The sequence below is a fragment of the Betaproteobacteria bacterium genome, assembly GCA_016713305.1.
In the GTDB taxonomy this organism is placed as follows: domain Bacteria; phylum Pseudomonadota; class Gammaproteobacteria; order Burkholderiales.
Genome location: JADJPK010000004.1, coordinates 115343 through 170837, shown reverse-complemented (window position 1 = coordinate 170837; position 55495 = coordinate 115343). Strand labels below are relative to the sequence as shown.

The 55495-nt window shown below is 65.8% G+C and carries 55 protein-coding genes, 2 tRNA genes and 2 pseudogenes; 32 read left to right on the top strand and 27 right to left on the bottom strand.

Annotated features, from left to right (window positions below):
• A complete protein-coding gene (locus IPK20_01400; protein ID MBK8015471.1) occupies nt 1-423 on the top strand; it encodes a hypothetical protein in 423 nt (140 codons plus the stop codon).
• Nucleotides 424-570: 147 nt separating this feature from the next.
• Here the strand turns inward: IPK20_01400 and IPK20_01395 are convergent, their stop codons facing one another.
• Nucleotides 571-2028: an endonuclease/exonuclease/phosphatase family protein gene (locus IPK20_01395; protein ID MBK8015470.1), complete on the bottom strand. Its 1458-nt coding sequence runs from the start codon at nt 2026-2028 to the stop codon at nt 571-573.
• Between the two features lie 388 nt (nt 2029-2416).
• Here IPK20_01395 and IPK20_01390 point away from each other — a divergent pair, with 388 nt between their 5' ends.
• Nucleotides 2417-2746, top strand: coding sequence for a cytochrome C (locus tag IPK20_01390; protein ID MBK8015469.1), 330 nt, complete (start codon nt 2417-2419; stop codon nt 2744-2746).
• A 34-nt stretch (nt 2747-2780) separates the two neighbouring features.
• On the opposite strand, the gene IPK20_01385 is transcribed toward IPK20_01390, so the two are convergent.
• From IPK20_01385 to IPK20_01365, 5 genes are all read right to left on the bottom strand, one after another.
• On the bottom strand, nt 2781-4091 hold the full coding sequence (locus tag IPK20_01385) for a TRAP transporter large permease subunit (protein MBK8015468.1): 1311 nt from the start codon (nt 4089-4091) through the stop codon (nt 2781-2783).
• 21 nt (nt 4092-4112) lie between these two features.
• The gene (locus IPK20_01380; GenBank protein MBK8015467.1) at nt 4113-4640 is read right to left on the bottom strand and encodes a TRAP transporter small permease subunit; all 528 of its coding nucleotides are present in this window, start codon (nt 4638-4640) and stop codon (nt 4113-4115) included.
• Between the two features lie 19 nt (nt 4641-4659).
• A complete protein-coding gene (gene dctP / locus IPK20_01375; GenBank protein ID MBK8015466.1) occupies nt 4660-5712 on the bottom strand; it encodes a TRAP transporter substrate-binding protein DctP in 1053 nt (350 codons plus the stop codon).
• 304 nt (nt 5713-6016) lie between these two features.
• Nucleotides 6017-6991, bottom strand: coding sequence for a tripartite tricarboxylate transporter substrate binding protein (locus tag IPK20_01370; GenBank protein ID MBK8015465.1), 975 nt, complete (start codon nt 6989-6991; stop codon nt 6017-6019).
• Between the two features lie 69 nt (nt 6992-7060).
• Nucleotides 7061-7375 carry a hypothetical protein gene (locus IPK20_01365; GenBank protein MBK8015464.1) on the bottom strand — a complete coding sequence of 105 codons (315 nt, stop codon included), beginning with the start codon at nt 7373-7375 and terminating at the stop codon, nt 7061-7063.
• A 204-nt stretch (nt 7376-7579) separates the two neighbouring features.
• Here IPK20_01365 and IPK20_01360 point away from each other — a divergent pair, with 204 nt between their 5' ends.
• Together IPK20_01360 and IPK20_01355 are read left to right on the top strand one after the other, a co-directional pair.
• A complete protein-coding gene (locus IPK20_01360; GenBank protein ID MBK8015463.1) occupies nt 7580-8512 on the top strand; it encodes a DUF4394 domain-containing protein in 933 nt (310 codons plus the stop codon).
• 373 nt (nt 8513-8885) lie between these two features.
• Nucleotides 8886-9515 (top strand): DUF642 domain-containing protein, encoded by a 630-nt coding sequence (locus IPK20_01355; protein MBK8015462.1) that lies wholly within the window; start codon nt 8886-8888, stop codon nt 9513-9515.
• A gap of 247 nt (nt 9516-9762) precedes the next feature.
• Here IPK20_01355 and IPK20_01350 read toward each other — a convergent pair whose 3' ends face one another.
• The 3 genes from IPK20_01350 to IPK20_01340 all read right to left on the bottom strand — a co-directional run bounded on the left by IPK20_01350 (nt 9763) and on the right by IPK20_01340 (nt 14107).
• Entirely contained in the window at nt 9763-12021 is a 2259-nt protein-coding gene (locus tag IPK20_01350; GenBank protein ID MBK8015461.1) for an EAL domain-containing protein, read from the bottom strand.
• Complete coding sequence (locus IPK20_01345) at nt 12022-13062, bottom strand: cobalamin-dependent protein (protein MBK8015460.1); 1041 nt, start codon at nt 13060-13062, stop codon at nt 12022-12024.
• Nucleotides 13063-13504: 442 nt separating this feature from the next.
• On the bottom strand, nt 13505-14107 hold the full coding sequence (locus IPK20_01340; GenBank protein ID MBK8015459.1) for a PEP-CTERM sorting domain-containing protein: 603 nt from the start codon (nt 14105-14107) through the stop codon (nt 13505-13507).
• Nucleotides 14108-14312: 205 nt separating this feature from the next.
• Here IPK20_01340 and IPK20_01335 point away from each other — a divergent pair, with 205 nt between their 5' ends.
• The 4 genes from IPK20_01335 to IPK20_01320 all read left to right on the top strand — a co-directional run bounded on the left by IPK20_01335 (nt 14313) and on the right by IPK20_01320 (nt 18910).
• On the top strand, nt 14313-15128 hold the full coding sequence (locus IPK20_01335; GenBank protein MBK8015458.1) for a decarboxylase: 816 nt from the start codon (nt 14313-14315) through the stop codon (nt 15126-15128).
• Between the two features lie 248 nt (nt 15129-15376).
• Nucleotides 15377-15901 (top strand): PEP-CTERM sorting domain-containing protein, encoded by a 525-nt coding sequence (locus IPK20_01330; protein ID MBK8015457.1) that lies wholly within the window; start codon nt 15377-15379, stop codon nt 15899-15901.
• A 95-nt stretch (nt 15902-15996) separates the two neighbouring features.
• Nucleotides 15997-17688 (top strand): MBL fold metallo-hydrolase, encoded by a 1692-nt coding sequence (locus IPK20_01325; GenBank protein ID MBK8015456.1) that lies wholly within the window; start codon nt 15997-15999, stop codon nt 17686-17688.
• Nucleotides 17689-17746: 58 nt separating this feature from the next.
• Entirely contained in the window at nt 17747-18910 is a 1164-nt protein-coding gene (locus IPK20_01320) for an NADH:flavin oxidoreductase/NADH oxidase (protein ID MBK8015455.1), read from the top strand.
• Between the two features lie 160 nt (nt 18911-19070).
• Here IPK20_01320 and IPK20_01315 read toward each other — a convergent pair whose 3' ends face one another.
• The 3 genes from IPK20_01315 to IPK20_01305 form a co-directional block, all read right to left on the bottom strand.
• Nucleotides 19071-19721 (bottom strand): PEP-CTERM sorting domain-containing protein, encoded by a 651-nt coding sequence (locus tag IPK20_01315; GenBank protein ID MBK8015454.1) that lies wholly within the window; start codon nt 19719-19721, stop codon nt 19071-19073.
• Nucleotides 19718-19930, bottom strand: a complete 213-nt coding sequence (locus IPK20_01310; GenBank protein MBK8015453.1) for a hypothetical protein — start codon at nt 19928-19930, stop codon at nt 19718-19720. Before IPK20_01310 ends, IPK20_01315 begins: the two co-directional genes overlap by 4 nt.
• Nucleotides 19931-20347: 417 nt before the next feature.
• Nucleotides 20348-21139, bottom strand: coding sequence for an MOSC N-terminal beta barrel domain-containing protein (locus IPK20_01305; GenBank protein MBK8015452.1), 792 nt, complete (start codon nt 21137-21139; stop codon nt 20348-20350).
• A gap of 333 nt (nt 21140-21472) precedes the next feature.
• On the opposite strand from IPK20_01305, the gene selD reads away from it, so the two are divergent.
• Nucleotides 21473-22525, top strand: a complete 1053-nt coding sequence (selD, locus tag IPK20_01300; protein MBK8015451.1) for a selenide, water dikinase SelD — start codon at nt 21473-21475, stop codon at nt 22523-22525.
• Nucleotides 22526-22543: 18 nt separating this feature from the next.
• Here selD and IPK20_01295 read toward each other — a convergent pair whose 3' ends face one another.
• The 4 genes from IPK20_01295 to IPK20_01280 all read right to left on the bottom strand — a co-directional run bounded on the left by IPK20_01295 (nt 22544) and on the right by IPK20_01280 (nt 26235).
• Entirely contained in the window at nt 22544-24073 is a 1530-nt protein-coding gene (locus IPK20_01295; GenBank protein ID MBK8015450.1) for a 5-methyltetrahydropteroyltriglutamate--homocysteine methyltransferase, read from the bottom strand.
• A 19-nt stretch (nt 24074-24092) separates the two neighbouring features.
• A complete protein-coding gene (locus IPK20_01290; protein MBK8015449.1) occupies nt 24093-24461 on the bottom strand; it encodes a DsrE family protein in 369 nt (122 codons plus the stop codon).
• 59 nt (nt 24462-24520) lie between these two features.
• Nucleotides 24521-24766: a sulfurtransferase TusA family protein gene (locus IPK20_01285; protein MBK8015448.1), complete on the bottom strand. Its 246-nt coding sequence runs from the start codon at nt 24764-24766 to the stop codon at nt 24521-24523.
• 77 nt (nt 24767-24843) lie between these two features.
• On the bottom strand, nt 24844-26235 hold the full coding sequence (locus IPK20_01280; GenBank protein MBK8015447.1) for an ABC transporter substrate-binding protein: 1392 nt from the start codon (nt 26233-26235) through the stop codon (nt 24844-24846).
• Nucleotides 26236-26419: 184 nt separating this feature from the next.
• Between IPK20_01280 and IPK20_01275 the strand changes: the two genes are divergently transcribed.
• The 4 genes from IPK20_01275 to IPK20_01260 are packed head-to-tail and all read left to right on the top strand — an operon-like array spanning nt 26420 to nt 29343.
• Nucleotides 26420-27220 carry an ABC transporter permease gene (locus IPK20_01275; protein ID MBK8015446.1) on the top strand — a complete coding sequence of 267 codons (801 nt, stop codon included), beginning with the start codon at nt 26420-26422 and terminating at the stop codon, nt 27218-27220.
• 13 nt (nt 27221-27233) lie between these two features.
• Complete coding sequence (locus IPK20_01270; protein MBK8015445.1) at nt 27234-27731, top strand: hypothetical protein; 498 nt, start codon at nt 27234-27236, stop codon at nt 27729-27731.
• The gene (locus IPK20_01265; GenBank protein MBK8015444.1) at nt 27728-28681 is read left to right on the top strand and encodes an MCE family protein; all 954 of its coding nucleotides are present in this window, start codon (nt 27728-27730) and stop codon (nt 28679-28681) included. Before IPK20_01270 ends, IPK20_01265 begins: the two co-directional genes overlap by 4 nt.
• Complete coding sequence (locus tag IPK20_01260) at nt 28678-29343, top strand: hypothetical protein (GenBank protein ID MBK8015443.1); 666 nt, start codon at nt 28678-28680, stop codon at nt 29341-29343. Before IPK20_01265 ends, IPK20_01260 begins: the two co-directional genes overlap by 4 nt.
• 9 nt (nt 29344-29352) lie before the next feature.
• Here the strand turns inward: IPK20_01260 and IPK20_01255 are convergent, their stop codons facing one another.
• The 3 genes from IPK20_01255 to IPK20_01245 form a co-directional block, all read right to left on the bottom strand.
• Nucleotides 29353-31368, bottom strand: coding sequence for a methyl-accepting chemotaxis protein (locus tag IPK20_01255; protein ID MBK8015442.1), 2016 nt, complete (start codon nt 31366-31368; stop codon nt 29353-29355).
• A 130-nt stretch (nt 31369-31498) separates the two neighbouring features.
• On the bottom strand, nt 31499-32554 hold the full coding sequence (locus IPK20_01250; protein MBK8015441.1) for an EamA family transporter: 1056 nt from the start codon (nt 32552-32554) through the stop codon (nt 31499-31501).
• Nucleotides 32451-33974 carry a DUF853 domain-containing protein gene (locus tag IPK20_01245; protein MBK8015440.1) on the bottom strand — a complete coding sequence of 508 codons (1524 nt, stop codon included), beginning with the start codon at nt 33972-33974 and terminating at the stop codon, nt 32451-32453. The genes IPK20_01250 and IPK20_01245 overlap by 104 nt, the downstream gene beginning before the upstream one ends.
• 128 nt (nt 33975-34102) lie before the next feature.
• Here IPK20_01245 and IPK20_01240 point away from each other — a divergent pair, with 128 nt between their 5' ends.
• From IPK20_01240 to IPK20_01160, 17 genes and pseudogenes are all read left to right on the top strand, one after another.
• Nucleotides 34103-34831, top strand: a complete 729-nt coding sequence (locus tag IPK20_01240) for a YebC/PmpR family DNA-binding transcriptional regulator (protein MBK8015439.1) — start codon at nt 34103-34105, stop codon at nt 34829-34831.
• 101 nt (nt 34832-34932) lie between these two features.
• On the top strand, nt 34933-35487 hold the full coding sequence (gene ruvC / locus IPK20_01235; GenBank protein ID MBK8015438.1) for a crossover junction endodeoxyribonuclease RuvC: 555 nt from the start codon (nt 34933-34935) through the stop codon (nt 35485-35487).
• A gap of 187 nt (nt 35488-35674) precedes the next feature.
• Nucleotides 35675-36256, top strand: coding sequence for a Holliday junction branch migration protein RuvA (gene ruvA / locus IPK20_01230; protein MBK8015437.1), 582 nt, complete (start codon nt 35675-35677; stop codon nt 36254-36256).
• A 149-nt stretch (nt 36257-36405) separates the two neighbouring features.
• A complete protein-coding gene (locus tag IPK20_01225) occupies nt 36406-37191 on the top strand; it encodes a hypothetical protein (GenBank protein ID MBK8015436.1) in 786 nt (261 codons plus the stop codon).
• A 51-nt stretch (nt 37192-37242) separates the two neighbouring features.
• Complete coding sequence (gene ruvB / locus IPK20_01220) at nt 37243-38283, top strand: Holliday junction branch migration DNA helicase RuvB (GenBank protein ID MBK8015435.1); 1041 nt, start codon at nt 37243-37245, stop codon at nt 38281-38283.
• A gap of 34 nt (nt 38284-38317) precedes the next feature.
• Nucleotides 38318-38776 carry a tol-pal system-associated acyl-CoA thioesterase gene (gene ybgC / locus IPK20_01215; protein MBK8015434.1) on the top strand — a complete coding sequence of 153 codons (459 nt, stop codon included), beginning with the start codon at nt 38318-38320 and terminating at the stop codon, nt 38774-38776.
• Nucleotides 38773-39462, top strand: a complete 690-nt coding sequence (gene tolQ / locus IPK20_01210; GenBank protein ID MBK8015433.1) for a protein TolQ — start codon at nt 38773-38775, stop codon at nt 39460-39462. The genes ybgC and tolQ overlap by 4 nt, the downstream gene beginning before the upstream one ends.
• A 63-nt stretch (nt 39463-39525) precedes the next feature.
• A pseudogene (gene tolR, locus IPK20_01205) lies at nt 39526-39947 on the top strand (protein TolR).
• Complete coding sequence (gene tolA, locus IPK20_01200; GenBank protein ID MBK8015432.1) at nt 39947-40975, top strand: cell envelope integrity protein TolA; 1029 nt, start codon at nt 39947-39949, stop codon at nt 40973-40975. Before tolR ends, tolA begins: the two are co-directional and overlap by 1 nt.
• 59 nt (nt 40976-41034) lie before the next feature.
• Nucleotides 41035-42348, top strand: coding sequence for a Tol-Pal system protein TolB (tolB, locus tag IPK20_01195; protein ID MBK8015431.1), 1314 nt, complete (start codon nt 41035-41037; stop codon nt 42346-42348).
• 17 nt (nt 42349-42365) lie between these two features.
• A complete protein-coding gene (gene pal / locus IPK20_01190) occupies nt 42366-43034 on the top strand; it encodes a peptidoglycan-associated lipoprotein Pal (GenBank protein MBK8015430.1) in 669 nt (222 codons plus the stop codon).
• Nucleotides 43035-43080: 46 nt separating this feature from the next.
• Nucleotides 43081-44175 (top strand): tol-pal system protein YbgF, encoded by a 1095-nt coding sequence (ybgF, locus tag IPK20_01185; protein ID MBK8015429.1) that lies wholly within the window; start codon nt 43081-43083, stop codon nt 44173-44175.
• 21 nt (nt 44176-44196) lie between these two features.
• On the top strand, nt 44197-44862 hold the full coding sequence (queC, locus tag IPK20_01180) for a 7-cyano-7-deazaguanine synthase QueC (protein MBK8015428.1): 666 nt from the start codon (nt 44197-44199) through the stop codon (nt 44860-44862).
• A 103-nt stretch (nt 44863-44965) separates the two neighbouring features.
• On the top strand, nt 44966-46045 hold the full coding sequence (locus IPK20_01175) for a YeeE/YedE family protein (GenBank protein MBK8015427.1): 1080 nt from the start codon (nt 44966-44968) through the stop codon (nt 46043-46045).
• A gap of 57 nt (nt 46046-46102) precedes the next feature.
• Nucleotides 46103-46178: transfer RNA gene (locus IPK20_01170), tRNA-Lys, on the top strand.
• A gap of 44 nt (nt 46179-46222) precedes the next feature.
• Nucleotides 46223-46298: transfer RNA gene (locus tag IPK20_01165), tRNA-Lys, on the top strand.
• A 130-nt stretch (nt 46299-46428) separates the two neighbouring features.
• Complete coding sequence (locus IPK20_01160) at nt 46429-47268, top strand: fumarylacetoacetate hydrolase family protein (protein ID MBK8015426.1); 840 nt, start codon at nt 46429-46431, stop codon at nt 47266-47268.
• 147 nt (nt 47269-47415) lie between these two features.
• Here the strand turns inward: IPK20_01160 and IPK20_01155 are convergent, their stop codons facing one another.
• The 8 genes and pseudogenes from IPK20_01155 to IPK20_01120 form a co-directional block, all read right to left on the bottom strand.
• A complete protein-coding gene (locus tag IPK20_01155; protein ID MBK8015425.1) occupies nt 47416-47775 on the bottom strand; it encodes a hypothetical protein in 360 nt (119 codons plus the stop codon).
• Nucleotides 47776-48086: 311 nt separating this feature from the next.
• The gene (locus IPK20_01150; GenBank protein MBK8015424.1) at nt 48087-48389 is read right to left on the bottom strand and encodes a hypothetical protein; all 303 of its coding nucleotides are present in this window, start codon (nt 48387-48389) and stop codon (nt 48087-48089) included.
• Between the two features lie 70 nt (nt 48390-48459).
• A pseudogene (locus IPK20_01145) lies at nt 48460-49144 on the bottom strand (TerC family protein).
• Between the two features lie 59 nt (nt 49145-49203).
• Nucleotides 49204-51321: a bifunctional (p)ppGpp synthetase/guanosine-3',5'-bis(diphosphate) 3'-pyrophosphohydrolase gene (locus IPK20_01140; GenBank protein ID MBK8015423.1), complete on the bottom strand. Its 2118-nt coding sequence runs from the start codon at nt 51319-51321 to the stop codon at nt 49204-49206.
• A 140-nt stretch (nt 51322-51461) separates the two neighbouring features.
• Nucleotides 51462-51668, bottom strand: a complete 207-nt coding sequence (locus tag IPK20_01135; GenBank protein MBK8015422.1) for a DNA-directed RNA polymerase subunit omega — start codon at nt 51666-51668, stop codon at nt 51462-51464.
• A gap of 9 nt (nt 51669-51677) precedes the next feature.
• A complete protein-coding gene (gmk, locus tag IPK20_01130) occupies nt 51678-52286 on the bottom strand; it encodes a guanylate kinase (GenBank protein ID MBK8015421.1) in 609 nt (202 codons plus the stop codon).
• 224 nt (nt 52287-52510) lie between these two features.
• Nucleotides 52511-52687 (bottom strand): hypothetical protein, encoded by a 177-nt coding sequence (locus IPK20_01125; GenBank protein ID MBK8015420.1) that lies wholly within the window; start codon nt 52685-52687, stop codon nt 52511-52513.
• Between the two features lie 465 nt (nt 52688-53152).
• Nucleotides 53153-53926, bottom strand: a complete 774-nt coding sequence (locus IPK20_01120) for a YicC family protein (protein MBK8015419.1) — start codon at nt 53924-53926, stop codon at nt 53153-53155.
• A 205-nt stretch (nt 53927-54131) separates the two neighbouring features.
• Here IPK20_01120 and rph point away from each other — a divergent pair, with 205 nt between their 5' ends.
• Both rph and rdgB read left to right on the top strand, forming a co-directional pair.
• Complete coding sequence (gene rph, locus IPK20_01115; GenBank protein ID MBK8015418.1) at nt 54132-54848, top strand: ribonuclease PH; 717 nt, start codon at nt 54132-54134, stop codon at nt 54846-54848.
• A gap of 4 nt (nt 54849-54852) precedes the next feature.
• Nucleotides 54853-55449: an RdgB/HAM1 family non-canonical purine NTP pyrophosphatase gene (gene rdgB, locus IPK20_01110; GenBank protein MBK8015417.1), complete on the top strand. Its 597-nt coding sequence runs from the start codon at nt 54853-54855 to the stop codon at nt 55447-55449.
• Nucleotides 55450-55495 lie beyond the last annotated feature (46 nt).

The window sequence follows — 55495 nt, the reverse complement described above, 5'->3', positions numbered from 1 at the left end:
TTGCCGGATCGTCCGGCGCGTGCTCTGGCCGATGGGGAGGAGCTGACGCTGGGGCGCCGCGCCGTGCGCTGGTTCGATACGCCGCACACGCCGCATGGCCGGGACTGCGGGTTCCTGATGGAATCGTCGACGCGCACGCTGCTTTGCGGCGATCTGTTCACGCAGGGCGGCGACGGCAAGATGCCGCTCGTCGAGTCGGACATCCTCGGTCCTGGCGAGGCGTTCCGCAGGCCCATGGATGACGTCGCCCATGCGCCGGACACGTCCAAGGCCCTGGAGCGTCTCGCACCTGCACGGCCCGGGATGCTGGCGTGCATGCACGGGAACGCCTATCGCGGCAATGGCGCGGCACTCATCCGCGCACTGGCGGACCGGCTAGCCGAAGAGCGGGACGTCCTCGGGCAGACAGCACAGGTGCCCTGACCCGGAAGGGACCCGGGCGCGGGACGCCGGCTCTTGCCGCGAATGCACGCCGGTGCCGGGTTTTCCAGGATACGGCGCGCCGTCGGGGTTCGAGCGCGAGCAGCGAGTAGGGCCGAGCTGCTCGCGTTCGAACCCCGACGATCCCGATCAAGCCTTGCGGCGTGCCACCGTCGCGAGCAGGCCGATGCCTGCCAGGAAGAGGGCGTACGTTTCCGGCTCGGGTACCGGTACCGTCACGTTCACATACACCAGCTTGTGATCGGACGACGGAAGGCCCGCGTAGAGACCGGGCTTGTTGAACTGTCCGACCAGATCGAACAGCTCGCCGGAGGTGTTGCCGTCGGCAAAGTTCGAATCCGTCGGCCAGAACACGCCCGCTTCGGTCATGGTCAGGTTGGCCGAGGGCAGCACGTAGTCCGCGCGCAGATTGCCCGGCGAGGCGTCGTTGAAGTCGGCCGTGTCGAACATCGGGTCTTGAAGATGCGTGCTGTTCGCTGTGCCGTTGTTGTTGGGGTCGGTCGCGGCCTGCGTTCCGCCGCTGCTTTCGGGGGTGAGGGTCGTGTTGACCAGCGGATCCAGCAGCAACTGGCCGATGGCGTTCGGACCTTCGCCGGGCTGGTCCGGGCCGAGGCAAGCGACCTTGTAGCTGTCGCCGTCGCACAGATCCGCGTTGTAGTCGCCGGCGATGACGAAGCGGGCTCCTTCGGACAGCCCGCCGGTGCCACCCTGGTCGTCGTACATGTAGGAGGCCCCGTTGATGTAGTCCTTCCAGAAGCGGATCTCGTCGGCGTTGCGCTTGCCGTTGCGGTCCTCGGCACCGTCGAAGACCGGCGGTGTCGGGTGGGCCGTGAGGAAGTGCACCTCCTGCCCGCCGATGTTCAGCGTGACATCGACGTGGTTCTTGGACGAAAGGCGCAGCGCATCGATCTCCGCCTGCGAGTAGAAGTTCGAGAGATTGTTGGCACCCGGAGTCGGATCGCTGGTCAGCAGGTTGCCGGGCATGTCCTTCCACAGGAAGTTCTGAAAGCTGCGGACCTGGGTGATCTCGTACTTGGAGTAGATGGTGAATCCGTACTGGCCTGCGTAATTGCCGAAGCCATGGGCATCGTTGCCGCCACCGACCGAGCCGCTGTTGTCGAGGTCAAGGCCGGACGCGATGCCGGTGTTGGTGGGCGGCGTGTAACGGTAGGCGTCCGTCACCGGCGTCGTCATGCCACGTACCGCGTTTCCGTGGCTCTTGGAAAGGAAGTTGTCCTGGAACAGCACGGCTGCATTGCTGGAATAGCCGACCGGCGTGGGCGTGCTCTGCGAACCCGCCACCCCGTTGAAATCGAAGTCGAACTCGTTGACGAGCAGCACGTCCGGGTTGGCGCGCTGGATGATCTCGGCGACGTTCGTTGCCTGCAGGATCCGGCGGGCCGTGGCGTTCGCGGTACCCGCTCCCGCAGGATTGGCGAGGTCGCTCAGCAACTGGCCGCTCGAGTCGCGGTTCAGCGAGGCGTTGAACATGGCGAAGCGCACGTCGATCTGGGCGAACGCCGGCAGCGCAAAGCCAGCTGACAGAGCAGCGGCGATCAGCGTGCGGCTGAAGGGTATAGTTTGCATGGTCGGTCTCCTGGAACAGGTATCAGGCCCGCTGCACGGCGCGACGGGTGGCCGGGTTCCCTACGGCAAGGGAAATTCAACGATTCCAGCGCATGCTGGAACATCGTTGTGAAGAGAGCGTGATGACGGCGGCGTCTTGCCGTGATCCTTATGGACGATGCCCGGGCTCGAGGCGGGATCGTGCGCCCGGTGTTTCTGCCTCGAGGCGCCCCATGCCGGACAGGGCCTGCAGCCGTGTCCGCACGGGTTGCCGGCGGACTCCGGCCGTCCGATACTGGAGAGCCCCCGGCAGCCCCATTGCGGCTTCACTCCGGCGCCACGGCGGCACGCAATCGACCAGGTTCCGGCGGGTGCCGGTCATCCGGCGAATCGTTCAAGGAGACAGCACATGCGCAATCCGATCTTCTTCGTCTGTGCCATGGTGGCGAGCTTTGCGCTGGTGGCGGCCGCCGATGCCGAAGACTATGGCCGCGGTCTGTTCCTGACCCAGAAGCGCATGTGCTTCGAGTGCCACTCGGTCACGCTGCGGAATGTCGGGCCGAGCTTCGAAGCCGTTGCTGCGCGCTACCGCTACAACCCCTGGGCGCGCGACATTCTTGCCGACAAGATCCGCCACGGCAGCGAGGGGCACTGGGGCGATCGTTTCGAGATGTGGCCGCAGGAGGTCGTGCCGGACGACGAGCTCCACGTTCTGGTGGACTGGATCCTCCAGCAGTAGGCTGAAGGTGGCGTGCAGGTGGCGTGCAGGTGCGTCAGAAGGACTGCATCTTCGCGGGCAGCCAGAGCACGAGATCGGGGAAGACGATCAGCAGAACGATGACCGCAAGCTGGATTCCGATGAATGGCCACACTCCGCGATACATGTCGTGCAGGGTGATCTCGGGCGGCGCGATTCCGCGCAGGTAGAAGATCGACGGCGCCATCGGCGGCGTGAGATAGGCGGTCTGCGGCACGACCAGGAACAGCACGCAATACCAGACGATGTCGTAACCGGCCGCCGCGACCAGGGGAGCGGTGACGGGCACCACGATCAGGATGATCACGAGGGGGTCCAGCATGAACCCCGCGACGAAGATCACCGCGATGATCATCGCGATGAGCGGCCCCGGCCCGACTCCCTTGGCCTGCAGGATGTCCGTGACCGTCTGCATGCCGCCTGCCGCGACGAACACTGCCGCGAACACCGAGCCGCACGTGACGATGAAGAGGATCATCGCGGTGATGCGCACGGTCCGCAGTGTCGAACCCACCAGCACGGCCCACGACAGCTTTCCGTATAACGCAGCAAGCACTACGGTCCCAAGCGCGCCCGCCGCGGCCGCTTCGGTCGGTGTCGCCATGCCGGCCATCATCGATCCGAGCACGCAGACGATCACCACCATCGGCGGGACCAGGACACCGGCCGTGACCGCAAGCCTGCGGCCCAGCGGCACCGACTCCTGCTCGTCGAAGCGCGGGCCCAGCGCGGGGTTCAGCACGCAGCGGATCAGGATGTAGAGGATGTAGCCGACGGCAAGAAGCAGCCCGGGCACGATCATGCCGATCAGGATCGGGCCGACCGAAGCATTGGCCACCGGACCGATCACGATGGCCAGCACAGACGGCGGGATGATGGTGCCGAGCGAACCTCCCGCGCAGATCGTGCCGCAGATGAGCGGCTTGTCGTAGCGGTGCCGCAGCATGGCGGGGATCGCGAGCAGGCCCACCACGGTTTCCGTCGCGCCCACGACGCCGCTCGTCGCGGCGAAGATCACGCACATCACCACCGTGCCGATGGCGAGCCCGCCGGGGATCCGCCGGGTCCACAGGTGGATCGCGTCGTAGAGCCGCGATGCGATGCCCGACGCCTCGAACATCGCGCCCATGAAGATGAACAGGGGCACCGCGGCCAGCACCTGCGCGGTGGCGACTTCCTCCACCTTGAGCAGCACCTGGTGCAGCAATCCCTCGTGACCGAACTGCCACAGGCCGAACGCCACTGCGAGGGACAGCATGACCAGCGCGACCGGAAAACCGGTGAGGATGCCGGCGATGAGGGCGGGGAACATCCAAAGGGCGGACATGGCGCGGTACCGTGCTCCGTGTCAGCGGTGGCCGGGGGAAGGAGCGGCAGCGTGGCCGCCGCGGATACGCACGATGCGCCGCAGGATCTCGGCCAGGACCTGGACCGTGAGGATCAGGAAGCCCGCGAAGAGCACGAAGCGGAAGGGCCACAGCACCGGGTTCCACGCGGAAGAACCGGAGCGTTCGCCGCTTTCGTACGCTTCGGCGAAATAGGTCCACAGCCCCGCGGTGATCCATGCGAGCACCGGCAGCGCGAGAAGGCTGAAGCCGATGAGATCGACCCACGCGAGGCGGGGCCGCGTGCGGGAGGTATAGAGCAGATCCACGCGCACGTGGGAGTCGTGCGACAGGCCGTAGGCGATCGACAGCACGAACGCCGAGCCCATGAGGTAGGTGTTGACGTCGAAGGCCCAGAGGGTCGGCGCGTTCGCGAGATAGCGCATCGCCACGTCGTAGAGCATCAGGACCATGAGGGCGATGACGAGCAGCGCGGCGATCGCACCGCAGGCCCGGCTGAGCGCGTCGACCGCACGCACGAACGGCTTCATGCTCGGCGCACCGGATGCACTAGCGCAGGTCGCGGCGGTAGCTCTTGGAGGCTTCCCAGCGCGCCTCGAACGCGCGCTTGTGCTCCAGCACCTTCTTGAACCACACCTCCTTCGGGTCGGCGGCGTACTTGTCTTCCCAGGCCCGCGTGGCCTTCTTCCACGCCTCGATGTAGCTGTCGTCCACGCGCATGATCGTGACACCCTGCTTGCGGAAGGTTTCCAGGGCGTCCATGTCCATCCGGTTGATTTCCATCCACGACTCGAGCGTGGAGAGCTTCGCCGCCTGGCGGATGAGCATCTGCGTCTGCGCGTCGAATCCGTCCCAGAGCGCCTTGCTGAACTGGCACTCCTGCACGGACGCGGGCGTCTGCATGCCGGGCAGCACGATGTACTTGGATATCTTCTGGAATCCGAAGGGCAGATTGACGCCGGGGGTGGACCACTCGATCGCATCGACCAGCCCGCGCTCGAGGGCCGGATAGACATCGCCGCCGGCCAGAATGACCGTGGAAGCGCCCAGCGATGCGCCGATCTCCGCGGCCGCACCGGACGTGCGCCACTTGAGGCCCTTGAGGTCCTCGATCTTGCGGACGGGCTTCTTCGAGTGCATGTGGATCTCGTCGGAATGACCGCCGCAGGGCATGCCGACGATGCCGAACTTCTCCATGCGCCACTGTTCCCAGAGCTCGACCCCGCCGCCGTTGTACAGCCAGTGGAGCAGAACTTCCGCTCCCGGAGTGCCGGGATAGCCGCCGAACAGGACCGAGGTCTTGTCCACGCCCAGGTCGTAGCCCGACCAGGTGTGGCCGGCCGGCGCGACCTTCTTCTGCACGGATTCGGTGATCTTGAGTGGCGAGCCGATCGTTCCACCGGTGAAGACCTGGAACTTCACCTTGCCGCCGGTCAGCTTCTCGACCTTCGTGGCAAAGCCCTTGGCGAAGAGGTCGAGGTGAGGCCCGCCGGACCACGCGGTGGCCATGCGGATGGGCTCCTGCGCCAAGGCGGCAGAGCAGACGGATCCGAGCCCCAGAGCGACGATCAGCGCACGTGTGGCGGTGAAGCACGAATTCATGATGGCAACCTTGCGTGACGGGAGGATGCGAGTGCGGACAGGGATTCGATCCTCGTCGTTCTCCACCGCGGGCTCGTCTTTGACGCATGATCCCATCGAGGACGGCGTGCCGCAATACACGCCCGGCCGTGCGGCATCCGCATTCCGCATCGGGCGCTTCGACGGTTTCGCGAAACGTGGACGGCACGAAGCTCTCGAACGGCGCAGCCGAACACCGTACACGCTGCCATTGTCTGGGAGTACCTGGACGTCGGATCGGTTGCGCCGTGACCGTGCCACGGCCGCACGGCAGTATCGGCGGCGCCTACGGACTCAGTCGCAGGCCCGCATCCCGGATGAGCGCAGACCAGCGCTCGTGCTCCGTGCGGACGAACGCCGCGAATGCGTCCGCGGGTCCCGCCAGGGAGATCGACTCCGCAAAGACGGCATGCGCCCGGGTCTCCGGAGCATTGCGCGCTGCGGCGAACTCCGCGTTGAGTCTCGCAACGCGCTCGGACGGCGTGCCGGCCGGAGCGAAGATGCCGCCCCACGGCGCCCGGATATCGAGACCGGCCAGTCCCTCCTCATTCGCCGTGGGGACCGACGGCAACGACGTCAGGCGTTCGCCGGAGGTCGTGAGCAGCGCGACGAGCTTGCCGGCCTTCACGTGATCCAGCACGCCCAGCGGGACTTCGAAGCCGATGTTCACCTGTCCGCCCAGCAAGGCCAGTATGCCGGGCGCGCTGCCCTTGTAGGGCACGTGGATCAGTTCGGTCGCGGTGAGCTTCTGGAACAGGTGGCCCGCGAGATGTTCCACGCTGCCCACGCCGGAGGATTCGAAGGTGATCGTTCCCGGCCTGGCCTTCGCGGCGGCCACGAGATCGCGCGCGGACTTGAATCCGAGCGAAGGCTGGGCCACCAGCAGCAAGGGCCTGCGGCTCACCCCGATGACCGGCACGAAGTCCCTGAGTGGCGCGAACGCCGTGCTGCCTGTCAGCAGAGGGTAGAGGATCAGATCGCTCGTCGCATACAGGAGCGTGTAGCCGTCACCCGGGCTCGATGCCACGATGGCGGCCGCAATCGATCCGGAAGCACCGGGCCGGTTCTCGATCACCACGTTCTGGCCCAGCCGTCTGGACACCAGCGTCGCGAGATGCCGGGCCGCGGCATCGGCAGCACCCCCGGCCGCGTAGCCCACCATCATGCGGATCGGTCGTGCCGGATAGGGGTCGGCCGCGAAGGCGGCAAGCGGGATCGCCGCCAGCATGCCGATCATCGTGCACAGGAAGGTCCGGATCATCGATGGCGTGCCGGCGGGGGAAGTGGGCGGGCGAGCATGGCGTTCACCGCGAGAGGCCGGTGAGCCGTTCTACTTCGACTGGCAGTGTCCGGGGCGGTCGTAGTCGCAACCGGAAGCAGCCGGACAGCACCAGAAATCGCTGCTCGTCACGCAGCACCGCGACTCGTCGGGACAGTGGCGTCCCATGCCGCAGTCGGCATGTGCCACGGTCTCCTGCGATGCCAGTACCACCGCGCGGCACGCCTGCTCGCCTGACCGCCTGAACACGCGTTCGATCTCCGGGAGAGCGGAATCCGGGTCGAGAGCGGAAGCCGTATCGGCGGCGCAGGAGATGCCTGGAATGACGATGCACAGCAGGAGGATCACGTTGCGAAGTCGCACCATTCAAGTTTCTCCTGGTCGCGGACACCGGGTCACGGAGTATAGGGCGGAAGGCGTGGCGCGATCCTGCCCCCGTTTCAATCCAAAGCCTGCAGGCGTGCGTAGGTCCGGAGTGTCCGTCTCGTTTCGTCGCGGCACGCGAGAGGCCCCTATTGCGCCAGTCGACCGCAGGCCGGGCCGGTTACCCACAAGATCGGAGACTTCCCCATGCGTGTGTCACTTCACCGTCTTGCCGCTGCCTTGCTGACAGCCGGCGTCCTTCTCCCTGCCACGACCGTCCATGCCGAAGGGCTGGTCGGTCTCACGACGGCCAACCAGATCGTCCGCTTCGACAGCCTCGCGCCGGGAATGGCATCCGCGCCGGTCGCCGTCACGGGCATTGCGCAGAACGAACAGATCCTCGGCATCGATTTCCGGCCCAGCACCGGACTGCTCTATGGGCTGGGCAGCGCGAACAACCTGTACACGCTGAACGCCGACACGGGCGCCGCGACCTTTGTCGCGATGCTGGTCGCGGATCCGGCGGACGCCACTGATCCCTTTGATGGATTGGTCGGCGCCTCTTTCGGCGTGGACTTCAATCCGGTGCCCGATCTTGGAATGTCTCTTCCGTCGCTCCGCGTCACGAGCGATGCCGGAATCAACCTGCGCATCAACGTGAACGGCGCCAATGCCGGGCGGGTCTTCACGGATTCCCCGCTCTCCGGTCCGGCGGGCGCCCAGATCGCCGGTTCTGCCTACATCAACAACGACCGGGATGCCGCGACCGGAACATCGCTCTATGACATCGATGCGGCCACGGACGCGCTCTATCTGCAGAACCCACCCAACGCCGGCACGCTCACGAAGGTGGGCGACCTCGGCGTGGATACCATCGGAGTGGTGGGTTTCGATGTATCGGCAGGAGGGAGCGCCTATGCGTCGCTCACGGACGGGCTCACGGGCAAGAGCGGTCTCTATCGCATCGACTTGCAGACCGGTGCCGCCAGCGCGCTCGGTGCCTTCGGCATCGGCGGCAATGCGGCAATCGCACCGCCGTTGCTCGACATCGCGGCTCCGGTGCCGGAGCCTGAAACCTACGCTCTGATGGCACTCGGCCTCGCCGGAGTCGCATTCGCGGCGCGGCGCCGGCGTACCTGAGATCGCCTCCCCGCGAGGTGCCTGCCTGGGCGGGGCACCGGCACCTCGCCATCGAGTCCCGAGAATGGCTCCGCGCCATGCACGGGCGTTCTCGTTCGACTCGAATCCCACCCTGTCGGGCCGGCACCCATCTTCCGTCCGCGGGTCGAGAAGCGGTGGAATGGAACGCTTTGGCGGATTCCGCGATGCCGTTGTCGACGCAGGCGTCTGGCCAAGCCCGCCGTGCTTGCGTCGGATGTCTTGACAGTGAAAGCGCCGCATCGACTCAAGTTGCTGTTCCTGCACACTGGCTGGCATTTTGCGTAGCCGGCCCGACGCGTGCCGGGTTCCGATTCAATGGTGAACAAGAACGGTGGACTTGTCGGGGAATGAGATGAAACGCATTGCATTGGCTGCTGTACTCATGTTCGGCGGTGGAGTGGCTCAGGCCGACTCCGATCTGATCACCAACGGCGGATTCGAATCGCCATACATCGGTTACATTGCCCTTGGGCCCGGTTCGAACTTCATCAGCGGCTGGACGACCGTGTTGTCGGGTGTCGAATTCTTCGACGCGACTTCCCTCGGTGGCGGCGCGCCAGGCAGCGGAAGGATGGCGGTCGATCTGGCGAACTACGTATACCTCACGGGCGGAGGTCTGGAACAGACGATCTCCACCGCAGCCGGTCAAGAGTACGACCTCACGTTCTTCGCAGGGAACTCGGCAAGTTCGGGCCGCGATGGGACAGGCATCGTGAAGCTCACCATCGATGGCGTCACCACCGATTACGCGACGGCCGTTGCCGCCACGGGAGCGATGGCGTGGAAGCAGATCACCCACTCTTTCGTCGCAGCGTCGTCGAGCACGACCGTGCGCTTCTGGAATGACCAGAACCCCTTCGCCCACTTTGCCATCATCGACGGGATCGGCGCCGTTCCGGCCGCACCGGTGCCGGAACCGGGCACTTGGGCCATGGTGCTGGGGGGTCTGGGGTTGGTTGCGGCGGCCCGCCGGCGTTCTTAGGAAGCGCCGGGACCTCGGCTGCAATCGCGTGGATTGATCAGATCTTTCCTGACAGACACACCGGCGCTCCGCCGGTGTGTCTGAGTGCAGGTTCATCACCTGACGAACCTCGCCGCGTCAGGCCCGGGTTCTGCACGGGTTCACCGGGCGCTGCAGCCCGGCCATGGCGATCCCGCGTGACCAGCGAGCCGACTTGTCCGCGGCCGTGGCGGCGACCTCGCGAGATCCGAGTGCGTGCGGGCAGGATCTAACCGCCAGGCGACTCCGCCGCCGGTACCAGAATTCCCCCCTCGAGCGCCGCCACCAGCGACTCCACAGGCTGCGGGCGGGCAAACCAGAAGCCCTGACCGATGTCGCAGCCCAGCGTGCGGAGCAGCTCGTGCTGGCTGCTGCGCTCCACTCCCTCGGCGACCGTCTTGAGTTCCAGGCTGCGCGCCATGGCGGTGATGGCGCGGATGATGGTTTCGCTCTCTCGCGAGACATCCGCATCGGCGATGAAGGACTTGTCGATCTTGAGGAACTCTGCCGGCAGTCTTCGCAGATAGTTGAGCGACGAATAGCCGGTGCCGAAGTCGTCGATGGCGGAACCTATTCCGTGGTCCTTCAGCATCTGCAGCACCTGGATCGTGTGATCCAGGTTGCCCATGGTCATGCTCTCGGTGACCTCCACGATCAACGCCGTGCCGGGGAGTTCGTGGCGGCCCAATTCCGCAACGATGAAGTCCACCAGACCCGGCGCCGCGATCTGCCGGCGCGACACGTTGACAGCGATGCGCGCGTCAGGACAACAACCCGAGCGCAGCTCCTTAACCAGACGGATTGCCTCCCTGATGACGAACTCGCCCAGTTCGACGATGAGACCCGATTCCTCGGCGATGGGGATGAACTGATCCGGCGGTATGAAGCCCTGTTCCGGATGGTTCCAGCGGATCAAGGCTTCCAGCGCGACCATGCGGCCGCTGTGCAGGTCCACCTCGGGTTGAAGGTGCAGGCTGAACTCGCCCAGCTGCAGGCCGCGGGCGATCTCGGTCTTCACCTGTAGATGCCGTGAAACGCGTTCGCCCAGCGACCGAGAGAAGAACCGACTGGTGTTCCGTCCTGCCGACTTGGCCGCGTACATGGCCGCGTCGGCGTTCTTTGTCAGCGTGTCGGGGTCTTCGCCGTCCACGGGATAGCGGGCGATGCCTATGCTGGTACCCACATGGACGTTCTGCTCTCCGATGAGAAACGGCGCGGCGAATGTCTGGATGATCTTGTCGCACACCAGCATGATGTCGTACTCGCTGTCGAGTCCGTTCATGATCACGGTGAACTCGTCGCCGCCCAGGCGGGCGATCGAATCGGTCTCCCGCACGCAGGCTTCGATCCGCCGCGCAGCCTGTCGCAGCAGTTCGTCGCCTGCGTCATGGCCCAGGCTGTCGTTGACGATCTTGAACTCGTCCAGGTCGATGAACATCAGCACGAGCGGCTCCTCGTCGCGGCGCGCGCGCACGATGGCCTGCTGCAGACGATCCTTGAACAGCACGCGATTGGGGAGCCGGGTCAGGCTGTCGTAGAACGCCAGCCGCTGCCACTTCTCTTCCGCGGTCTTGAGGCGCGAGATGTCGGAAAAGTTCACCACGTAGTGGCCAGGCCCGCCTCTTTCGTCCGGAACGGAACTGACGGACAGCCATTCGGGAAACAGCGCGCCGCTGCGCCTGCGGCCCACGCATTCGCCCTGCCAGGAGCCGCGGCTGGCGACCTGCTCCCAGATGCTCTCGACGAAACCGTCGTCGTGCTGCTCGGTCTCGGTGAGCTTGAGCGGCTGGCCAAGCATTTCCTGCCGAGTGAAGCCGGTGATGGCGGTGTAGGCCTGATTGATGTCGACGACACGCCGATCGCGATCCGCGATGGCGACGGCCTCGCCCGTACACTGGAGAACGCGGTGCGCCAATTGCAGGTCCTTGCTGAGCATGGCGCTCATGCGCTTGAGCTCGCTGTTCTTCCGCGCGAGTTCCCGTTCCGCGTTGATCAGGCGGTTGTTGAGCTGCAGCATGTCGCGCAGCATTTCCTGATCGAAGCGCACCGGCGACGCTTCTGCCGATGCGGTCGCGGTCGCGTTCGTGGTCGAGGATGCCCTAAAACATCTATTAAGCGTGCGAAGCGCGTTGATCTGCTCGTTGATGACGTGGCTCAGCCCGTTGTAGATCTGGCCTTCTTCGCGCGAAGGGATCGTCGCGAGCAGCACCACCCGGTCCAGGAGTACCGCGGCGGCAAAGCTCACCGGCACCGGGCCGCCGTCCGTCGTGACATTGAGTTCCCAGCCGAACGCGGCCCGGTGTTCCTTCACGTACAGGAGGAGGGCGAGGCCTTTCTGCACCGAGCCGGGGTCGAGAATGCAGGCGAAGTGCGAACCGCCGCTCATGCGCCCCAGGATGCCCAGGTCGTCCCAGAGCACGTCGTTCACAATGCCGTCGTACGCGCACACCAGACCGAATCCCGGATGATCGGCGTAGGCGTCGGTCATCTAACTCCTCCACTGATTGACGAGCACGAGCGCCGCAGGTGCGTCCGGGGCCCAGCCGTCCGCGCCGACGCGCTTCCACAACTGGGGATCCACGCCGAATGCCGCTCCGCCCACCATCACCTTCACCCCATTGCACGCAGGTTCCGCTCTCACGGCATCGATGAGATCGCTCGCGTGGCCGAGGTTCGCGCCGAGCGTGGTCGAGATCGCCAGCACGTCCGCCCTGTTTTCCACGATCACGTCGATGACCGATTGGCGCGGAACGTCGGCGCCGAGGAAGATGGTGTCCCACCCGTTCATCTCGAACATGTCGGCCACCATGCGGGCGCCGATCTCGTGGAGTTCTCCGGCCACGCAGGCCGAGACGACGCAGCCCTTGCTGATCCGGCCGCCGTCGAAAATGGCGGGGAAGAGTTGCGCCATGACCATCTGGGCAACCGCCGTGCAGTAGTGCTCCTGGCCCACCGTGACCTGGCTGAGATGCCAGAGACGTCCCAGCTCCCGCATGGCCGGCGTGATCACGTCGACGTAGATGACGGGCAGGGGAACGCCCTGATCGACGGCCTGCTGGATGGTGGAGAGCGCCTTGGAACGCTGCATGTGCAGGCAGGCATCGAGAAACGCCTGGCTCAGCGCCTTGTGGGCGTTGCCGTCCTCGAAGTACGTGGCGGTAGGCGGTGGTGCGTGGAGCACTGCTTCGCGCGCGGCCGCAAGAATCTGCAGTGCGGTCCGCACCCATTCTCCCTCGCAGGATTCGCCGAGCCGGACGCCGATGGCGTCGAAGCAGGCCTGGATACGTTCCGGATTACCCCCCGCGGTCTGCAGGAGGTGCGATGTCCAGATCGCATACTCCGTGAACAGCCTCGGCTCCTGGAGCCGTACGGCTTCCCCGAGAAAGGCCAGATGCATCTGGAGATCGAAGACCAGCTCCAGCCGTTCGCTGCCGTCGCTGCGGAACCATTCGGCCGGCAGCCGGAGGCGCGCGGCGGCAGCGACATCGGCCTTGTGCGCCACCAGTTCTCGCGCCGACTGGATGAGCATCGCTATTCGGGGTAACGGGCGATACTGCGGGTGCGGCAAGAAACGAAGTGTGTGCTGAGCGGCATGTTCTTGTTGGTGGCGCAGCGGGCCGGCGAGACTTTCGGATGGATGTAATTAATACCATAAGTCCGGGTTGCCGAATCCCGCACTCCCATGTGTCTGCCGTTCCGCTACGCGATATTGCGTACGAGAGTCACAGACGACGCGCGTTGGATGAGGCGGAAGTGCCTCACAGACAGGGAGGAGGAGTCGCTGCCCGAAGAGGAGCGGCCGTCTTGCCGGCGTATGTCCACATCCTTCGAGCCGGAAGCCGGACCGGCGTGACGTGCAACGATCTAGAGCACCCCCCGTCCTGGAGCGGAGCCGTTCGACGAAGGGAAGCTGAGTCCAGCCGATCGTCGCGGAGGAACCGCGGACCGGCCGGTGTCTCCTCGCCGGAGGGTCAGCCCTTCCGCTGGCGACGCACGGTGATGCCCATCAGACCCAGACCGGCCGCCAGCATCGCCCAGGTTTCGGGTTCCGGCACCGCGGGCACTCCGTTGAACGCCAATTCGCGGATCTCGATGTGGGTGACGACACCGATGTTGGAACTGGCGACATCCAGACCGACCGACTTCACGCCCAGGACAGTGGAATCGAACGTGTAGGTCTGGGGAAGCAATTGACCGATCGGTCCCGTGAGGGTGGACGTCGAGGAGATCAGATCGCCACCGGCGTCGTAGAAGTGCAGCTTGAAGTCCTTGATCCCTTCCATGAAGACGTTCACGTCATTCCAGAGCACGAACGACGAGAGGTCGTACGCCTGGTCGAAGGTGAGCGTGACGAGACCTGAACCGACGTTCGCGGCGAAGCCGTTCAGGGCGTTGTTCTCCGCGGTGATCCCGTCGACCAGGGCAGATACGGGATACGCTGGAGCGTAGAGGGGCAGATCGGTGGTGGCGGTGATCTGCGTCGGACCCATGATCGAGGCGGCGTGCACGCTCCCAGAGGCAATCAGGGCCAGCACGCCGGCAGTCAATGCATTGGTTTGGCGAGAAGGCTTCATCGATCGTGTCTCCTTGGACTTGTTGGACTCGTCGCGGACGTCATCCTGGGGGTAACGCCGGGCCGCAGCGTCGCTGCAAGAATCGGGCGAACGAAGTCACAGCGGGAAGAACGCGCCAGGAGGCGCTCACGATGGAAGATTTTCCGACGCCGGCCGGTACACTTCCGTCCCCACTGCGATCACCGGGCGCGAGCCCTTGAACCCCATGACTCCGGATCTTCAGGCGATCGCGGCAGAAATGAAGAGCGCGCAGGACGCCGGTCGACAGGTCGAGCCTGTCACGGCCCGCTTTCCCGCCTTCGACCTCCCGGCTGCGTACGAGGTCGCGAGGCTCGTGCATCGGGCACGATTGGCCGAAGGCGCCCGACCCGTCGGCCGGAAGATCGGCTTCTCCAATCCGGACATGTGGGAGCGGTACGGAGTGCGGGAACCGGTCTGGGCGAACATCTACGACAGGACGGTCCGGCAACTGGACGGTACGGCGGCAGAGTGTTCGCTGAGCCGGTACGCCGAACCGAAGATCGAACCCGAGATCGTCCTGGGCTTCCTTTCCTCGCCCCCCATCCACGGCGGGGTCGCAGGCGTGCTGGATTCGATCGAATGGGTGGCCCACGGCTTCGAGATCGTGCAGTCGCACTACCCCGGCTGGCGCTTCCAGGCGCCCGACACGGTGGCCGACTGGGCGCTGCATGGAACGCTTCTGGTGGGGCCGCGGCAGCCGCTGGCGGCTCTGGGGAGTGGCGTGGCCGACGCGCTGCAGTCTTTCACGCTCGATCTGTCCTGCAACGGGCGATTCGTGGAGAGCGGGTGCGGATCGAACGTTCTGGGCAGTCCCCTGGCTGCCATCGTCCATCTGTTGTCGGTGCTGGCACGCCAACCCGGCTTCGAGCCGTTGCAGGGAGGCGAGATGGTCACGACCGGAACGATCACTGCCGCACACCCGATTCGAGCGGGAGAGACGTGGCGGTCGGAGATCCGGGGCGTCGGTCTTGAGGGACTGGCCGTGACCTTCCAGGCCTGAGGCCCGGGCACCGTAGAGGTCCGGTCGTTTCCCGCGGATGCAACGGAGAAGCTCCCCCATCCGCGGATCCCGAGGTCCCATCCAGTGCTGCGGGGAAATTCTCGGTCTTGCAGCAAGGTACTGTTCGACGCACTGCTATCGAACGGACCGGGCTCATTTGCATGCAACGCTTGATTCTTGTCATTGCGCACTGGTAGTTTGCTCATGCCGTTCGAGCAGTCAACAATGATCCTTCAAGGAGACCCATCATGAGGAAGTTCCTGTCTGCGGCTGTCACGGCGCTCGCGCTATCGTCCGTTTCCGGGCCTGCAGGCGCGGGGTTGCTCGGGCACACGGTCACGTGCGCTGGCGGAGGTGCGTCCCCCTATTACGGGCTCGCATGTTCTCAGGCCAGTGCCGTGGTGGGACCGGGTGTGGAATTCAACCTGGGTGGAAACATGTCGATCGACTTCGACGACACCGGATTTCTGTTCACTGCGGCCTTCACAATCGCAGGGCTCTCACCCAGCTTCCAGTTCGAAGACCTGACGCAGGAGTTCGCGGCGGTCCAGGTCACGGTCGTGACACCCTCTGTTCCCCCTAACGTTCCGCCGTTCAATGTCGTCGACGGGATTCTCGGGTTCCCGCCCATCGACATCCTCTACAGCGGCAGCTGGCGCGGGGACATCACTCTGTCGGCTCCGGTACCGTCGGTTCCGGAACCTGGAGCGCTCGCACTGGTGGCTCTTGCCGCCGGAGCGGGAGGGCTCTCGGTGCGACGCCGTCGCGTCTAGGCGTCGCCTTGCCCGCTGGGCGTCTGTCAACGCCCGGCCCGACGTACCAGGCTTGTCGCAGACCACATCCTCGGTCGGCCGGGCGATAATTCGCCATGGTCCGACCTGCCCAACGCCTGCACGCCTTCCGTGCACCCGTCACCCCGCGACCCGCGGCCACGGTTCTGCTCATCAGAGACGGCGCGAACGGCCTCGAGGTCCTGATGACCCGCCGTTCCCCGACGGCGAGCTTTGCTCCGGGCGCCTTTGTCTTTCCCGGCGGTGCCATCGACGCCGCGGATGCTGCCGCGCACGTTCATGCGAGGCGCCGCGCCACGCAGGAGGATTCCCGGCTGACGCAGGCGATCGCGGCGATCCGCGAGAGCTTCGAAGAACTGGGCGTTCTGCTCGCCCGCCGTGCGGACGGCCGCCACGCGGACGCGGAGGACGTGGCCGTCCTGGATCGCCGCGGACCGTTCTTCGAACAATGCCTCGCGCGCCGGCTGGTGCTCGCCGCCGACGAAGTGTTCCTGCTCACGCACTGGATCACCGACCGGGATCTGCCCAAGCGCTTCGACGTTTCCTTTCTCGTGGCCCGCATGCCGGAGGGGCAGCATCCGGAGGCCGATGGCCAGGAGCAGTTCGAGCCGGTCTGGGTGCGGCCGCCCGAGGCGCTCGAGCGTCATCGCGCCGGGCAGTTCTTCATGATCTTTCCGACCATCCGGACCCTCGAACGCCTGGCAACCTACGCGTGCATAGAAGATGTGCTCGCGGAGTGCGCCGGCGAGCAGCCCTGGTTCGTGAGCTGTCCCCGGGGAGCCTTCGTTCGCGGGCAGGATCAGCGCTTCATGGAGCACGAATTGCCGTTCGGCGAACTGGCGCTCGTCTGTCCCGACGGGCAGATGCTTCATCACCTGGACTGGCAATGCGACAAGGCCGTTCCGTTGTTACGCAACGTGGCGCGGCTCACGTGCAGCAATCCGGGCATGATGACCGGACCGGGTACGAACAGCTATCTGGTCGGCGATGCGCAGACGGGTTTCATCGCGATCGATCCGGGTCCGGTGTCGCCCGAACATCAGCGGCGACTGCATGAAGCGGCGCACGGCGACATCCGGTTCATCGTCTGCACCCATTCGCATCCCGACCACTCGCCAGGCGCGCGAATCCTGCAGGAGATGTGCGACAGAGGTGGCCGGCGGCCTCCCCTCCTCGGCATGGCTTCACTGCCCACGGCGGCTTCGCACAGCGCATTCGTGCCCGATCGAGAATTGGCCGACGGGGAACGCATCGTCGTGGGCGAATCCGAACATCGGCACACCCTCCGTGCGGTGCACACGCCGGGGCATGCGGCCAACCACCTGTGCTTTCTGCTGGAGGAAGACCGGTTGCTGTTCACCGGCGATCATGTGCTGAACGGCACCACGCCCGTGATCGATCCGCCCGACGGCAACATGACTGCCTACCTCGAGTCGCTCGACCGGTTGATCGCCTTGTGCGAGCGGGAAGGGGTGGGCTTCCTGTTGCCCGCGCACGGCCACGTGCTCGGCAATGAGCCGGGACAGGTGCACGACGCACCGGACGCGATCCGCAGACTCAGGGCGCACCGCCTGCGCCGCGAGGCGAAGATCTTGTCCGTGATGCGGAAACTTCCGGGCGGCACGCCGGACGACTGGCTGCCGCACGCGTACGACGACGTGCCGCGCAAGCTGTGGCCCGTTGCGATGCGATCGCTGATCGCGCATGTCGAACGGATCCGGGAAGGAGAGCACGCAGTGCGGGAGAAGAACGGATCCGATACCCGATAAGAGCACCGGCCGGTCGGGACCGGTGCCCGGGAGCACTCCATTCAGTCCAGGGAACCTCATGCCGAATCTCTTCACACCCTTCACGCTGAAGGGCATCACCCTTCGCAACCGCACCGTGATGTCGCCGATGACCATGTACAGCTCGGTCGATGGCAAGCTCGACGACTATCACGTGTGCTATCTCGGTGCCCGTGCCGCCGGCGGCTTTGCGCTCGTGTTCGGGGAACAGATGGCGATCACACCGGACGGCCGCACCACGACGTCGTGCGCAGGTATCTGGGACGGCAGTCAGATCGAAGGTCACGCCCGCGTGACGGCCATGATCAGGCGCATGGGGGCGGTGCCGGCGATCCAGCTTGGGCACACGGGCCGCAAGGGCAGTCAGCTGCCGCCGCACAAGGGCGTGAACGCCGATGGAACCAAGAAGCAGTTGCCGCCTGACCACCCGGATGGCTGGACGTGCGTCGCTCCGTCACCCGTGCCGTACGGATTCGCGGGGCACACGCACCCCGTCCATGCGCTCACGGTCGACGAGATTCACTCATTGCATCGGGCATATGCGGACGCTGCCGTGCGTGCGCTCGACGCCGGGTACCAGTGGCTGGAGATGCACTTCGCCCACGGCTACCTCGCCTCCAGCTTCTTCTCGCCGATCGCCAACAAGCGGACGGACCGGTACGGCGGCAGCGTGGAGAACCGTGCACGGTTCCTGTTGGAGGCGCTCGATGCGGTGCGCGAGGTGTGGCCCGATCGCTACCCGCTCACGATGCGTCTGGGCTCCGACGACCTGAATCCGGAGGGCATCCAGTTCGAGGACTCCCTTGCCGCCATCGCCATGATGAAGGACCACGGCCTGGACATGGCCGATGTCTCGCTCGGTTTCAACACCGACGCGATGGTGGACCCTCCCATGAAGCGGCCTGCATTCATGGTGGAGCGTGCAAGCCGCGTGAAGCGTGAAGTGGGTTTGCCCGTGATGACCAGCTGGAACCTGGGCGAGCCTCGCGTTGCCGACCGCATCGTTCGCGAAGAACTCGTCGACGTGGTGATGGTCGGGCGCCCCGCTCTGGCCAACCCGCACTGGCCCGTATGGGCGGCGCGTGAGCTGGGGCACCCCAATCCGTTCTCGCTGGTGCCGGAAGACTGGCGCTGGTGGCTGGAGAACTTTCGCGGCCACCCGCCGAGCATCGGGTGGCCGGAGGCGGCCGCGCCGCTGCCCTGACGGTGTGAGGTTCGTTCTCATGCACTGACCCAGGGGCCGCTTTCGCCCCAGGCCGGGCGAGCGATGACGCCGCGAGGCTGAAAGAAGATGGCCGGAGGCTGCCAGCACTTCGGCGCCCTCCGGCTGCCGGCGCGGACCGTTCCCGACTCTGCCTTGTCGGTCAGCGCCTTCTGCGCCGCGAGGCCGCTGCCACCGCCAGCAGTCCCAGGGCGCCCAGTGCCATCGTTCCGGGCTCGGGCACCGGGATGGGCACTCCGAATGTGCCCGAGGAAGAACTCTCGATCGCGACGTCCTCGGGCAGGATGAGCTGAATGAATGCCGTGTTGCCGAGGTCGCCCGTCACCGTATCGCCGGCCGCAGCCTTGAAGACGTTGAAGGACAGCAGGGTCTGGATTTCCAGCACCACGGTGGGACCGGATACCGTCCGGGTCACCGACAGGGTGTCGGAGATCGCGCCGCTGGTGGTGTAGCGCCCGGAATCGGAAACGTTCAGGCTAGGTCCGGCCACATCCAGGATGATGAGGCTGTTCGCCGCCACCTGGCTGTTCGCGCCGAAATTCATGTCTCCGTGGACGACCAGATTCAGCGTCACGTCGAAGGGATCGGTCCTGGCGGTCGACAGGGTCACGATGTCGCGCGCTTCGGCCACGCTCTGCAGGATGGGCACTCCCTGGCCGAACATGTCCGTGCCCCTCGAGTTGACCAGCTTGCCGGTGACCTTCAACTCGAGATTGCCGATATCCGCCGACGCGAAATAGGCGAACTCCACGTCGTCGGGGTTGGCGGGGTCATCCGAGTCCGCGACGGTCACGACCGAACGGGCGAAGGGAGGCGTTGTTTCGTTCTGAAGCAACGGCAGCTTTGCCGGGGAGTCGGACCGACGCCGTCGATGTCCACGCGGCCGCGGGCTTCGATGGCGACCGTGTCGTCGAGCGACAGGGCGAAGGCGGGGCCGGCCGACAGCGTGGCGAGCATGGACAAGGCGGGAAAGAGCCGGTGGAACGGACGGTCGAGCAGCATGATGTCTCCTGGGTTCGTCGGAGCGGCACGGCTCTCGCCGCGCCCTTCCTGGGTCTATCGTTTCGCCGGCGTGCAGAAACGGCGGGCTCGCCGGCGTTATCGGATACCGCTTGGAATGGGAGAACGGCTGAATCGAGTGGGACGAGATGCAGGCCTCTCGCGGGCCTTTACGAGTCGCGGAACAAGTCTAAGCTTTCGCAGATTGCCTGCGGAATATTACTGCTGTCATATCGGCTGGCGCCAGAGCGGCCGGCGCCAGAGGTTTGCCGATGTCGCCGTGAGCGGTCATCACGGACGGCAACGTGCTGCCGTCCCCGTGAGCCGTCGATGGAGGACACCGGTCTGCCGGTGTCCCTGTCAGTCCATCAGATGGACCGTGTCTCCTTCGCGGACTTCGCCGGCACGTACCACTTCGCCCTAGACGCCCGGGTGCCCGTTGGCATGTCCGGCCGTGGTGTCCAGGCTCGACGGGGCTGCCGGGCCTGTGCCCGATGCACCGGAGCGGGCAACGGCACCTGTGATGTAAACCCGTGCATCTCCCACGGCCAGCACACGCCCGATCCACTCGGATTCGGGGAGCGCACGCCCGGGCCTGGTCGCTTCGAGCAGCGCATTGGGCCTGAACCGGGCCACGCTCCCGTCGAGGTCGAGCCCTGTGGTGCGCATGAAGGCCAGGGATGCGGTGGTCACCAAGTGAATCGGCGCCAACCGGTGATAGGTTCCGGGGCGGGTCACGAACTCGCCGGTACCGGCCGGGCGGGCCGACCCTTCGCGCGATTCGCCCGGTGCACGTCCGGGATCGCTCATCTCCGTCACCCCCAGGGCCTCCAGAGGTTCCCCCCTGCGACGGTAGTGATCCGCTTCGTCCGCATCGACCACGGGCCAGAGCGTCAGCGGATGCCCCAGAACCGAGGTGAGGTGATCGTGAACGCCCGGGGAATCGCTGCGGGCGCTGGAGCCGTCCGGAAAGATGAGTGCGACGGGAGCGCTTTCGTCGTGTTCCGGTTCGTGAAGATACCGGGCGCGGCAGCGCGCCAGGGAGGGCATCAAGTGCCCGGTGCAGATTTCCCGCCGGTTTTCGTCCCGCAGGGCCCAGCGCCGGTCTCCACGGAGGCCCGAGGCCGAAATGACGCCGGATTCGATGCGCTCTCCCCCCATGCACTTCACCGGGTAGCGCCACAGTTCCCTGACTTTGCCGACGGCTATCATCGCGATTGCCCTGGGTCCGCGTCCGTTGCTGTTTGCATATAGGTACGTTCGTTTTGTTGCCGGATTATGTCATTGCCCGACGATGACGCAAACATCATTGGAGAAGTTGTCGCCGCTGCCATCGGACAGATTCCCGTGATCCATCCGGACAATTCCCTGTTGAGTGACATTGAGGAAGGAGGTTGCCCGGGGTGTTCCCAGGGCGCCGATCGTCGTCCTTCGCGGAAACGAGAGGCCCAACGGGTCAACCCGGACCGTTTCCGACCGACACACGATCCGCGACCATCGGTCGGACCTTCCCTAGAATGACGGCTTACCCCTCTGGAGCACCCCATGAACGCACCCGCCGCCGGATTCCCCCGGCTCACCAGCCTCGCTCACGGCGGAGGTTGCGGCTGCAAGCTGGCACCCGGGGTCCTGCAGAACATCCTCGCGAACACGGCCAAGGGCCTGGTGCCGGAGGCACTGCTGGTCGGCATAGAAACGAGCGACGACGCCGCGGTCTACAGGATCAACGAAAGCCAGGCCGTCGTGGCGACGACGGACTTCTTCATGCCCATCGTGGACGATCCGTTCGATTTCGGCGCCATCGCCGCCACGAATGCGATCTCGGATGTGTACGCCATGGGCGGCACGCCGCTGTTCGCACTGGCGCTGGTGGGCATGCCGATCGACAAGTTGCCGGTGGAGACGATCCGGGCAATCCTCGAAGGCGGCGAGTCCGTCTGCAAACGCGCCGGGATTCCGGTGGCGGGTGGCCACAGCATCGATTCGGTCGAACCCATCTACGGGCTGGTCGCCATCGGGCTCGTGAATCCGTTGCAACTCAAGCGGAACTCTGATGCGTGGCCCGGGGACAGGATCGTTCTTGGCAAGGGCATCGGGGTGGGCATCTACAGCGCTGCCCTGAAGAAGGAGCAGCTGTCGGCAGCCCACTACGCCGCGATGCTGGACAGCACGACGCGGCTCAACACACCCGGACCGCGGCTCGCGGCCCTGCAGGGCGTTCATGCCCTGACCGATGTCACCGGATTCGGGTTGCTGGGCCATCTGTTGGAGGTCTGCCGCGGCTCCGGTGTCCACGCGACGGTGCGCAGCGGTCGGGTGCCCCTGCTTCCGGGCGTGGAGGAACTGGCCGCCGCCGGCCATGTGACCGGCGCATCGAAGCGCAACTGGGCCGCTTACGGCCACGAGGTCGCACCAGGCCGGATGGACGAAACCCGGCGCTGGCTCCTGTGCGATCCGCAGACGAGCGGCGGACTCCTGGTCACCTGCGCGCCCGACGCGGTCGATGAGGTACTGGATGTCTTCCGCAGCGAAGGCTTCGAACGGGCCGCGGAGATCGGGGAAGTGGAGGCCGGTCAGCCGGGCGTCACGGTCGAGTGAACCGGCCGCACTCCGCCATCAGACCGCGCTGCTTTCCTTAAGACGCAGCGCCGCTTCGGCAATGGCATGAAGCTTGGCTTCCGCGACGGAGGCCGAGCTGACCGGATTGTCCGCGAAGGTGGCGAAACCGCAGTCCGGATTGAGCAGCACGCGGTCGGCGCCGAAGATCCGGATCGCGCCCTGGGCCTTGGCCAGGATCTCGTCGACGGTTTCCACCCGCGTGTGCTTCTGATTCACCACGCCGACGCCGATCCTCCGATCCGCGGGCAGTGCCTTCAGCACCTCGATCTCGCCGGCGCGGGGCGTGCACAGTTCGAGGAAATACGTGCCGACTCGCATGTCGGCGAGCGTGGCCACGAGCGGCGTGTAATCGCCGGCCAGGCAGGTCGATTCGTCGGGTGTCCAGTTGCCGCGGCACATGTGCAGCGCGACGCGCTCCAGCGGAAACCCCTCGGTCACTGCGTTGACGAGATCGCGTGCGAAGGCGAGCTCCGTCGCGGCATCGCCCTTCTCCGACAGCGCTCCGCACATGAAGCTCCGCCGGTTCTTGGCGCCGGTGAAGACCACTTCCGAGAGCACGGGCTCGTCGAACTGCACCAGAGAAACGCCTGCTGCCAGCAGATCGGCAAGTTCTTCCCGCAGCACCCGCACGATGTCCGCGGAGATGTCCTCGCGGGAGCCGTAGGCGCGATCGGAGATGCACTCCATCCACATGGTGCGGGTGAGGAGATAGGGTCCCGGCAGCGCCACCTTGACGGGTTTGTCGACGAGACTGCGGAGGAACGTCGCCTCGTGCAGCGCCACGGGCCTGCTGCGTCCCAGGCGGCCGAACACGGCGGGATGCCGGACTTCTCCGGCCGGGACGTCCAGCGCCCTCAGTTCTTCCTGGAACTCCTCCGGATCGTCCACCAGCGGAAGCAGATCGGTGAGCGGGATGAGCTGGCAATTGTCCAGCCGGCTTGCGACGAAGCTCGCGTAGCTGTCCCGGCGCTGCTCGCCATCGGTGAACACGTCGACGCCCGCACGCCGCTGCGCGTCGACGCACAGTCTCACGGCATCGTCGGCAGTCGCGTCGAAGTCTGCTTCCCCGAGGCGGCCTTCGAGACGCTCGTGCACCGCCTGCACCATCCATCGCGGTCTCGGCCAGCTGCCCACGCCCATGACGGAGAGCGCGGCGATGGCCGGGGCCGGCGCCGGCTCGGGGAGGTGGTCCCGAAACGTGCTCGTCTGCCGCGGGATTGCGGTCATGGGAATGTGGGCAGGCGGGGAGGAGACGGAACGCTCCGCGAGAGCGCCCTTGCACACGACGAAGGCCATGGCGCCGCCGGGCGCACGCCCGGCGGAGACGCGTTCGTTTCCCGTGAGCCTGCACCACGCGGGGAGATCCTCCTTCACCGAGATCTCGGTGGAGAGGATCTCCAGCAGACCTCCGCGCGGCAGCGGATCGATGTGGCTGCGGATCATGAGCAGCAGACCGCTTCCGCAATCGAGATCGCCGCCGTCGAAGCTCACGTCGGGCTTCAAGGCCGTGGAGACAGGTGTTTCCATGCAGGGGCGGTCGGCGCGCTCAGTAGCTCATGCAGGGCGTGCCGTCCGACAGGAACTCGACGAGCTTGGCACCGCCCACGATCGTCGCGCCGGGAATGAGGCTGTCTTCCGCGAGACCGCGCTTCTTGAAGCAGGGCGAACACACGAAGATGGTTCCGCCGGCCTTCACGAAGTTCTCCATGAGATCCTTGAGCGGCGCAAAGCCTTCCTCGTGGATGCCGTCCGTGTAGCCCTGCTGCGACAGGCGCACGCCTTCGATCGAGAGGAACACGAGCGTCTGCTGGTTGGACGCCTGAGCGGCGTTCGCGACGACGAAGGCGACCGTCGCCTTGTCCGTGTTGTCCTTGGAATAGCTCAAGCTGACGCAGAACTTGCCGGTGCCGGCCATGGGTGTCTCCTGTTGAAAGTCGAAACGGGGCGCGGCACCCGCGGCGCCGCGCCGGAAAATCAGTAGCTGCCTCGAGCGATGTAGTAGAAGCTCTGCTGCGGGTCATGATGCAGCAGGGTGTCCTTCGTCATCCGGCACCAGGCCGGCAGATCTTCGACCGCGCCGGTATCGGTGGCCCGGACGCGGATGACCTGCCCGGGTCTCATGGCCTTCAGCAGGAAACGCAGGTTCATCACGAGCTCGCCGCAACCGAGCTCGCCGGCATCCCAGTCTTCGTCGTGAGGCGGGACGGGTGGGGGGGACATGAAGGCGGCAGCGGCAAAGGCGAAGTCGGAGGCGGGAGCATAACGCAGCCCCGCTGCGGGATCGAACGAACGCGCATTCACAGGGACATCGGCGGAACCGGCGCGGGGGGAGAAGGGTCGCCGGTCACGCCGGACCCGATGTGCTCGAGCTTCTGCTGGACGAAATCGATGTGCTGCCGCAGCGCATAGACCTGGTTGGCGAAGGCGAGCGGCGGCTGCAGTTCGTTGACTTCCCGCTCGATCCAGTCGAGCCGTTCGCCGTAATCGCGGGTCTCGCCGCGGGTGAGCGTCCGGCGCATCTCGTTCTCGATGAACATGAGCTCGCCATACCAGCGGTAGATGCGCCGGCGGACCGTCCAGGCGTACAGCGGCGGGAGAATCCGCACGAGCGGGAAGATGATCGCCAGCGCGGGAATCAGGAAGACGAGCGCGCGGTCGGCGAGATTGGCGAGCCAGAAGGGAAGATACCGCTGCAGCAGCGGACGGCCGGTCGCGTAGTAGCGCTTCGCATCGTCCGAGAGCGGGAACTCGAAGGCCCGCTGTGCCGGAAACTCCCGCTCGGTCTGGAACAGACCTTCGGCAGCGTGCACTTCGGTGGCGGCCTGCAGCAGCAGCATCTGGATGGCGGGGTGAAGGTCGGCAGGCGCGAGGAGCTGCGTCTGCGCCGCCAGCAGTGTGATCGGCCTTTCCGGACGGTTGGCTTCGAGATCGTTGGCGCCCTCCGGCAGCACCACCTTGTGCAGCGCCGGAATGCGCTTCGAGTACGCGTCGGCCCGCCGGGTGAAATCCACGATCTGGGCATCGGGGCTGTACAGGAGCGCCTTGAGGACGCCCGCTTCGGGCGACTCGAAGAGGAATGCGCAGTCCACGTGTCCCGTCAGCAGTGCTTCTGCAGCCTCCACACCGCCGATCTCGACCGCCTTGAAGTCCTTCTCGTCGATGCCGTTCGCACCCAGCAGCGTGCGCACCAGGCGGCGCGTACCTGCGCCCTTCGCCCCGATGGCGATGGTCTTGCCGCTCAGGCCGGGCAGATCGTCGAGGGTGGCCTTGCCGCGGCAGAAGACCCAGAGCGCCTCGTACCCCATCACCCCCAGCGAAACCAGATGCGGCGCTTCCTCCACGTCGCCGATGCCGCTGCGCACGAACGCGACGTCCACCGGTTCCTTGCGTTCCCGCAGCAGCCGGTAGTTCTCGCGTGCCCCTGCGCTCGAGCGAATCGTCACCTTCACGCCGTCCCGGGCGAGGATCCTGGCGTATGCCTCGGCGAACGCACGGTAGGCACCTCCCTCGCGGCCGGCGGAGAACACGATGTCCGTGGGCGGAGCCGGACGGACGTAGTGGGCGGCGATGACGAATGTCGCGACGATTCCGATCGCCACAGGCAGGCCCACACTGAGCCAGGCCCGAAGCGGGATCGCACGCAGCCGGGCGAGGGACCGGGGGCGGGAAGAAGGGAGGGGTTCGCTCATGAATCGCAGGGGGGAGGCCGGAAAGACCCGGCAAGGACGGGAGGACCGGATTCTGGCACGCGCGGACGATGTTCATGCAATGGGTGGGGGCAGCGGTTCGTTCCGGCAATGCTCTGATTTATTCTCGGGGTCACCGGAGTGCCGACGGGAGTGCTCCGGCCCTGACTTCAAGGCTTCCTTCACCATGGGCACTTTCGGCGAATACCTGGCGCGGCGCGTCACGGGCGTGGAACGCCGGCTGCTGGCGTGGGTCCAGGTGTTCGCCTTCGCCCGGGTGGCGATCGGCGCCGTCTTCTCGCGTTCCACCTACAACAGTGCGACGCGGGAAGTGCTCGCCCGCCAGATCTACTTCACGGCCTGGCAGATCATCGGCGGCTATGCGGCGTTCGTGGCCGTCTTCAGCATCGTCGTCAACCACATCCTGGCCAACGCCGCCCGCGATTTCGGCATCTACGAATACGCGCTGGAATTCACCATCCGCGCCGTGGTGCTGGAGGTGGTGCCATTGATGACCGTGCTGTTCGTGGCGCTTCGTACGGGGGCGGCCATCACGACCGAGGTGGTCTTCATGCGCATCCGCAACGAGCTGGGTTCCATGGAGGCGGCAGGCATCGATCCGGTCACGCTGGAACTGGTGCCCCGGGTGATCGGCGGTACCGTGTCCGTGCTGGCGCTCACCTCCATCGGCATCATCGTGTCGCTGCTGTGCGCGCACTTCGTCGTGTCGGGCTACCAGCCCTGGAACGCACCGGCGGCCGACATCCGGCTGGTGCTTGCGAAGGTCCTCGACATCCCCGGCATGGCGCTGCTCTGGGTCAAGACGCTGCTGTTCGGTCTGGCCGTGACCCTCATTCCCATCGCGGAGGCGATGCATGCGCCCCGCAAGGTGTTCTACGCGCCCATCGCGGTCCTCCACGGCATGGTGCGGCTGTTCTTCGCCGTCATGCTGATCGAGACGGCGGCACTCGTTCTGCGCTATCTGTGACGGCGGCCCCCGCATGGCGGACATGAAGATTCTGGGCACCGACAAGGCGGCCATCCGGCTGATGCCGGACAACACCGCTCGCCAGGCGTTCCTCGAAGAGCGTCAGGATGCGGCGCTGGTCGCCGAATGGCTGCCTTTGCGGGCCAATCTGACGGTGATCGAGAACATCGCCCTGGTCCCGCAGTTCCATCAGAACGTTCCCTACCGCCGGGCGACCGAGATCGGATGGGCCCTGCTGGAACTGGCCGGCTACGCGGAGGCCGGCACCAAGCGGGACCCCGACCTCACCCGCCAGGAGCGGTTCGTGACCAAGCTCGCCCGGGCCATCCTGCAGTCGCCGCCTATAATCGTCGTCGACCGTCCGGCCCTGCAATTGCCGGACATCCGCTATCCGCTTTTCCTGGATGACCTTCTTGCGGCGCTGGCCGGCGAATACGCGCGCTGCTGCATCGTCGATTACGAATGGAACGAGCACCTGTACGCCCGGCCGAACTCCGACACATCCGCGTGAAGGCCGCGATCCTGCTGATCGCGCTGCCGCTCATCATGATCGGGCTCACGGTGTACGCGCTGCATGCCCGCGGTGTGTTCGAACCCTCCCGCAAGGTCGTCCTGCTTGCCGATGACGTGGAAGGCGTGGATGTGGGAATGCCGATCATGTTCTCCGGGTTTCCCATCGGGACCGTCAGCCGCATGGGGTTGTCCGAGGATGCCAACGTGTGGATCGAGCTTGCGGTGCGCGAACGCGATGCAAGATGGCTGCGGACGAGCACGGTCTTTTCGCTGGTGCGTCCGCTCGTGGGCGGCGCGCGCCTGCGCGCCGAGAGCCCCCGCATGCAGGATCCGCCCCTGCCACCGGACGCGAAGGTCCGCCTCGAGGTGGAGGACGCCGCGGCCGCCCTGCCGCTGGCCGTGGCGCGCGTCGACGAGGTGCTGGCGAACATCGAGCGCATCACCCGGCCGGGCTCCGAACTGGAACGCACCCTGGCGCATCTGGAGGCGGTCGCCAGCCGCATGTCAGGGAAGCGCGGCCTGTTGAGCGCCGTGACGGGCAGCGACGAAGGGGCGGAGCGGGTTCTGGCGAGCGTGGATCGGCTCAACGCGACGATCGCATCGTTGCAGACAGTGGTGCGGCGGGTGGACCGGGTCGTGGCGAAGGCGGAATCCCAGGTTCTCGGTCCCGCGGGCATCACCGACGAGACGCGGAAGGCGGTGGTCCAGTTCAACACCGGCCTGGGCGAACTGCGCGGGGCCATCGCGAAGCTGGATGCCACCATGGAGAACGCGCGCGCTGCGACCGTGGACATCAAGGCCGTGACGGGGAGCGCCCGCGAGGCCACGGTCGACCTCGCGGAGCTTCGGTCAGAAGTGGATGCGAGCGTGCGCAAGGCCAACGATCTGCTGCGGGAGATCAACCGCAAGTGGCCCTTTGCGCGCGACGAGCGGATCAGGCTGCCATGAATCGCCTTGTTCCTGCCCTGCTGCTCGCCGCCTTCTCCGCGGCGGGGTGCGGTTCGCAGCCCGCGGTTCCGGAGTGGCAGCGCGAAGCGCGCGCCGCGCTGGATGCCTACCAGAGGCATTTTCTCCGGGGCGAATCCCGGCTCGCGGATCGTGCGCTGGAACGTGCGCGCGACGAACTTTCCGCGACGGGACGCTCTGCCGAGATCGCGCGCGCCTCGATCGTTCGTTGTGCCCTGGCGGTAGCTTCCGCAGATCCATCGGGCTGCTCCGCCGGCGACGTTCCCGCCGCCGACCTGTCGACGGAAGACCGCGCCTACTGGCGCTTCATCCTGGGGGACTGGAACGGGCTGGACGCGTCGGCATTGCCCGAGCGTTACCGCTCCCTTGTGCGGGCGGGCGATACCGAAGCGCGCATGCGCGAGATGCGATCCATCGACGATCCGCTGTCCCGGCTGGTGACCGCGGGTTCGTTGCTGAAACGGGCGGAACTGCCGCGCGAAGGCGTGCGGATCGCCGTGGAGACGGCCGCCGATCAGGGATTCAGGCGTCCTCTGGCGGGCTGGCTTGCCGTGGAAGCGGCGCTGGCGGAGCAGGCCGGCGATCCGGCCGCCGCGGAGGCGGCCAGGAAGCGGCTGGGGATCGTGCTGCCGTTGCCGCAGTAGTGTCCGGCGTCAGGCGGCGGTCCTGAAACGCTGCATCAAACCGGCGAGGGCCGCGGCCTGCTGTTCCACGTTGTGCGCCGCGCCTTCGATCTCGCGGACGGTGTGCTCGTTTTCCTCGGCCATCCGGGCGATCGATTCGACGTTGATGGCGATCTCGTGGCTGGTTTCGCGTTGTTCCCGGGCAGCGGCCGCGATGGACGCGATGCGTTCCAGCGTGACGCTGGTGCCGCCGTGGATCTCGGCCAGCGCGGCCGCTGCGCGGTTCGCCTGCTCCACACCGCTGTCGACGCGGGCCGTGGCGTTCTGGATGCCGTCCACGCTGTTCCGGGTGCCCTGCTCGATGTTCTCGATGACCGCGGCGATCTCGCTCGTGGCGTGGGCCGTCCGTTCGGCGAGCTTGCGTACTTCGTCCGCCACGACCGCGAAGCCGCGCCCCATCTCACCCGCCCGGGCTGCCTCGATGGCGGCGTTCAGGGCGAGCAGATTGGTCTGGTCGGCGACATCGCGGATCACCCGTACGATGCCACTCACGCGGCTGGAGTGCTCGGACAGCTGTTCGATGAGCGCGCTGGAGTTGCGCACGGCGCCGGCCATTTCCATGATTTCCTGGGCCGCCACGCGCACCACGCTCTCGCCGGTTTCCGACAGTTCCCGCGCCCGCTGGGACGTTTCCACCGAGCTTTCGACGCTTTCCGCCACGTGGCTGATGCTTACGCTCATCTGCTCTACGGCGCTGGCGGTGGACTGCGCCGCGTCGCTCTGGCGGTGTGACGCCTGAGTGACCTGCATCGATGCGCGCGAAAGCTGGGCGGACGTCTCGTTCAGTGTCCTCACGCCGCGCTGCACTTCCTGCAGCAGTTCGCCGATTCCGTCGGCCATCTTGTTGAACTGGTGCACGATGACGGCGACTTCATCACGGGATTCCGCCTTGATGCGGCGCGAGAAATCTCCCTTGGCAAATGCTTCGGCGGAGCGGCCCAGCTCGTCGAAGCTCCGGTGAGTGGAGAGGTAGAAGCCGGTCAGCAGATACAGGACTGCAATGCTGGCGACCACGGCGAACGCGATGTGCAGCCACATGGATGCCCAGGTCTTGGAGAGCCGGTCGTTCATCACGGAGGTCAATGCGGGAAGGCTCAGTTCGGACAGCTGCTCGACCAGGCTCACCGGAGCGCTCGCGAGCTGGAAGTATTCGGGCGCCGGAAGGGCGCTTCCGCGTTTGGCCGCATCGAGGGCCTTTTCGACGTCCGCACGGGCCTGTGCCAGCTTGGGCAGAAGGGATTCCACCTGCCGCGCGAGTTCCGGCCGCTGCGGGGAAAGCTCACCCGAGACGTGTGCGAGGCGCTGTTCGCGCCCCTGGACCGAAAGCAGCAGAACGGAAAGCTGGCCCGACTCTTCCGTGGTCAGGACGCCGTCGGACAGAAATCGCGTGCCCAGGCCACGGAGCCTCGCGTAGGACTCGGCCAGTTCGGGCACGTGGCGCGCCGAAAGGGCGCCCAACTGGTTGCTCAGGACGTCCGACTCGTAGGACAGGCTCGACCGGTCGCCCACGATGTTCATGAGCGCGATCACGTTGGCGATCAGTTCCGTGTGTGCCTTGAAGTTCTCGGAGGGATCCTTGCTGCCCGAGGCGATGCCGTTCCACCGTGACTTGAGATCCGCCAGATTCACGGCGATCTCCAGATTGCCCGTGCCGTTCCTGTCCACTGCCTCGACGGCCTGGAAACCGGCATCCACGGCGCTGCGCTTCTCCGGAACCTTGGCCGCCATCGCCGCGTTGCCGTCGAGGGCCGCGACGGCATGGGCGCGATGCTGTTGCAGATCGTGGACGAGATGCGTGAGCGGTGTCAGCACCTGGACGCCGGCGACCTCCCGCTGCGAGTCACGGATGGTCTGCCACTTGGAGATCATCAGTTCCGCGAGGAAAGTGCAGTTCACCACGCCGAACAGACAGGCAAGCAGAGCTAACTTTCCGAGGTAGGGCAGCCGGTTCATCAGGCCGACGGCAGGGGAGAACAGGGCATTCATCGATCGAGGTCTCTTCGCTGGGAAGCGGTCAAGGCGGTTTCCACGGCGGATACCGCTCCCTGCGAATTACGGTCGCTGCTCGGGTCCCCTTTATGGTTATTTCGACTGATGAAGATTTTCCCAGGGACTCCTACCCCGGGGGCCCGCCTCTGCGAAGGCTGACGAGCAGGACTCCGGCGAGCACCAGCAGCGAGCCGGCGATCTGGGCCGGCCCCATCCGCTCCCCCAGAAAGACCGCACTGAGAAGCATGGTCACGACCGGACCGATCGTGCCGATAAGGGCCGCCTGATTGGCACCGACCCGCCGGAGGCCTTCCGACATCAGGATGGCTGGCAGCACGGTGGAGAAGATCGCCATGATCGCCGCCAGGCCATACACGGGGAGGGGGAGCCGCAACGCATCGACTCCGTGGGTCAGGGCAAATTGGGTGATGCCGGCGGCCGTGGCCGCCAGCATGGCCCAGGAAGTGAAGCGGACGGCGCCGAAGCGGTGAACCACCCGGCTCGATCCGATCAGGTAGACCGAATATGCGATGGCGCTGGCGAAGACCAGACTCCCTCCGAGCAGCAGGTGGCCGCCCGGGGCCTGGCCTTGCAGATGTTCGAAGAACACCAGACCGATGCCGGCATAGCTCATGGGCAGTGCCACGAGCTGCACGGGACGGATCCGCGTCTTGAGCCACCATGCGGAGAGGACCAGGACGACCGTGGGGTACAGGAACAATATGAGGCGCTCCAGACTCGCGCCCACGTACTCCAGCCCGAGGAAATCGAGCAGCGCCGCCACGTAGTAGCCGAGCAGTCCCAGTCCGGCAAGCCGCAACCAGTCTCCGCGGGTGACGCCGGCGTGCTCGGCCGCGGGATTGCGCGACCACCATGCGAGAAAGGCGAAGAACGGCGCGGAGAAGATCTGCCGCAGGGCGAAAAGAGCCGTCGCATCCACGCCGTACCCATAGGCGAGCTTGATGAGAACGGATTTGCCCGAGAAGGCGACGGCCGCGGTGAAAACGAACAGCGAGCCGATGGCGGCGTGCCGCTCGGCGGTGGAAGCCTGGGTCAACGTCGGAATCGCCGGCGCGGGATCAGCGGCGGCGCGTGCCTCCGAGAATCGAACCCAGCACGCCCCGGACGATCTCCCGCCCCACGGAGGATCCGATGGTGCGTGCGACGCTCTTCGCCGCCGCATCGATCACGCCTTCCCGACGGCCGCCCCGGGGACCGGTGGACCCGAACAGGATGTCGCGCAGGCCGCCCATCACTCCGCCGTCACTTGGCGCAGCCGTGGTCTGACGCGTTGCGCCGGTCCCGGCCTGCTCTGCGGGTGGCGCCGTCTCGCGGCGATCCCGCAGCTTCTCGTAGGCGGACTCGCGGTCCACGACCTTCTCGTAGACGCCGAAGACCGGGGATTCGTCGATCGCCTTGCGCCGCTCGGCGTCGGTGGCCGGGCCGATGCGGCTGGACGGAGGGCAGACGAAGGCCCGCTCGACGATCTCCGGCCGCCCTTTCTCGTCGAGGAACGACACGAGCGCCTCACCCACGCCCAGTTCCGTGATGGCCTGTTCCGTGTCCAGCCTGGGATTCGCGCGCAGCGTCGTCGCGGCCGTCTTGACCGCCTTCTGGTCGCGGGGGGTGAAGGCACGCAGCGCATGCTGCACGCGGTTGCCGAGCTGGCCCAGCACGGTTTCCGGCACGTCGAGCGGGTTCTGGGTGACGAAGTACACACCCACGCCCTTGGACCGGATGAGACGCACGACCTGTTCGATCTTCTCCAGCAGTGCCCTGGGGGCATCGTTGAACAGAAGGTGCGCCTCGTCGAAGAAGAACACGAGCTTCGGCTTGTCCGGATCGCCCACTTCCGGCAGCTGCTCGAACATCTCCGAGAGGAGCCACAGCAGGAACGTGGCGTAGATCTTGGGCATCTGCATCAGCCGGTCGGCCGCCAGGATGTTGATCGTTCCGCGGCCCTTCGCGCCGGTCTGGAGCAGATCGTCGATGTTGAGCGCGGGCTCTCCGAAGAGCCGGTCGCCTCCCTGTTGTTCCAGTTCGAGCAGGCCCCTCTGGATGGCGCCTATGGAGGCGGCCGAGACGTTGCCGTACGAGACGGTGAACTCCTTCGCGTTCTCGCCGACGAACTGGATCATCGCGCGCAGATCCTTGAGGTCCAGCAGCAGCAGGCCGTTGTCGTCCGCGATCTTGAAGGTGAGGGTCAGCACGCCCTGCTGCGTGTCGTTCAGGTTGAGCATGCGCCCCAGCAGCAGCGGACCCATCTCGGAGATGGTCGCGCGCACGGGGTGGCCCTTCTCCCCCCACACGTCCCAGAAGGTGACGGGAAACCCGGAGAAGGCGAGATCGCCCATGCCCAGTTTCTCGGCGCGCTCCTTCAACTTCGGGTTCCAGGCGCCCGCCTGGGACAGGCCGGAGAGATCGCCCTTCACATCGGCCATGAAGACGGGAACGCCGTTCGCGGAGAGCTGCTCCGCGATGCGCTGCAGGGTGACGGTCTTGCCCGTGCCGGTGGCGCCCGTGATCAGACCGTGCCGGTTGGCGAGCCCCGGCAGCAGGTGGAGATCGCGTTCGGACTTGGCGATGAGCATGGGCTCGGGCATGGCAGGCTCCGCAGGCGCAGTGATAACATTCTGAAAAGTATATCAATCGACTGAACGAGCGCGTCCGCATCGCGCGCTTCGTGCCGGTTCGGGCATTGCAAACCCCATCGCAGGAACACGAGGGATCCATGGCAGGACACAGCAAGTGGGCCAACATCAAGCACAAGAAGGCCGCGACCGACGCCAAGCGCGGCAAGATCTTCACCCGGCTCATCAAGGAAATCACCGTTTCTGCCCGGCTGGGGGGCGGTGATGCCAACAGCAATCCGCGGTTGCGGCTGGCGATCGACAAGGCGCGCGACCAGAACATGCCCAAGGACACGATCGAGAACGCGATCAAACGGGGCTCGGGCCAGCTCGATGGCGTCAACTACGAGGAGATCCGCTACGAGGGCTACGGCATCGGCGGTGCCGCCGTGATCGTCGACTGCATGACGGACAACCGCACCCGGACCGTGGCGGAGGTCCGGCACGCATTCGCGAAGCACGGCGGCAATCTGGGCACCGACGGATCCGTGGCCTTCCTCTTCAAGCACTGCGGCCAGCTCGTGCTGGCTCCCGGCGCCAGCGAGGACAAGGTGATGGAAGTCGCCATCGAGGCGGGCGCCGAGGATGTCGTGTCGAACGACGACGGATCCATGGAAGTCATCACCGCGCCCAACAACGACTTCGTTGCGGTCAAGGAAGCGCTGGAGAAGGCCGGTCTCAAGCCGGAGTTCGCGGAAGTGATCATGAAGCCCACGACCGAGAACGCGATGTCGGGCGACGATGCGGTCAAGATGCAGAAACTGCTGGACGTCCTCGAAAGCCTGGACGACGTGCAGGAGGTCTACACCACCGCCGTGATGGACGAGTGACGGGCCGGAGTGCGCGCCATCGACCTGTCAGGAGAATCCAGTCGCCGTGACGTCGGCGGGCCCCGTGCCCGCCGATTTTTCTTCCCGGACGGCGATACGTGATGCCCGCGACGGCTCCCGGTGCCGATGCAGTCGTCCGCATTCTTGGCATCGACCCGGGACTGCGGATCACCGGGTTCGGATTGATCGAAAAGCGCGGCCAGAAGCTCGCGTATCTCACGAGCGGCTGCATCCGGACGAACGAGAGCGCGTCGCTGCCGGATCGGCTCAAGACCATCCTGGACAATCTCGGGCAGGTGATCGCGGAAGGCGCTCCCCAGCAAGTGGCGGTGGAAAAGGTGTTCGTCAACGTGAACCCCCAGTCCACTCTCCTTCTCGGGCAGGCCCGGGGCGCGGCCATCTGTGCGGCGGTCGAGCGCGGCTTGCCGGTGGCGGAGTACACGGCGCTGCAGGTGAAGCAGGCGGTCGTGGGCAACGGGCATGCGAAGAAGGAGCAGGTGCAGGCCATGGTGGGCCGGCTGCTCGCGCTGCCGGGGCAGCCATCCGCCGATGCTGCCGATGCCTTGGCGTGTGCCATCTGTCACGCGCACGGCGGCCTGGGCCTCGGGGCGCTGCCCACAGCCGGGTACCGCGTGCGCGGCGGCAGGCTGGTCTAGGGAGGGTCTCGTCAATGCATGCAGTCGTGGCGCAGGTCCCGGCTGGCCCGAGCAACGCCGTCCGCGAGCATGGGTCCGTCGGCGGCCCGGGAACCGTGCGGCCGATGCGGACACGGCGGTGCGCGGTGGGCTTTCGCAGGGTCTTCTGCCCGGTGTCCAACGCATCTTTTCCTTGGAGTCAGGGCCGATGATTGCGCGCCTGCACGGCCGGCTGGCCGAAAAGCACCCGCCCACGATCGTGATCGATGTGAACGGCGTGGGATACGAACTCGACGTGCCGATGAGCACGTTCTATCACCTGCCCGCGACGGGTGCCGACGTGACGCTGCTCACCCACATGATCGTCCGCGAGGATGCGCATCTGCTGTTCGGGTTCGCCACCGACGGCGAGAGGCAGCTCTTCCGCCAGTTGCTGAAGATCACCGGCATCGGGGCGCGCACCGCGCTCGCCCTTCTGTCCGGCATGTCCGTGGAGGAAGTGCATGCGGCAGTGGCGCAGCAGGACAGCGCGCGGCTCACGCGGATTCCCGGCATCGGCAAGAAGACGGCGGAGCGCCTGCTGCTGGAGCTGAAGGACAAGCTGAGTCTCGTGCCTGCGGTGGTCGCGGCCGGAGCATCCGCTCCATCGGGAAGCGATGCGCTCAATGCCCTGGTCGCGCTGGGCTACAGTGACAAGGAGGCGAAGGCGGCGCTGGCCAAACTGGCGCCCGACCTGCCCGTGCAGGACGCCATCCGGCAGTCCCTGCGCATTCTGGCGCGCGTCCAGTGAAAGGCGCAGAACCTTTCATGACGTCGCCCCCCGGAGACGCGCACCGGGGAAGATCGGCGCGCTGTACCGATGCGTCATGCGTCTATAATCCGGCGCATTTCGCGTAACGGTTCCGTGGGTCCGAGGACCCCGTTCAACGTCAGATTCCCATGCCCTCACTTTTCCTCAGTTCCATTCGCATGCTCGTTGCCGGGATGTTCCTGGCGGCAGTCGTATCGCCGGTCCAGTCGGCGGTGGCCAACGAGAAGACCCAGACGCTGCTGAAGGTTCACAACTGGAAGACCTCCGTCGCTCTGGGCAACCGGTATCTCAAGCAGCAGTCGCTGATGGCAACCCGGGATGCGCTCGCCCGGCTGGGCAGGGAACGGGACCTGGGCAAGAGCTGGAAGCCCGGGAACATGTATTTCGACGCCGCCGAAAAGGCCGTCAGCGCGCGTCTGCTGGACTCGGTGCAGACCGAATGGACCAGCGGACAGTGGATGGCGGCGGAGTGGGATCAGATCGCGGAGTCGAGCTTCACCGAAGGCGAGATGAACGCGCTGCTCGCGCACTTCGCTACCGAGGTGGGCCAGAAACAGGCCAAGATCATCGATCACACCGTTGCCTTCCACGTGGGAGGCGTCTACACCATGTCCGGCAAGCTGATCCAGGACTACCCCGGCACGGCGGAAGAGCAGAAGACGCTCACTTACGTGTGGGACGAGGAGGAGCGCGAGACGCGCTTTTCCATCGCGGCGCACGAGAACGTCGACGGCCAGCGGTTCGCCCTCTCGCCGCTGGGTGCCAAGTATCAGCGCACGCTCATCATCAAGGTCACCGGCGTCATCAATGCCCAACTCGACCGCGTGGCTGCCGGCCTGCCGGAGAAGGCGACTTCGAATCTGGCACTGGCCGAGCCGTTCGTCACGAATTACCGTGCGGATGCATCGAAGTAACGCAGCGTCCGGTTCATCACTCCCGGCGGCAACGCCCGCCGGCCCCGGTCGATGATCGAAACCGACCGGCTCATCGCGCCGTCCGTCCTTGGCCAGCCCGAGGAAACCTTCGAGCGCGCCCTGCGTCCTCGCCAGCTCGACGAATACGTCGGCCAGGAAAAGATCCGCGACCAGCTTTCGATCTTCATCGAGGCGGCCCGCGCGCGCCGCGAAGCGCTCGATCATGTCCTCCTGTTCGGTCCGCCCGGGCTTGGCAAGACGACCCTCGCGCACATCGTCGCCCGCGAAATGGGCGTGAACCTGCGCCAGACATCGGGCCCCGTGCTGGAACGGGCGGGAGACCTCGCGGCGCTGCTCACCAACCTCGAACCCCGCGACGTGCTGTTCATCGACGAGATCCACCGTCTTTCCCCGGTCGTGGAGGAGGTTCTCTATCCGGCGCTGGAGGACTATCAGATCGACATCATGATCGGCGAAGGTCCCGCAGCCCGGTCGGTGAAACTCGATCTCCCGCCGTTCACCCTGGTGGGTGCCACCACGCGCGCAGGCATGCTGACCAACCCGCTGCGCGACCGTTTCGGAATCGTGGCGCGGCTGGAGTTTTATACGCCCGAGGAGCTGGCCCGCATTGTCACCCGGTCCGCGCGTCTGCTGGAGGCGGAGATCGGCGACGACGGCGCCATGGAAATCGCCTCACGGTCGCGCGGCACGCCGCGGATCGCCAACCGGCTGCTGCGCCGCGTCCGCGATTACGCCCAGGTGAGGGCGGACGGACGGATCTCCCGCGCCGTCGCCGATGCCGCGCTTTCCATGCTGGACGTGGATCCCCACGGCCTCGATCTCATGGATCGCAAGTTGCTGCTGGCCGTGCTGGAGAAGTTCGGCGGCGGGCCGGTGGGTGTGGACAATCTGGCCGCGGCGATCGGCGAGGAGCGCGACACCATCGAGGACGTCCTGGAACCCTATCTCATTCAGCAGGGGTTTCTGCAGCGGACGCCGCGCGGCCGCATGGCGACCCTGGTGGCCTACCGGCACTTCGGGCTGGCCGCGCCGTCCAAGGCGGGCGCACCTGACCTGTGGTCGGAAAACTGAGCCTTGTCCCGAACTCATGAGCGATGAACCGGGGATGCATGCCCAGGCTCCCGCGCATGCGACCGCGGTGCGCGTCTATTTCCAGGACACGGACGCGGGCGGCATCGTGTACCACGGGCGCTATCTCGATTTCTTCGAGCGGTGCCGGATGGACTGGCTGCGCGCGCTCGAGTTTCCCATCCGCGTCCTCGAGCGCGATCACGGTGTCGTGTTCATCGTGCACGAGCTGCGCGTGACGTATCTGCGGCCGGCCCGGCTGGAGGACGATCTCGCTGTCGAGCTGGAGCTCGCAGGCCTCAAGGGAGCGCGGCTCGAACTGCGCCAGAGCGTCATTCGCGGTACCGATACGCTCGTGTCAGCCGAAGTGCACCTCGCGTGCGTTGATTGCGCCGGATTGCGGCCGGCGCGCATTCCCGTGTCGCTGCGCGAGCGGCTCGCGGGGCCTGGCCGGAGGCTTTCCGGGACCTCCAACACCACCTCGACAACCCCATGAACTTCACGACCGATCTCTCCATCGTCCACCTGGTGACCAACGCGAGCTTCACGGTCCAGCTCGTGATGCTGCTGCTGCTGGTGTTGTCGCTGTTCTCCTGGCTCTTCATCTTCCAGAAGATGTTCGGCATCCGCGCCGCCAAGCTGCAGACGGAGGAGTTCGAGAAGGCGTTCCGCAACGCCCAGACCTCGGCCGACCTCAACGCGCTGCTGCAGAAGGCCGCCAACCACGGCGCCAAGGCGAGCAGCATCGAACGCATCTGCCTCGCCGGCTACCGCGAATTCGCGCGGTTGCGCCGGCAGCCCGGCCAGAGCACGGCGGGGGTGATGGACGGGGTGCGCCGCGCCATGCGGGCCACCTACCAGCGAGAGATGGATCACATCGAGGCGTACCTCAACTTCCTCGCCACGGTCGGCTCCGTGAGCCCGTACATCGGCCTGTTCGGCACGGTGTGGGGCATCATGAATTCGTTCCGCGGGCTCGCCAACGTGGGCCAGGCAACGCTGGCCAATGTGGCACCCGGCATCGCGGAGGCGCTGGTGGCCACCGCCATCGGCCTGTTCGCGGCCATTCCGGCCGTCATTGCCTACAACCACTACGCCAGGGACGTGGACCGGCTGGCGAACCGGTTCGAAAGTCAGATGGAAGAATTCCAGAACCTGCTGCTGCGCGCACCGCAATCCTGAGCCTGATCGACCCCGGATGGCGCCTCAGACCGTTACATCTCTCCAGGTTCCCGGATCATGCCCATGATTTCGCGCCGCAAGCGTTTCCAGACGATGAGCCAGATCAACGTCGTGCCTTACATCGACGTCATGCTGGTGCTTCTGGTCATCTTCATGGTGACCGCGCCGATGATGAATCCCGGACTCGTGGAACTGCCCCCGTCGGCAAGTCGTCCACGCCGCCGCCGCAGCCCATCGAGGTGTCGATCAAGGCGGGGGGGCAGGTGGTCCTCATCGACCGGGAAGCCGGCGGTTCGGCACGGTCCGTGAACGAGGCCGAACTGGTCAAGGAGATCAAGGCGGCACTGGCCGCCAAGGCTGACCGCCCCGTGGTGATCGGCGCCGACCGCCGGGTGGAGTATGGCCGGGTGATGAAGATCATGGATCTGTTGCAGACCGAGGGCGTCACGCGCGTGGGCTTGCTCACCCGTCCGAGGACCAACTGATGCTCGCAGCGCTGCGCCGCCCGGAACTTGCCGTATCCGGGTTGCTCGCGGTGGGGGTGCACGGACTCCTGTTCGGTCTGCTGATCGCCGGGGTGTCGTGGAAGCGCACGCCTCCGCCCAAGCTGATCGTGGAGCTGTGGCAGGAACTGCCTCCGATGACGGCGTCCCGGGCGCCGGCGTCCGTCCATACACCGCCCGAGCCACAGCCCAGGCCTGCGCCTGCGCCCGTACCTGTGGAGGCGCCGAAGCCCGTGCCCAAACCGCCGGCCGCGGAAAAGCCTCCGGCGCCCAAGCCGGTGGAACCTCCGCCCGAGCCGAAACCGCCCGCACCGCCGCCCCAGCCGGCCAAGACTTCCACGGCGCCGAACGCCATTCCCCGGGCAGACAATGCGCCGGCCCCCGAGGTGGCCCAGGCCGAGACCCGGATCCAGGAGAAGAAGCTCAGGGACGAACGCGACCTCGAGGAGCGGCTGAAGCGCGAGGAACGCAAGCGCCTCGAGCAGATCATGCGCGAGGAGGACGCCCGCAAGCGCGCTGCGGACGCCGAGAGGCAGCGGGAGGACGATGCCCGCCGGCGCGCGGAGGAGGCGGCCCGCAAGGAGGAAGACGCCCAGCGCGAAGCCGAACTGAAGAAGGTGCGGGAGGCGATGCAGCGTCAGACCCGTATCGCGGAAGAGCAGCGGGCGGCCGCCGAACGGATCGAGGCCGAGAAATACGCGGCCACCCAGGCGGCGATCAAGGCGCAGCAGCTCATCGACGAGTACAAGGTGCGCATCCAGCTTGCCATCCGGGACAAGGTGAAGCTGCCCCCCGGGGTGGACAGCCGCATCGAAGCCGTAGTCGACGTGCGTCTGCTCAAGGCGGGCTCCGTCGCGAGCATGCGGCTGGTGAAGCCCAGCGGGTCTCCGGCCTATGACAAGGCCGTCGAGCAGGCGATCGAGAAGGCGCAACCGCTGCCCGTGCCGGAAGACCTGGATCTTTTTCAGCAGATCCGCGATCTGACGCTGGTCTTCAGGCCGAACGAATGACCCCGAATCCGTCATAGTGAACGTAACGCGGAGCCGTATAATTGCGCCCCATGTTGATGATGCCGAATGCATTGCCGCCAGATCCGGGTCGCCGAGATGCCCTGCGAGGAATCGCAGGCGCGCTGGCGCTCTGCACGCCGGGGCTGGGGTCCGCGGCCCTCACCATCGAGATCATCGGTGGCAGCAGCAACCAGATGCCCATTTCGGTGGTCCCCTTCGGCAACGAGGACCGCTACCGCGACAAGGTGGGCGAGATCGTCCGCGCGGACCTCATGCGCAGCGGCTGGTTCAAGCAGGTGGACCTCAACGGTCTGTCCAAGCTGCCTACCGAACCGGAGGACGTGGACTGGCGTGAATTCCGCAGCCGCGGTGCCGAAAGCGTGGTGATCGGCAACGTCGTCGAGCGTTCGGACGGCCGTCTCGCGATGCGTTTCCGGCTGATGGACGTGGCGAGGCAGAGCCAGCGGGCGGGGTTCGCCTACACCATCGCGGCCAACCAGCTCCGGGCGACGGCGCATCGCATCGCCGACGCCATCTACGAAGAAATGACGGGCGAGGCGGGGGTGTTCTCGACCCGCATCTGCTATGTGGTCAAGGGCGAAGAGCGCTTCGAACTGCAGGTCGCCGACGCCGATGGCGGCAATGCCGACTTCATCCTGGCCCACAAGGAGCCGATCATCTCCCCGGCATGGTCGCCGGACGGGTCCAGGATCGCCTACGTATCCTTCGAGCGCCGCAAGCCCATCGTGTTCGTCCACTCCCTGGCCGATGGCTCGCGGACGGTTCTGGCCAACTTCGAAGGCGCGAACAGCTCTCCTTCCTGGGCACCGGATGGGCAAAGGCTGTCGATCACCCTCACGCGTGACGGGGTGGCGCAGCTCTACCTGGTGAATCTGGATGGATCGGGGCTGACCCGGCTCACCAACAGCCAGGCCATCGACACGGAAGCCTCATGGTCTCCGGACGGCCGGCACATCCTCTTCACGTCGGACCGCGGCGGCAGTCCGCAGGTCTACCGCATGCCCAGCGGCGGGGGAAGCGCCGAGCGCATGACGTTCGAGGGGACGTACAACGTGACGCCCCGGTGGAGTCCCGATGGCCGCAGTTTCTGCTTCATACAACGGAATTCCGGCCGTTATAACGTGGCGATCCAGGAACTGGGGAGCCGGGAAGCGATCTTGCTGACCGACGGGCGCATCGATTCCTCGCCCACGTTCGCGCCGAACGGCCGCATGATTCTCTATGCGTCGGAACACAACAAGCGCGGCGTACTGGCGGCGGTTTCGCGCGACGGGCGGATAAAGCAGCGTTTTACCGACACAGGCGGGAACATTCGCGAGCCTGCGTGGGGTCCCATTTTCAAGTCTCGGTGAACAAGGAGCAAAAAACCATGAAGAAGCTCATCCTCTTGGTGCTGGCCGGCCTGATGGTGACCGGTTGTGCGACACAGGATGTCAATGAGCAGGACAAGGCCGCGGTGGAACAGCGCGACCTCCTGGAAACCCAGCGCAAGGCCGACGAAGAGGAAGCCCGCCGCCGTGCCGCGGCCGCCAAGGAGCAGGAAGAGCTGAACCGCAAGGCCGACGAGCAGCGCCGCCGGGAAGCCGAGGCCGCCGCCAAGGCGCAGGCCGATGCCGAGATCAAGGCGTTGCAGCAGCCGGCCGTGACGGAACGCGCCCTGACCGACCCCAAGACCGCGCTGCACGACCCGGCAAGCCCGGTCTTCAAGCGCAGCGTCTACTACGATTTCGATCGGTACGACATCCGCGAGGACTTCGGTCCGCTCATCGAGGCGCACGCCAACTTCCTGCTCGAGAACAAGAACATCAAGGCGCGAGTCGAAGGAAACTGCGACGAGCGCGGTTCCACCGAATACAACCTGGCCCTGGGACAGCGGCGCGCGGACAGCGTGAAGAAGGCACTCACGGTCCTGGGTGTTTCCGCATCCCGTGTCGAGACCGTAAGCTATGGGGAAGAGAAGCCCAAGGCCACCGGCCAGGACGAGGATGCTTATGCGGAGAATCGACGCAGTGACATCATGTACCCCGGCACGGAGTGATCCGACGCCACGGCGCCTGTTGAATTCGGCTGCGGCAGGGCTCGCCATGTTGGCGGGCCTTGTTGCTTTCTCGCCGGCAACGGCGCAGACGCAGCGTCCGGCCGGCACGGCCAGCGACCAGGGCAAGGTGCTGCTCGAGACGTTGAACCAGGTCGAGGGCCTCAACCGCCAGGTGCGCGAACTGCGCGGGCAGGTGGAAGACTCCTTCCATCGCGTCGATCAGGCCAACGAGCGCATCCAGAAGGCCGAGAAGCGCCACAGCGACCTCTACAACGACGGTGACAGCAGGCTTCGCCGGCTCGAACAGCTGTCGAAGGATGACGCGGCCGAACGCAAGCGCATCAGCGGGCAGCTTGGCGATCTGGAGCTTCGTCTGAAGAAGCTCGAGGCGGATCTCGACGTCCAGATGAAGAAGTTCGAGGCGGAGGTCGAGACCCGACTTCGGAAGATGGATGCCACGCTGACGGCCGGCTCGGGGGCCGCCGGCGGATCCTCCGCCCAGATGGCCGAGCTGGAAGCCCGGCTGAAGAAGCTCGAGTCCGGTGGAGGAGGCGCGCCTGCGGCTTCCGGCGACCTGGAAATGCGTCTGCGGCGCGTGGAACAGGCGGTCGCCGCGGGAGGTTCCACGGCGGGCGGCACCGGTGGAGAGCCGCCGCCCGGTGGAGCGAATGCGCCGATCACCGGCGGGCCCAGCGTCAAGGCGGTTGCGCCGCCGCCTGCCGTGGCCGCCACACCCGTCGCCGCGGCCAGTTCCTCGCCCGAGCCGCAATCCGCGAGCAAGGCCTATGAGTTCGCCTTGGCAAAGCAGCGTTCCGGAGACGCTGCCGGTGCCGTGTCGGCCTTTCAGGGGTTTCTGCAGCAGCATCCGAAGCACGAGCTGGCGCCCAATGCGCAGTACTGGCTCGGCGAAGCGTACTTCCGCGTGGGAGACTATCCGAACGCCATCGCCGCCCAGCAGAAGCTGATGGCCGCCTACCCCGACCATCTGAAGGTGCCCGATGCCATGCTGATCCTGGCGAATGCGCAGAATGGGGCCGGCGACACCCGGGCCGCGCGCAAGACGCTCGAGGATCTCATCGCCAAGCATCCCCTGTCCGAGTCGGCCGAGAAAGCCAAGCAGCGCCTGGCCAAGCTCAAGTGACCGACACGGCCGGGCCTCGGGCTGTCGTCCTGCTGTCGGGGGCTCGACTCCGCGACGGTCCTGGCCATCGCACGTCAGGACGGCTACGAATGCCACGCGTTGTCCGTGCGGTACGGGCAGCGCCACAGCGCCGAACTCGACGCGGCGCCACGCGTGGCACGCCAGCTCGGCGCAGTCTCTCACCGCATCGTGGATGTCGACCTTCGCGCCATCGGCGGCTCCGCGCTCACCGACGACCGGATCGAAGTGCCCACGGGCGGCGTGGTGTCGGGGGTGATTCCCAGCACTTACGTTCCGGCCCGGAACACCATCATGCTGTCCCTCGCGTTGGCATACGCCGAGGTGCTCGATGCCTCGCACATCTTCTACGGCGCCAACGCGGTCGACTACTCCGGTTACCCCGATTGCCGGCCCGAGTTCGTTCAGGCATTCGAGGCGCTCGCCAACGTGGCCACCAAGGCAGCCGTGGAAGGCCGGCCCCTGCGCATCCACGCACCGATCATCCGCTTCTCCAAGGCGGACATCATTCGCCGCGGCAAGGAACTCGGGGTGGATTTCGCCCTCACCGTGTCCTGCTACAACGCCGATCCCGACGGCCGGGCTTGCGGCCGCTGCGATTCCTGCCGGCTGCGGCGCGAAGGTTTTGCCGGTGCCGGCGTGGCGGACCCGACGCGATACGTTGTCTGATCGCTGACCGATAACCGCAAGGTATCGACCGTTTCTGCTTCCGGACCGCGGATTCCCGATCGCCGCGCGTAGAATCGCGACCCTTTCCCGGCCCAACGTTCCGATGTTCGAAGTTCCCACCCTTTCCTGGCTGATTCCTGCGGGCGGTTTCGTCATCGCGGCAGTGTTCGGTGCGACTGCCCGCCGTTCGGGCTTCTGCACCATGGGCGCCATCTCGGACGTCGTCCTCATGGGCGATCTGGTGCGGCTGCGCATGTGGGTCCTTGCCATGGCGGTGGCCATCGCAGGCGCACAGGCGCTTCATGTCTTCGGCCTGGTGGATCTTTCGCAGAGCCTCTATACGGGCTCCCGGCTGACGGTCGTCTCTCATCTGGCAGGCGGTCTGCTGTTCGGCATCGGGATGACCCTCGCTTCGGGGTGCGGTGCGAGGAACGTCGTACGCGCGGGGGCGGGGAACCTCAAGGCAGTCGTCGTGCTGGTGGTGTTGGGGGTCGTGGCGGCGATGACGCTTCGCGGGGTGCTCGCGGTGCCCAGAACGGCGTGGCTGGACACCTGGTCGCTGCGGTTGTCTGCAGGCCAGGACCTGCCGCGGCTCGTGGGCGAATCGTCGCGAGCCTGGATTGCCGCTTTCATCGTTTCGGTGATGATGGCCTGGTGCTGGCGGGATTCCGCGTTTCGCCGTTCCGTGCGCGCCTGGTCGAGCGCAGTGCTCATCGGTGCGCTCGTCGTGGCCGGCTGGTATCTCACCGGTCACGTGGGTTTCATTTCGGAACATCCGGACACCTTGGAGGCAGTCTTCGTCGGCACGCAATCGCACCGCCCCGAGTCGCTGACGTACGTGGCTCCTGTTGCGCACGTGCTGGATCTGCTGATGCTCTGGACGGATGCGTCGCTCAAGCCGACGTTCGGGGTGGCCATCGTCGCGGGAGCCGCGTTCGGTTCGTGGGCGGATGCCGTCGCGACGAAGAGTTTTCGATGGGAATCGTTTGCTTCCAGCGCCGACCTCAAGAATCATCTGGCCGGTGCTGCACTGATGGGATTCGGCGGGGTCACGGCACTGGGATGCACCGTGGGTCAGGGCCTCACGGGAATCTCGACATTGGCGGCTGGGTCGCTCCTCACGGTGGCCGCCATCGTGACGGGTTGTGTGCTGACGCTCCGTTTCTGGATTGCCCGTGGCTGAAGCGGCCTTCGGCGTTGACACCCTACGGCCCGGTCCATAGAATTCGGCCTCTTTTTCGGGTGGTTAGCTCAGTCGGTAGAGCAGCGGACTTTTAATCCGTTGGTCGCGAGTTCGAATCTCGCACCTCCTACCACTGACTTGCAATCTGCGCGCATCCCGTTGCGTGGAAGTCGGTGTGGGCCGTTAGCTCAGCTGGTAGAGCAGTGGACTCTTAATCCATTGGTCGTAGGTTCGAATCCTACACGGCCTACCAAACCCACCCGTTCCGTTGTTCGTGTCCGCAGGACAGACGGCGCCCCGGTACCGAGATGCGGGGTACGCAAGTCCGGTTTGCGCCCCCGAACGGATCGCGTCCTTCACTTGCGTCGATCAGGCAGACCACCATGCGCTACGCCACCATCGTTCATCAGGGCCGCGAACAGGCCGCCGTGCTGCTTCCGAAGGGCGCCGTCCTCGTCTCCGACATCAATGCATCGCTCGGGCGAGCCTGGCCTGCGGACCTCTTCGAACTGATCGTCAACGGCCTGCCTCCCGCGCTGGCCGAGGATGCGGCGGCATGTGGAGCCTACCGCGATCCGTCGGCCCTGGCGTACGGGCCGCTCTACCGGCATCCCCGGAAGATCTGGGGCATCGGGCTCAATTACCGCGATCACGCGGCGGATCTCAACGCAGTCTATCCGGACGAACCCGCGTCGTTCATCAAGGGTGACCAGACGATCATCGGGCCGGGTGACACGATCGAGTTGCCGCCGGAGTCACAGCGGGTCACGGCCGAAGCGGAGATCGGGGTCATCATCGGAAGGACTTGCCGCCGTGTGAGCGAGGCGGACGTCGGCCAGTATGTGGCGGGCTACTGCCTCATCCTCGACATGACCGCCGAGGACATCCTCCAGAAGAATCCGCGCTACCTGACTCGCTCGAAGAACTTCGACACCTTCTTTTCCTTCGGTCCGGAGCTCGTCACGCCCGACGAAGTCCCGGACGTGCTTTCCGTGGAAGTGGGAACGTTCAACAACGGCAAGCTGCATCGCAAGAACGTGGTGGCCAACATGCAGTTCCCGCCGGCCTACCTCGTTTCGTTCCACTCGCACGTGATGACTCTGCATCCGGGCGACATCATCTCGACCGGGACGCCGGGCGCGGTGGTCATCGAGGATGGCGACGTCGCGGAGTGCCGGATCGCCGGATTCAGGACCCTCTCGAACCCTGTGCGACGCCGTTAGCCGGACCGGCCAAGTGTCGCTCCGTAACGACGCGGGCGATGCGCGCCGCAATCAACCGGCGGAAAACCAAGGAAAAAAAGACGTCGCCAAACTCAGACGCTATCCCCATGCGCACCGGGGAACGCGCCCGAAACGTCCGCGCGGTCCCTAGAGTGATCCGTTGACGACCAGCTGGTAGCCGTAGAAGAGCCCCAGGCCGATGCCCACGTACAGCAACAGGTCGCCGCGTGAGCTCTTCGCATCCACGCCATCGAACCAGCGCTTGATCATGTAGCCGCCGATGAGCAGGCCGAGGAGGCCCATCAGAATGGAACCGGCGCCTCCGTCGAGCGCTCCCCCGACGTAACGTCCGAGCCAGCCTCCGGGCTTGAAGGCGTTGTAGATGAGGCCGCCGATTCCGAGTACGAGCAGCACGACGACGCTGCCGTTGATGATGATCGTCTGGGCGTCGCCGAGGAGTCCCCCGCGGTCAGGACGCCCTTGCGGGTTGTTTTGTCTCGGCTTCATGGTGAGGCGGCCCCTGCGGGATTCACGCGCAAGAATAAAAAACCGCCCGGCCTGTGCCCAGGCGCGGGCGGGGGAAGTCCCACTTTACAGACAAGCCACACCCGGTCGGGGGGACTCGGATGCTGCCGGTTCATCCATATCAAGCGATGTGCCAGCTCGAAAGAGCGTCATGCAATCAACAATTTGGCGGTGTGCCTTCCGGCCTGCCGGCGCACTTGGCTGCAACGGCAGCGGTTTGCGTCGCAAGACGCCGACTGCCTGTGCCGATCCGCCGGCCCGCAGGAGTCTGGTGCTGGTAAGCGCGTGTCCGATCAGGGCGCTTCGCACTTGATGAAGTTGCACACCGGATCGCATGCCGGGGAGCGGCCGCACTCGAAAGTGGCCAGGTTGGCTCTGCCGTCCGTCCCGGTGCCGCACTGCTCGGCGGCCGCCATCACCTTGGCGTGTGGCCGCCATTCGCACTGGTGGCACATCCCCGCCCCGTAGATGTCCAGGCGGTCGCTCCGGGAAAGGGACTTGGGGAGATCGGAGGCATCGTCCGAACTCTCGGCGCGGGCGAAGCCGCTCTGCAACAAACCGAGAACGAGGAACGTACCGAGGATTGCGCGCTTCATGGTGTTTCTCTCCGACAAACTTGCCCAGCTTGAAGCTATCCCGGCAATGGTACCCGCGCCTTGACCGCCGTCAACGTTTCCGGGTTTTCATCCAGTAGCCGCCGCCCAGGACGCCGCCCAGGATTACCACATAGATGGCGTATCGCATCCAGGGCTGTTCCCCCAGGAACCGCTCGACCGCCGGCTCGTGGCAGATCATCGACGCGGCCGTCCAGGCCAGCACACCCGCGCCGACGTAGATGATGACGGGGGAAACGTTCGACCCATTTCAGAATGAGCGTGCTGCCCCAGATCATGATGGGAATGCTGATGCCCAGGCCGAGGATCACCAGCAGATAGCTGCCCTTGGCCGCACCGGCCACGCCCAGAACGTTGTCCAGTCCCATCACGGCATCCGCGATGACGATGGTGCGCAGGGCATCCCAGAACGTCGCGGGCTTGCCCCTGGATCCGTGGACTTCGTGTCCTCCGTCATCGCTTTCCGCTGCAAGCAGCTTGTAGGCGATCCAGATCAGAAGCGCGCCTCCCACCAGCCGCAGAAACGGAAGCTGCAGGAGCCACACGACGATCACGGTCATGAGAATCCGCACGACGATGGCGCCGAGGGTTCCCCACACGATGGCCTTCTTCTGCAGGTCCTTGGGCAATGTGCGGGCGGCCAGCGCGATCACGATCGCGTTGTCGCCGGCCAGCACGAGGTCGATGATGACGATCGCGCCGAGCGCGTAGAGAAAGTTCAGGGACAGGATTTCCATGCGATGAAGTCGTGCTGCCCGGGGGGCCGGGCCGCGAATCGGAACAGCGTTTTAGCTGATCACCCTTTGAGACGGTTGATACGGATGACCTCGGGAATCCGCCGCAGGCCGCGCATGATGAGCGCAAGATGCGGCCGATGCTTGACCTGCAGGGTGAAGTGCACGTTGGCGTACGCGCTCGAGTCGCCGGGTTCCAGGCTGACATTGTCGATGTTCGCATTCGACTCGGCGATCTCCGCCGCCAGCTTTGCCAGCACGCCACGCTGGTTCGAGACCACGAGCTTGATGTTCACGGCGAACAACCGGTCGATGTCCAGCGACCACTCCACGTCGAGCCACTTGTCCGGGTCGCCGCGCGTCTTGCGCGCCACCGGGCAGTCGTGGGTGTGCACCACCAGTCCATGGCCTTTCTTGATGTATCCGATGATCGGATCGCCTGGAATCGGGTGGCAGCACTTCGCGAGCTGCAGCGCCATGCCCTCCGACCCGCGAATCACGATGGACCCTGGCAGGCGCGATGATTCGCCATCCGGCTGGTCGCCCAGCTGCAGCAGCCTTCGGGCGACAACGAAAGCCAGCAGCTTTCCCAGGCCGATGTCGGCGAGGATCTCATGCTTGGAGGGCGCGTTGCGATCCTTGATGAGCTTGGCCCAGTCCGCTTCCGGCACCTGGTCCGGCTTGGTCTGCAGGGCGGCCAGCGCCTGGTTGAGCAGCCGCTCGCCCAGTTGCACCGATTCCTCGTACTGCATGGTCTTGAGGAAGTGGCGGATGTGCGAACGTGCCTTGCCCGTGACCACATAGTTGAGCCACGCCGGATTCGGCTTGGCGTGCGATGCCGTGATGATCTCCACGCGGTCGCCATTGCGAAGCACCGTGCGCAGCGGGACCAGCTCGTTGTTGATCTTGGCCGAAATGCAGCGGTTGCCGATGTCGGTATGCACCGCGTACGCAAAATCCACGCAAGTGGCGCCGTGCGGGAGCGCGAGAATCTTGCCCTTGGGGGTGAAGACGTAGACCTCGTCGGGGAACAGGTCGACCTTGAGGTGTTCGAGAAACTCGATCGACGAGCCGCTCTGGGTCTGCATTTCCAGGAGGCTCTGCAGCCACTGATGGGTCTTCTTCTGCAGCTCGTTCAGTTCGTGTTCGTTGGCCTTGTAGAGCCAGTGCGACGCGACGCCTGCTTCAGCGAGCTTGTGCATCTCCTGTGTGCGGATCTGCACTTCGATCGGCATGCCGAAGGGGCCGAACAGCGTGGTGTGCAGCGACTGGTAGGCGTTGGCCTTCGGAATGGCGATGTAGTCCTTGAACCGCCCCGGGATGGGCTTGTAGAGACTGTGAAGCGCGCCCAGGGTCAAGTAGCACGCGGGATCGTCGTCCACGATCACTCGAAAGCCGAAGATGTCGGATACCTGCGAGAACGTGAGGTGCTTCTCGTGCATCTTGCAGTAGATGCTGTAGAGATTCTTCTCGCGGCCGGTCACCGTGGCGTGGATGCCGGACTGCTCCAGCTTGGCGCGGATGGCTTCCAGGATGCGGTTGACGACCTCCCGCCGGTGACCCCGCGCCGCCAGCAGCGCTTTTTGCAGCACGCGGTAGCGGTTGGGGAACAGATGCTTGAACGAGAGTTCCTGCAGTTCCTGATACAGCGCATTGAGCCCGAGCCGGTTGGCGATCGGCGCGTAGATGTCCAGCGTCTCCCGGGCGATGCGCGCGCGCTTCTTGGGATTCATCACGTCGAGCGTGCGCATGTTGTGCAGCCGGTCGGCGAGCTTGATCAGGATGACCCGGACGTCGCGGGTCATGGCCAGCACCATCTTGCGGAAGTTCTCCGCCTGCGCGTGTTCCTGACTCTCGAACTCGATGCGATCCAGCTTCGACACGCCGTCCACGAGATCCGCGACCATCTTGCCGAACTTGTCGGCGATCTCGGCCTTCGTGACGGCCGTGTCTTCCATCACATCGTGGAGCAGGGCCGCAGTGAGGGCCTGCGAATCCAGATGCCATTGCGTGAGGATCTGCGCGACTGCGACGGGATGGGAGACGTAGGGCTCTCCCGACATGCGGAACTGGCCCTGATGCGCTTCCGCGCTGAAGCGGAAGGCCGATTCGAGCTGGGAGACGTCTTCCTGCTTCAGATAGCCGGCGGCCTGATCGAGCAGGACCTGGGCTTCCGACATGTCACCCATGAAGACCTCCGCAGGACTGCCGAGAGCCCCTGGCAGGGTATCGGCGGCGCATCGTCCTGGGCGGGATCATGGGGCGCGAGGTGATGTCACGAGGGGCGCGAGCCGACGGGACGGGCCGCGCCCCGAGGTGTTCAATGCTTGGTTCGACGGAGGATTTCGGGACCGATCAGGCCGCTTGCGATCTCGCGCAGGGCGATGACCGTGACCTTGTCCTTGTTCGCTTCGACCTGGGGCGTGGCGCCGTTGGCGAGTTCGCGCGCACGGTAGGTGGCGGCGAGTGTCAGTTCGAAACGGTTGGCGATGCTGTGCAGTGCGTCTTCAACGGTGATGCGGGCCATGGCGATTTCTCACTTCATGCGGTTGATCAGATCGTGATGCCGGACCAGTTGCGTGGTCAGCCTCAGACGCTCGGCCCGGACGACAGCGATGAGATCGCGGGCAGCTTCTTCGAAGTCATTGTTAAGTATAACGTAATCGAAGTCCGTTACGTGCCGGATCTCGGCCTTCGCAGCGTCCAGCCGCCGCTCGATCACCTCCGGAGTGTCGGTGGCTCGCTTGGCCAGTCGCTGGGCGAGAGTTTCGAGCGACGGAGGCAGGATGAAGATACCTACGGCTTCAGGCATCAGCTTCTTGATCTGCACTGCGCCCTGCCAGTCGATTTCCAGCAGGATGTCGGCGCCATCCTTCATCTGGGCTTCCACCCAGGCCCGGCCCGTTCCGTAGAGGTTGCCGTGCACCTCCGCGCTTTCCAGCAGTTCTCCGCTCTCCTGCATCGAGCGGAACGAATCCACCGAGACGAAGTGATAGTGCTTGCCGTGGGTTTCTCCTGCACGGGGCGCGCGGGTGGTGAAGGATACGGACAGATGCACGCTCGTATCGGCGTGCAGCAGCGCCCGCACGAGACTGGTCTTGCCGGCGCCGGAGGGCGCGCTGACGATGAAGAGCTTTCCTGGCATGTGTGGTCGGACTTGAGGGCGAGCGGTCCTGACTGCAAGCCGGACCGCGGGTTCCGGGCTCGCGGCAAAGCGGCCGACGGCCTTTCGGCCTGCCGCGACACCGCGTGTCGCATGCCCCGACTGTAACCGGAACCGGTGACGTCTAGAAGAGCGAAGCCGGTGAACGGCTCACCGGCTTCGAAAGGTGCCTTCTGCGGAGGAGGCTCGATTGACCCGCGCGCTCCTCAGCAGAGCGGAACGCCTGGCCAGAGATACTCGACGGGGTCGCGGTCGCCGTCGTCGGGCTCCGGAATCCGGGCTGCCTCTCGATGGGACCTCAAGCTCAAGGACGAACTGCGCTCGCCGGGGACGTGCTCGCGGCGGTGGTTTCTGATGGCGATGTCGATCCGGTTCTTGTGCATGACAGTTCTCCCTTTCTCTGGCGGCGCGGACGGTGCGCAGGAAGAAGTGTGCTGTTGCAGGCCGGGCAATATGCCGACAGGCAGGCGTGTTTCGAAACGCGCGGCCTGCGGTAGCGTATTCGGCAACCCGGACGACGCATCCGGTCCCGGCCGCGCACAGGGTTGCTTGCGAGCGGTCTCCGATACCGGCTTCGAGGTTGAGCACGGGCTGGCCACGCGCCGAAAGTTGGCGATCGATCTCCTGAGAGTGTCGTCACTGCGTGCAGCGAGCACCAGGGTGGCGCCTCTCTCCGCCCCAACCCGGTGGCGAGCCCGATGCCGCTGGAGGAAACGGTGATGACAATGACCCGCTGGTGGATGGGATTGAACCGGACTTCCGTGTCGCGTCCCTCCTCGATGCAGGGGACTAATCCGGGAAGGGCCGAACCCGTAGCGCCGGAATGAAGCGCCTGCTGGGCGGAAGACTTACTCGATGTTCTGCACCTGCTCCCGCATCTGCTCGATCAGCACCTTCAGTTCCATTGAAGTCTGCGACACATCCACGTCCACGGACTTCGAGCCGAGGGTGTTGGCTTCGCGGTTGAGTTCCTGCACGAGGAAGTCCAGCCGCTTGCCTACGGCGCCACCCTTGCCCAGGATGCGGCGCAGTTCGCCGAGATGGGTGTGCAGCCGCGAGAGTTCCTCGTCCACGTCGATGCGGGAGGCGTACATCACGACTTCCTGGCGGATGCGCTCCTCGTCCATCGTCACACCGGCCTCGCGCATGCGCTGGGCGAAGCGCTCCTGCTGTGCGGCGACCAGTTGGGGGATTTTCGGCGCGACATCCTTGGCAAGCTGGTCCATGCGGTCGGCGCGTTCGATCAGCAATTGCTTCAGATTCTCGCCCTCGCGTCCGCGGCTGGCCGTGAATTCCGCCAGGGCCTCTGAGAGCAATCCCAGCGTGGTTTCCCGCAGTTCTTCCATGGGCAGCGTCTCGGCGCCGAACATGCCGGGCCAGCGGAGGATGTCGCTCACGGATAGCGTGGAAGCCTGGGGCAGCTTCGACTGCACTGCGCATTCAGCTCGACCAGCTTGTCGAGCAGGGGCACGTTGATCTCGAGCAGCGACGGCGCTGCGGTACCGCGGTTCAGGCTGATGCGGCACTGAGCTTGCCGCGGGAGTGCTTGGCGGCGAGCATCTCGCGCATGGCAGGTTCGAAGACTCTGAATTCCTCTGCGGCGCGGAAGGTGATGTCGAGATAGCGGTGGTTCACCGAACGCAGTTCGAGCGTCAGACTTCCCACGGGCAGGTCGCGAGTGACGGCCGCGTAACCGGTCATGCTGAAGATCATGGATTCGCTTTACAGGGGAGACGGTGGGCGCCTGAGAATTCGGCCGCCGAACGATAGCACAGGGTTGTTTTCGTCGGCCGTCATCGAGAACGCATCAGAACAGAAGATCGAAACATGAGACCAAGCGGCCGTGCCCCCCATGAACTGCGCTCCGTGCGCATCCAGCGTCACTTCACCAAGCATGCCGAAGGCTCCGTGCTCGTCGAGTTCGGAGACACCAAGGTTCTGTGCACCGCCTCTGTGGAGGAGAAGGTGCCGCCCTTCCTGAAAGGGAAGGGCGAAGGCTGGGTCACGGCCGAATACGGCATGCTGCCCCGCTCCACTCACACGCGCATGGACCGGGAAGCCGCGCGTGGCAAGCAGACCGGCCGGACCCAGGAGATCCAGCGACTCGTGGGCCGCAGCCTGCGTTCGGTGGTGGACATGGCGGCGCTGGGCGAGCGCAGCATCCAGCTCGACTGCGACGTGCTGCAGGCCGACGGCGGCACGCGGACCGCCGCCATCACGGGGGCGTTCGTGGCCCTGCACGATGCGCTCAACGTGCTGGTGGATCAGGGGCGGCTGGACCGGGTGCCCGTACGCGATTTCGTGGCCGCTGTGTCGGTGGGCATGTTCGACGGCACGCCGGTGCTGGATCTGGACTACGCCGAGGATTCCAACTGCGAGACCGACATGAATGTCGTGATGACCGGGGCCGGTCAGCTCGTCGAGGTGCAGGGGACTGCCGAAGGCGCACCCTTCTCCCGCGAGGAAATGGTCTCGATGCTCGATCTGGCCGAGGCCGGCATCGGGCAACTGGTGCGTCTGCAGCGCGCGGCACTGGGGCTGTGACGTGATCGGCCGGCTGGTGGTCGCCAGCAACAATGCGGGAAAGATCCGCGAGATCGGCGAGATTCTCGCCCCGCTTTCCATCCAGCTGGTGCCGCAGTCGACCCTGGGCGTGACGGAGGCCGACGAACCGCATTCGACCTTTGTCGAGAACGCGCTGGCCAAGGCGCGTCACGCGGCCCGCGCGACGGGTCTCCCGGCGCTGGCCGACGACTCCGGCATCTGTGTCTCCGCACTGGGCGGAGAACCTGGCGTACGTTCGGCGCGCTTCGCGGGCGAACCGAAGAGCGATCAGCGCAACAACGAGCGTCTCGTGTCGTTGCTGGCCCGCGAGACGGACCGCTCCGCCCACTACTACTGCGTGATGGTCCTGATGCGTCACGCCGACGATCCCGAACCCATCATCGCGGACGGCCGCTGGCACGGCACGATCATCGCCACGCCGCGGGGCGAGGGTGGTTTCGGTTACGACCCGTACTTCCTGCTGCCCACGCTGGGCAAGACGGCCGCGGAACTCGCCGCATCCGAGAAGCACGCCATCAGCCATCGCGGCCAGGCGCTGTCGCGGCTGTTCGATCTGCTGCACACGTCACTGAACCGGTAGGCCCGTTCGCCTCCGCACGGCAGTGTGGCGCAGTGCGAAGACCGGT

Bases quoted from the DNA above. Each gene is read 5' to 3' on its own strand.
- IPK20_01395 (MBK8015470.1), bottom strand. From the start codon at position 2,028: ATGCAAACTATACCCTTCAGCCGCACGCTGATCGCCGCTGCTCTGTCA.
- IPK20_01335 (MBK8015458.1), top strand. From the start codon at position 14,313: ATGACTCCGGATCTTCAGGCGATCGCGGCAGAAATGAAGAGCGCGCAG.
- IPK20_01240 (MBK8015439.1), top strand. From the start codon at position 34,103: ATGGCAGGACACAGCAAGTGGGCCAACATCAAGCACAAGAAGGCCGCG.
- IPK20_01245 (MBK8015440.1), bottom strand. From the start codon at position 33,974: ATGCCCGAGCCCATGCTCATCGCCAAGTCCGAACGCGATCTCCACCTG.
- IPK20_01140 (MBK8015423.1), bottom strand. From the start codon at position 51,321: ATGTCGGAAGCCCAGGTCCTGCTCGATCAGGCCGCCGGCTATCTGAAG.
- ybgF (MBK8015429.1), top strand. From the start codon at position 43,081: ATGTTGGCGGGCCTTGTTGCTTTCTCGCCGGCAACGGCGCAGACGCAG.
- IPK20_01380 (MBK8015467.1), bottom strand. From the start codon at position 4,640: ATGAAGCCGTTCGTGCGTGCGGTCGACGCGCTCAGCCGGGCCTGCGGT.
- IPK20_01365 (MBK8015464.1), bottom strand. From the start codon at position 7,375: ATGGTGCGACTTCGCAACGTGATCCTCCTGCTGTGCATCGTCATTCCA.
- pal (MBK8015430.1), top strand. From the start codon at position 42,366: ATGAAGAAGCTCATCCTCTTGGTGCTGGCCGGCCTGATGGTGACCGGT.
- dctP (MBK8015466.1), bottom strand. From the start codon at position 5,712: ATGAATTCGTGCTTCACCGCCACACGTGCGCTGATCGTCGCTCTGGGG.
- IPK20_01250 (MBK8015441.1), bottom strand. From the start codon at position 32,554: ATGCGGCGGCGAAGAGCGTCGCACGCACCATCGGATCCTCCGTGGGGC.
- IPK20_01310 (MBK8015453.1), bottom strand. From the start codon at position 19,930: ATGCTGCTCGACCGTCCGTTCCACCGGCTCTTTCCCGCCTTGTCCATG.
- IPK20_01125 (MBK8015420.1), bottom strand. From the start codon at position 52,687: ATGCACAAGAACCGGATCGACATCGCCATCAGAAACCACCGCCGCGAG.
- rph (MBK8015418.1), top strand. From the start codon at position 54,132: ATGAGACCAAGCGGCCGTGCCCCCCATGAACTGCGCTCCGTGCGCATC.
- IPK20_01350 (MBK8015461.1), bottom strand. From the start codon at position 12,021: ATGACCGACGCCTACGCCGATCATCCGGGATTCGGTCTGGTGTGCGCG.
- IPK20_01285 (MBK8015448.1), bottom strand. From the start codon at position 24,766: ATGTCCCCCCCACCCGTCCCGCCTCACGACGAAGACTGGGATGCCGGC.
- IPK20_01225 (MBK8015436.1), top strand. From the start codon at position 36,406: ATGCCCTCACTTTTCCTCAGTTCCATTCGCATGCTCGTTGCCGGGATG.
- tolB (MBK8015431.1), top strand. From the start codon at position 41,035: ATGCCGAATGCATTGCCGCCAGATCCGGGTCGCCGAGATGCCCTGCGA.
- IPK20_01270 (MBK8015445.1), top strand. From the start codon at position 27,234: ATGGCGGACATGAAGATTCTGGGCACCGACAAGGCGGCCATCCGGCTG.
- IPK20_01340 (MBK8015459.1), bottom strand. From the start codon at position 14,107: ATGAAGCCTTCTCGCCAAACCAATGCATTGACTGCCGGCGTGCTGGCC.
- IPK20_01175 (MBK8015427.1), top strand. From the start codon at position 44,966: ATGTTCGAAGTTCCCACCCTTTCCTGGCTGATTCCTGCGGGCGGTTTC.
- tolA (MBK8015432.1), top strand. From the start codon at position 39,947: ATGCTCGCAGCGCTGCGCCGCCCGGAACTTGCCGTATCCGGGTTGCTC.
- IPK20_01305 (MBK8015452.1), bottom strand. From the start codon at position 21,139: ATGATAGCCGTCGGCAAAGTCAGGGAACTGTGGCGCTACCCGGTGAAG.
- IPK20_01280 (MBK8015447.1), bottom strand. From the start codon at position 26,235: ATGAGCGAACCCCTCCCTTCTTCCCGCCCCCGGTCCCTCGCCCGGCTG.
- IPK20_01355 (MBK8015462.1), top strand. From the start codon at position 8,886: ATGAAACGCATTGCATTGGCTGCTGTACTCATGTTCGGCGGTGGAGTG.
- ybgC (MBK8015434.1), top strand. From the start codon at position 38,318: ATGCATGCCCAGGCTCCCGCGCATGCGACCGCGGTGCGCGTCTATTTC.
- IPK20_01330 (MBK8015457.1), top strand. From the start codon at position 15,377: ATGAGGAAGTTCCTGTCTGCGGCTGTCACGGCGCTCGCGCTATCGTCC.
- IPK20_01295 (MBK8015450.1), bottom strand. From the start codon at position 24,073: ATGGAAACACCTGTCTCCACGGCCTTGAAGCCCGACGTGAGCTTCGAC.
- gmk (MBK8015421.1), bottom strand. From the start codon at position 52,286: ATGCCAGGAAAGCTCTTCATCGTCAGCGCGCCCTCCGGCGCCGGCAAG.
- ruvA (MBK8015437.1), top strand. From the start codon at position 35,675: ATGATTGCGCGCCTGCACGGCCGGCTGGCCGAAAAGCACCCGCCCACG.
- tolQ (MBK8015433.1), top strand. From the start codon at position 38,773: ATGAACTTCACGACCGATCTCTCCATCGTCCACCTGGTGACCAACGCG.
- IPK20_01385 (MBK8015468.1), bottom strand. From the start codon at position 4,091: ATGTCCGCCCTTTGGATGTTCCCCGCCCTCATCGCCGGCATCCTCACC.
- IPK20_01275 (MBK8015446.1), top strand. From the start codon at position 26,420: ATGGGCACTTTCGGCGAATACCTGGCGCGGCGCGTCACGGGCGTGGAA.
- IPK20_01150 (MBK8015424.1), bottom strand. From the start codon at position 48,389: ATGAAGCGCGCAATCCTCGGTACGTTCCTCGTTCTCGGTTTGTTGCAG.
- IPK20_01390 (MBK8015469.1), top strand. From the start codon at position 2,417: ATGCGCAATCCGATCTTCTTCGTCTGTGCCATGGTGGCGAGCTTTGCG.
- ruvB (MBK8015435.1), top strand. From the start codon at position 37,243: ATGATCGAAACCGACCGGCTCATCGCGCCGTCCGTCCTTGGCCAGCCC.
- IPK20_01260 (MBK8015443.1), top strand. From the start codon at position 28,678: ATGAATCGCCTTGTTCCTGCCCTGCTGCTCGCCGCCTTCTCCGCGGCG.
- IPK20_01155 (MBK8015425.1), bottom strand. From the start codon at position 47,775: ATGAAGCCGAGACAAAACAACCCGCAAGGGCGTCCTGACCGCGGGGGA.
- selD (MBK8015451.1), top strand. From the start codon at position 21,473: ATGAACGCACCCGCCGCCGGATTCCCCCGGCTCACCAGCCTCGCTCAC.
- IPK20_01345 (MBK8015460.1), bottom strand. From the start codon at position 13,062: ATGCTCATCCAGTCGGCGCGAGAACTGGTGGCGCACAAGGCCGATGTC.
- IPK20_01360 (MBK8015463.1), top strand. From the start codon at position 7,580: ATGCGTGTGTCACTTCACCGTCTTGCCGCTGCCTTGCTGACAGCCGGC.
- ruvC (MBK8015438.1), top strand. From the start codon at position 34,933: ATGCCCGCGACGGCTCCCGGTGCCGATGCAGTCGTCCGCATTCTTGGC.
- IPK20_01160 (MBK8015426.1), top strand. From the start codon at position 46,429: ATGCGCTACGCCACCATCGTTCATCAGGGCCGCGAACAGGCCGCCGTG.
- IPK20_01135 (MBK8015422.1), bottom strand. From the start codon at position 51,668: ATGGCCCGCATCACCGTTGAAGACGCACTGCACAGCATCGCCAACCGT.
- IPK20_01290 (MBK8015449.1), bottom strand. From the start codon at position 24,461: ATGGCCGGCACCGGCAAGTTCTGCGTCAGCTTGAGCTATTCCAAGGAC.
- IPK20_01325 (MBK8015456.1), top strand. From the start codon at position 15,997: ATGGTCCGACCTGCCCAACGCCTGCACGCCTTCCGTGCACCCGTCACC.
- IPK20_01320 (MBK8015455.1), top strand. From the start codon at position 17,747: ATGCCGAATCTCTTCACACCCTTCACGCTGAAGGGCATCACCCTTCGC.
- IPK20_01255 (MBK8015442.1), bottom strand. From the start codon at position 31,368: ATGAATGCCCTGTTCTCCCCTGCCGTCGGCCTGATGAACCGGCTGCCC.
- IPK20_01370 (MBK8015465.1), bottom strand. From the start codon at position 6,991: ATGATCCGGACCTTCCTGTGCACGATGATCGGCATGCTGGCGGCGATC.